Here is a 57671-nt window from a genome sequence, read left to right as displayed (position 1 = left end):
TTATTATCATTTTCTACAAAATAAATGGCATTGATGTAAATAGATACTTTTTGTAAATGAAACATACCTGATACTGTAAAATCAAAATTAATTATTTGTCCTTTATTTAAAACAGTAATTCTATCATCTTCAACGATTATAGAATCATTTAAACTGATAATATTAAAGTGATATTTTTCTATTTTCAATTTTAGTTTGTGGCTCGTTTGTTCTATTTCAAAGTTAAAAATATAATCTCCAGATGTACGCGTCAAAACCTGAGCAAACGGACTTTTTTTAGAAAACAGTAAAGGGTTTTTTCTAATGTTGCTTTCTACCACCGTTCGATTTTTATTTAATTCTTGGCAAAGTATTGGGTCGAATGATTTATTATTTACTTCAACTTCAATTTCAGATTTAGAGTTGTATTTTTTTAAAATCATTTTACCAGAAATAGCGCGATCGTATTTATCAAAACCACAATACGTACCAATTAAATACTGTCTTTCATTTGGTGAAGATTTTCCAATAAAAAATATAAATTTAGCGCCTTCACTCCTTTTATTTCCTACGTAATATTTAGTGTCAAAGTAGGCGAAATCTTCACTCTGTGTAATATTACCGTAAAACAAATAAGTGTTTTTTTCTTCATTTTCATTCACATACACATAAATCATTTCTATGGTTTTCCAATTATGGTGAATAATTACTTGACCTTTATTCATTTTATTATCTTCTCCAAAATAATAGCATACGTAATAGTGCTCGTTAATTTCGTCTCCTTTAGTTATTAATTCTAATTGTTTGAGTCTCTGTTTTGAAGAAAACAAATCGCTATTAATAAAATCAGTGATGTTTTTATATCCTAAATATTTAATATACAAATTTTTATAATCACCACTTATTTTAATGATAGGCTTACCAGAGGCAGCTTCTCGCTGTTTATTATATAAATATTTACCGTTGACATGGCTTTTTATAATTAGTTCAAAATCTCTTTTTAAGCTAGGCTGTTCAGTATTATAGTTTCCAAAACCATATAATTGAGAGTCTTTATACTTGATGGATATATTATGTTTTAACTTAAAATGACGTATAACACGATCTGTTAACACATTAAAAACAGTATTAGTTAAGTTTAAAGCCTCTGAGTTTTGATTTTCCATTAATTTCCATATTGATTAAAAGGAATTACTAATATATAAAATAATATGTGGAATAAATTATTTGGAAATATTTAAAATCTACATTTACAACCAAACCAACAAAATAAATATTAAAATGTTACGAAATTTATTAGTATTACTTGTTTTTCTTCCATTATTATCATTCTCTCAAGAATTAACAGTAAGCGGTAATGTCAAAACTGCTTCTGAAGTGTTACTCGGAGTGAATGTTATTGAAAAAGGAGCTTCAAATGGAACGACAACCGATTTTGATGGAAATTATTCAATTAAGGTTAGCCAAGGATCTACTCTTGTTTTTTCTTTTTTAGGATTTAAAACTGTAGAAGTAGTCGTTAATGGAACATCAAAAATTGATGTTCTGCTTGAAGAAGATACTTCTGAATTAGATGCAGTAGTGGTTAAAGGATTTAGCAATGTAATTGGACAAGCTAGAAGAAGAGCAGAATCTGTACAAACAATTGCAGAATCTGTTGTTTCTTTTACCGCTGAAGATATAGAGACCAAGGGCATTAATAATATTCAAACATTTACAGACCAAATCCCTAATGTTAATTTTACGTCTTCACAAAATATAGGAAATAATTTTATTACAGTAAGAGGAATTTCACAAATCAGAAATGGAGATGCACCTATAGCATTTGTAATTGATGGAGTAACGTTACCTGACGCCAATTTATTAAACCAAGAATTATTTGATGTGGCATTGATTGAAGTTGTAAAAGGGCCTCAGGGCGCTTTATATGGCAAAAATGCCATTGCTGGTGCCATAAATATCGTTACCAATGAACCAACTAATACATATAGAAGTAAGGCTCAAGTTGGGTATGCAAACGGAAATTTATTAAAAGCACAGTTATCATCTACTGGGCCTCTTATAAAGGACAAATTATTCTATCGTGTTTCTGGTTCATATAAAAAAGGAGATGGTCTATTGAACAATACAACTCTAGATCAGGCACCAGATTATATAGAAGATTTAACACTTAGGGCACAATTAAAAGCTAAACTATCTTCTAAAATATCTGCTACGCTTACTGGTCAGGTAATTGACACAGAAGCAGGTGGTCTTTATTATGCGATACCAAAAGATGGTAGTGCAAAAATAGCACCAGATGATTATGACAACATGGCAATCCTTGCAGATCAAGATGGAGTAGGAACTTTAAAAAGCACCTACGGCAATTTAAAGGTAAATTTTAATTTGAATAAAATAAAATTAACGTCGCTAACGACATTTAATACAGTAGATAGAAATGCTTTTGGAGATTTAGATTTTACTGCTGCTGATGTATTAAGACAGGATCAAGATAGTAATACAAAAACCTTCAATCAAGAGATACGTTTAGGTTCCCTGAGTGATGAGGATAGTAAGCTAAACTGGGATTTAGGTATGTTTTATCAAAACCTAGACAAAACACTTATAACGACAGCTACTGCCGATTTCGGATTCTTTGCACCACCATTTGCACCGTCAGGTATACAAAGTCCTCTTGCTGTTGGTGATTTTACAAACACTTATAAAACCCTTGCAATATTTGGCTTTATTGACTACCAGTTTACAGATAAATTAACGTTATCAGCAGGTCTTCGATTCGATAATGATAATATCAGTCAGGATAATAGAAGTGAAGGCACAAACCCAGAAAGAACCGATACACAATTACAACCTAAATTTTCATTAGCATTTAAAGCAACAGAAAATATGATGATGTATGCTAATTATGGAAAGGGTTACAGAACAGGTGGCTTTAACCAAGGTCAAACAGTTAGATATGAAACATCTTTTGAACCTGAAATCACCGATAATTACGAGATTGGAATTAAAAATTCTTATTGGGATAATCGATTTATACTTAACATCTCAGCATATTATACCGATTTCTCTAATCAGCAATTATATGCATTAGTTCTTGATGGTGGCGCAGGGCAAATTCTGATTGGTAATTTTAATATTGCAGAAAGTGAATCTGTAGGTTTTGAAGCAGATCTTCGAGTACGTGCTTCAAATTGGCTTGATATATTAGGTAGTTATGGCGTAAGCAAATCTAGAATTATAAATGGTACATCAACAGTAAGTACTGGAACGAACGAAACTATTGATGTCTCAGGTAATTCAACCCCATTAGTGCCTCAAGATAGTTATAATCTTGGTTTGGAATCTAGTTTTAATGTTTCGGATAAAATAACTTTTAATGGTAATATAAATTTAGAGGGTACGGGGGAAATGTATTGGCATGAAGATAATGCAGCAGTATCACCTAGATATAGTCTCTTAAACGCCAGAATTAGCTTCACGTTTAATGATGATTTTTCTGTTGCCTTATGGGGAACAAATATTACAGACACACAATATATTACAGAATTTTTTGACCAAACCTTCTCTAATGGAGGTTCGGATTTAGCATGGTTGGGTCAACCAACCGCTTTTGGCACAACGCTTACTTATAAGTTTTAATTTATAAAGAAGAAACGTTTCATTAATATTTGAGTTAATTTTTAAGTGAATTAATGTGAATGCTAAGCCACTAAATGACCATTAGTGGCTTTTTTAATTAATATATATAAACAAATAAAATGAGAGTAGCAACAGATATAGGAGGCACTTTTACTGATTTAGTCTGCCTTGATTTCGACGAAAAAACAGGTAAACCAACAGGAGTAAAAGTAGCAAAATCTGATACCACACCTTCTAATTTTGAAGAAGGTATTTTAAATACAATTACAAAGGCGAATTTAGATTTAAAAGAAATCAATTTTTTTGCACATGGAACAACCGTAGTTATTAATGCGTTAACTGAGCGTAAAGGAGCAAAAACAGCTTTAATAACTACAGCAGGATTTAGAGATGTGCTAGAAATCGCACGTTGTAACAGACCTGACTTATTCAATTTTAACTTTGTAAAACAACCACCTTTTGTACCAAGATATTTACGGTTTGAGGTTGAAGAAAGACTCAATTATAAAGGAGAAGTTTTAAAAGAATTAAGCACAGAAAATATAACAGATATTATCAAAACCTGTAAAGAAGAAGGTGTGGAAGCTATCGCCGTTTGTTTGCTACATGCCTATAAAAATCCAAAACACGAATTAGAATTAGTTGCTAAATTAATCCAATTATATCCTGAGGTAGACATTATAGCTTCTAACCAAGTGACTCGAGAATGGCGCGAATACGAGCGCACAAGTTCTACAGTTTTATCTGGTTATGTCTTGCCAATCGCAAAAAAATATTTGAATAATTTAGAAGAAAAACTAAAAAGTCAAGGCTTAAAACAGTCCCCATACATCATGCAATCTAATGGCGGAATTACGACGCTTAACGATGTGAGATCAAACCCCATTACTATGGTGGAATCGGGGCCTGCAAGTGGTGTTTTTGGCGCTATTGCTTTAGGAAATGTTATTCATAAAAAGAATTTAATCGTTTTAGATATTGGTGGTACAACAGCAAAATGCGCGTTAGTCGAAAATGGACAAGTAAAAATTACAACAAATTATAAAATTGAACATTCTCGTACCAAAGCTGGTTACCCAATACAAACGCCAGTTATAGACATCGTAGAAATTGGGAATGGTGGTGGCAGTATTGCTTGGATTGATAAAGGAGGAAAAATGCACGTAGGACCAAAAAGTGCCGGAGCAATTCCTGGACCTGCAGCTTACGGTCGTGGTGGTATAAGCCTTACCACTACAGATGCTAATATTATAACAGGACGTATTCATCCAGATTATTTTTTAGGTGGCGAACTACAACCTGATTTTAAAAGTATTGAAGACGCTTCAAAATCATTATGTGAACAATTAAAAGGCTCAAAAGAGGATGTTGCTAAAGGTATTTTACGAATTGCAAATGCTAATATGATTAACGCATTAAAGTTAATTTCAGTAAATAAAGGATACGATCCACGAGATTTTACTATGATTGTTATTGGCGGTGGCGGTGCTATGCATGGCGCTGATTTAGCCAGAGAGTTACAGGTTTCTGAACTCATAATTCCCGCGCACGCAGGTGTGTTTTCTGCATTTGGAATGTTAATGTCAGATATTCGTAGAGATTATATACGCACCAATGTTATTACCTTATTAGAGCGTCAAAAAGCGATTATTGAAACTGAATTTAAAAATATTGAAAACCAAGCCATCACGAGTTTTAAACTTGATGGTTATACTTTAGATGCTATAAAATTCACCTATTATGCTGATTTACGTTATGCAGGGCAAGAACACTATGTAAAGGTGTTATTAGAAGATTTCTCAGAACACACACCTTTAGATACTATTATCTCTCACTTTCATAAAGAGCATAAAAAGCAGTATTCTTTTCAATTAGAAGCGCCTGTTGAGCTAGTCAACTTTCATTTAGTTGCTGAAGTAGCTGTTGAAAAGCCAGATTTTCCAACACTACAGAAAACAGGCAAAAAAGTTGAAGATGCTATTTTTGATACCAGAAAAGTAGATTTTGATGATTTAGGAATTCAATCAACAACATTTTTTCACCGCCATTTACTAGAACCAGATATGTCTATTTCCGGGCCAGCAATTATTGCTGAAAAAGACACTTCAACAGTAGTTACGCCAGTTCATAAATTGAATATCGATATATATGGTAACTTAATTTTAACACTTCAAAACGTATAATAATGGAGAAATTTACATTGGAAATTATTCAAGATGCCTTAGTAGCCGCTGGAGATGAAATGTTTAAAACATTGGAGCGTACCAGTATGAGTCCAATTATATATGAGTCTTTAGATTATGCCGTTGGTATTACAGATACAAGAGGAGAATTATTAGCACAAGGAAATGGTGTGACTGCATTTTTAGCAGCTTTAGATGCTGTTGTTAAGTCAACATTAGAGAAATTTAAAGGAGTAAACGCTCTTAAAGAAGGTGATATTGTAATCGCTAATACCCCTTATTCAGGGGGAGGAACACATCTGTCTGATGTTTCTATCATCTATCCTGTTTTTTATAAAAAAGAACTCATCGCATTCACAGTAAACAAAGCGCATTGGACAGAATTGGGAGGCACATTTCCTGGTTCAGTATCAACAGTGGCCACAGAAATTTATCAAGAAGGGTTACATTTTCCATTTATAAAGGTAAAATCGGAAGGTGCTTTTAATCACTCTATTCTCGATTTAATTAAAGCGAATGTAAGATTACCAGAAAGTACTTTAGGTGATTTGCACGCTGGTATTGCTGCAGCAGAAGTTGGTGCCAAACGTGTGGTTTCAATTATCAAAAAATATGGATTAGAGACTTATAAAAAAGCGACAGAAGATTTTTTAAATTATGGTGAACGCATGGCTATTGAAGCCTTAAAAACAATTCCAAATGGCGTTTATGAAGGTGAATCTGCGATTGAAGATAATGGTTTTGGAGAAGGCCCTTTTCCTATTAAGGCAAAAATTACAGTTACAGATACGGAATTTATAGCCGATTTTAACGGTTCCCATCCACAAGTAAAAGGAGCAACTAACTTATCATTTAGCGGATTGGTAACAGGCTGTAGAAGCTTATTTAAAGCGATTACAACACCACAAATGGATGCAAATGGCGGATCATTTAGACCTATGAAAGTCCTTTGTGAACCCGGTACAATTGTCAGTGCAGAAGCGCCTTCGGCAGTTTCTGTGTACTACGAGGTTTTAATCACTTCTATCGATTTAATCTGGAAAATTTTAGCACCATTAATTCCAGATAAATTACCAGCAGGACATTTGCGTTCTGTGTGTGCTACATTTATTTCAGGTATTCATCCAGACACGAAGCAATTTTATATTCAAGCTGAGCCCTTGGCCGGTGGTTGGGGGGCTTCTGCTACGCACGACGGAAATCGTGGGCAACTATCCTGCGGAAGTGGGGAATCGTATAACATTCCTATTGAGATTAGAGAAATGCGCTATGGTATTCAGGTAGAGCAATATGCTTTCCATAATGAAGGTGGTGGCTATGGAGAGTTTCAAGGCGGTAACGGACAATATCTAGATTATAAAATTGTTTCTGATGGCGCACATGTTACAGCCGCATTTTTAGGGGAAAAAACGAAAACTTGGGGGATGAATGGTGGGCATGATGGGTCGTATAATTATTTTAAAATTATTCGAAAAAATGGTGAACAAACGCGACATAATTTAGGAACAAATATAGCTTTAGAAAAAGGAGATATCGTTAGATGCGTTACAGCTACTGGTGGTGGCTATGGAAAACCATCAGACAGACCAAAAGAGAATGTAGCATTAGATTTAAAAAACGGCTATATAAGTAAAAATGAAGCTAAAGAATTTTATAACGAACACGGACATTAAAATGAAAACAACAGCTATAAAAATAATGTATCTCAATCCCGTAGGTTTTGATGCTTATGATTCTTTTTTCGCTACAATGATCAAAGAAAATAAGTTTCCAGATACAGAAGTACATGTGAGGTCATTGAACGCTTCTGTTGGTCAAATGGACAATTTAGAATATAGAACCTTTAACGCTTTAATTGCTTCCGATTTAATAAAAGCAACGCGACAAGCAGCAAAAGAAGGGTTCGACGCTTTAATTATTGGTTGTTTTTACGATCCCTATATTTTAGATGCTCGTGAGATTTCAGGAGATATGGTGGTCATTGGACCTTGTCAATCTTCTATAGAAATCGCTTTAAAATTATCTAATAAGTTTTCAGTAATTATTGGTCAAAAAAAATGGGAACACGAAATGCAGGCTACGATTAAAGACTATGGTTATAAGGATCATCTCGCGTCTTTTAGAGCGGTCGGCATGACAGTACCAGAGTTTCAGAAAGATCATAAAGTAACCGAAGAAAAATTAATGGAAGCTGCTCGATTAGCGATTGAAAAAGACCATGCGGAATCCATTATTCTAGGCTGTACTTTAGAGTTTGGTTTTTTTAAAAAAATTCAATCCAAATTTGGTGTACCAGTAATAGATCCTTCTTTAGCAGCATTAAAACAAGCAGAGCAAGCTGCTATTTTAAAACTTAATTATAATTGGAAACCTTCAAGACGATGGAGTAAAGAAGCACCTTCTGAAGACGATATAAAACGTTTTGGTTTATTTAAAGAAGACTATCAATTTGGAAATAATATCACAGTTAACTAATGGAAATAAAGAACATAATATATCCGTCGTCTAAAGAGCATTATAACATGTCTTTATTTCATATTAAAAATGAGCAAGTTGATGTTCAGTTTGGCACCGTATTTTTAAAGAAAGGCACTCGAATTCCTGAAAAAGGATTTACCAAACATGCCTGCCATGAAATTTCAATTATTCAAAAAGGAAAAATAGAAATGCTAAACGAGGATGGTTCTTCAAAAGCCTATTTAAAAGAAGGGGATGTCGTCTATATTAAAGCTTTTGAAGCGCAAGCAGGCAATGTCTTGGAGGATACATCGCTTATTTATACCTTAATTAAATAGAAAAATGGAAAACAATCAAAATACAACGAAATGGTTTAGTCTTGCTGGAATATGGTTCGGAGGGATTGTAAGTGTTCCTGCATTATTAGTAGGGAGTACATTAATTGCTTCGCTCAGTTTTGGTCATTCTATACTTGCAGGATTAGTCGGCTTTAGCTTTGTTGTATTATTTATGTCGTTACTTAGTATCTCGGCTGTAGAGAAGAGAAAAGCCACTGTTTCGTTAGCCTCAAGTAGTTTTGGAGACTATGGAGCAAAATTAATAGTTGGCTTAGTTATAGGATTATCTACTTTGGGTTGGTTTGGAATACAAAGTAATATTGCAGGGGCCTCTTTTTCAAAAATATTAATTGAAATGAACGGCCCAGAAATTCCAGTATGGCTCTCTTCTGTATTTTGGGGAATTATCATGGTGCTAACCGCAGTGTTTGGTTTTAAATACTTAAAATGGCTCAATTATATAGCCGTACCAGCTATCGTTTTGCTTCTTATCTATGGATTAGTTGTAACATTTAAAACGCATAGTTTTCAGGAGATATTGAGTTTTAAGCCTCAAGAAAAAATGCCATTACTGCAAGCTATTGGTTTTACAATCGGCTTTATATCGGTTGGTGGTGTTATATCACCAGATTATAATCGTTTTGCAGCCACAAAAAAAGATGCCATATTGGGTTCTATATTTGGTATTATACCTTCGGCACTTTGTCTTTTAGCTATAGGCGCCATATTAGCGATTACTCGGGGGACTTATGATATTGTTGACATATTCTCAACTTTAGGATTTCCGTTTTTTGCAATGTCTATTCTAATTTTGGCGACCTGGACGTCCAATGTGATGAATATCTATTCTTCTGGTTTAGCATTCAATGATTTATTCAAATTAAATAACGCACAACGTTCTAAAACAACCTTCGTTGTGGGCTGCGTTGGAATACTATTAGCGGCTCTAGGAGTCTTAACACACTTCATGAGTTTTATAACCCTATTAACAATAACTATTACGCCTATTGCGGGTGTTATGATTTCAGATTATTACATCTCTAGGACGTATCAAGACATCCCTCAAAAGGTCAATTGGAAAGGCGTCATTTCTTGGGGTAGTGGCGTTATTTTAATGTTAGTAATGACCTCTCAAATTAAAAATATATTAGGGATTATTGTGGCTGCATTAGTCTATTATTTACTTCAAAAAAGCATGAAATAACAATGAGAAAAATAAACTCAAAAGACATAGACTATATAGCCATGGGCTCGACTGTTTTAGGAACAGGTGGAGGGGGAGACCCCTATATAGGTAAATTATTAGCAAAGGAAGCTATTAATACCTATGGTGAGGTGTCATTAATACAAGCTGATGAATTGACAGATGATGCATTGGTAGTACCAATAGCAGCATTTGGAGCGCCAATGATTCTTGTGGAGAAATTGTTTTCCGGTCAAGAATTTATTAAAGCTTTTGAGATGATGGAATACTATCTAGGAAGAAAAATAGATGCTATAATGCCTATTGAGGCCGGAGGACTTAATGGTGTTATTCCATTTTCAATTGCGGCTCAAAAACAAATTCCTTTGGTTGATGCAGACGGAATGGGGCGTGCTTTTCCTCGTTTAGAAATGACCACTTTTACCTTACATAACATTCCAGTTTCACCAATAACACAGGCCGATGAAAAAGGAAATAAAAATGTGTATCATACCATAGATAATACTTGGGGAGAAACTTTGGTTGGAGCTACTACAATTCAGATGGGAGGAAGTTGTGCTTTGGGTTGTTATCCTATGAGTGGTGCGCAAGTGAAAAAAGCTGCAGTTCACGGGATTGTTAGCTATGCGCAAACGCTTGGCGAGGCCATTTTGAATGCCAAAGAACTTAACCGTAATCCGTTAGACACGTTAATAGAAAAAGCTACAGCTATAAAATTATTTACGGGTAAGATTAGTAATGTCGCTATTAAAATTGATGGTCGTTGGAATAAAGGAGTTTGTGAAATTGTAGGGCTAGATAAATTTCAAGGTTCAAAAATGGAGTTAGATTTTCAAAATGAATTTTTAATGGCAAAAAAAGATGGTAAACCTGTTGCAATTACACCAGATTTAATTGTTTTAATTGATGCAGAAAATGCAAAACCTATAACTGCTGAAACTATTCAATATGGCACGCGCGTGGTCGTTTTAGGTATGCAAGCTAATAAACAATGGCGTACACCTGAAGGTCTTGAACTTGGTGGCCCTAAAAAGTTTGGTTATCAGGAACAATTCATTCCGATTGAAGAATTAAATAAAAAAGAATAACGATGTACTATAAAATCGGAGTAGATGTTGGCGGTACAAATACAGATGCTGTATTGGTATCTCATGATAATAATATTCTCGCAAAAACGAAACAAACCACCACTTTAGATGTCAGCAGTGGCATTGAAAACGCCATTAAGCAAGTGCTGTTAGATTCAAATGTTCCTAAAGAAGACATTAAATACTTAATGCTTGGGACGACACATTGTACTAATGCTTTAGTCGAACGCAAGCAACTAAATAACATAGGAGCTATAAGAATAGGTTTGCCAGCAAGTAGTGCGATCCCAACAATGACCGATTTCCCTGAAGATTTAAAACTAATTTTAGGACGTCATTTATATTTGGTTCATGGAGGCTACGAATTTGACGGAAGACTGATTAGTCCTTTAGATGAAGGCGAAGTTAAAGCCTGCCTTTTTAAAATGAAAGGCAATATAGAATCGTTAGCAATTACAGGTATTTTTTCCAAAACAATGCCAGACCAAGAGTTGCAAGTTGCTGTTTGGGCTAAAGAAGTCCTAGGAGATGCTGTAAGAATAAGCTGTTCTCATCAAGTTGGGGGTTTAGGATTGTTAGAACGTGAAAACGCTGCAATATTAAATGCTGCTTTGCAAGGTGTGGCTTTAAAAATGGTAAGGGCTTTCAAAGAAACAGTACAACGTTTAGGTTTCTCATCTCAATTGTTTATAGGTCAAAATGACGGAACACTAATGTCTTTAGATCAAGCGCAAGATTTTCCTGTACTCACCATTTCGTCTGGACCAACTAATAGTATTCGAGGAGCTGGAGCTTTATCTAAGGTTGCAAATGGTATAGTGATTGATGTCGGAGGCACAACCTCAGATGGAGGTGTGCTAGTCAATTTTTTTCCTAGAGAAAGTACACAAGCGGCGCAAATAGGAGGTGTGCTTACCAACTTTAGAATGCCAGATATTGTAGCCGTTGGTATTGGTGGAGGTACTATTATTAGGTTTAAAGATAACATCTGTGAATTAGGCCCGGATTCTGTAGGGTATCGGCTTAAAGAAATGGCAGTTGCTTTTAAAGGTGATACACTCACAATTTCTGATTTCTTTTTGGCTAATACTCAATTAGAAATTCATGGTTCTATAGAAAAAACAGCCATAACAGAGAAAATTGAGCTAATTTCTGGGCTACATTTTTCTGAAGCCTTAGCCTTAGTAAAAAATCAAATACAATTATCCATTGAAAAGTTAGTCGATAAATTGAAAACAGAAGCTAAAGGAATTCCTGTGATTGCATGTGGTGGTGGTGCATTTTTATTACCCAAAACTATTGAAGGAGCTTCAAACGTTATATTCCCAGAACATTTAGAGGTCGCTAATGCTTTCGGTGCCTGTATCGCTCAAATAAGTAGTGAAGACGAACTGATTGTGAATACTTTGCAATGTAATGAAGCTCAGGAGCTAGAGCGACTTTTAACCAAAGTAAAAAGTAAATTATTAAAGTATGGTGCTTCAGAAGACAGTATTAATATATTGGCAAAAGAATCCATACCCTTGGCGTATTTACCAGGTGCAGTAAAGCTAAAAGTTAAGCTTTGTGGTGATTTGGTAGATTAGTATTAAAAACGTCAAGGACATTTATAATTTAATTTTTTAGAAAAAATAATACAATACATGTATTTGTTATAAGGAAGTAAACAATGTGAAATATCGTACTTTAAGAGTTTGCAAGTTAGTGCGGCTAGGAGTATTTTAAGTTTAACAAAGCAATTGAGTTACTGCCAGTGTACATTTAGCTTATTATTCAAATGAAAGTATCTAATGGATGGTTGTAACTAGTTATGCCAATATTTAAAATGTTCATCGATTATAGGGCATTGTTCGCTTCATCAGAAGTAGTTCTAATCATTTTAATATGTTATTGTACTCGGATTATCAAATATTAAAAAGTATCCCATAGGGTAAAGGTATTATGTGCAAATACAAATTAGAGAATAAAAGTTAGGCGCTTGTATAAGTCATAAGACGCAAAACACTAAATATAATAAGGCTTCACAACTTTTTACGAAATCGAGGAAGGAAGATTCACGATTTCGTAAAACAATAGAAATGCCATGAATAATGTTTGTAGAATGGAATGATTTTTCTCCACTATTTAACTCGTACTTTTACATACCATGCTATTAATCTTATTTTTTTAAAACTATAGTAGAAATAATAGAACCATTTATTAGCTTCACATCACTGTTTTTTTAAATTAAACACGACTAAATGAAATCTGTATTTTAGCCATCATCAATCAAAGTTTAACGCACCTAAAAAAACTAAATATATTATTGATGTTTGACACTACAAAAGTTGGGCACGTAAGTGCACATAAAATAGGATTTAAAATTTTAATATGAATGACAGACGCTTTATATTAAAATGATACTTTAGATGTATAGCTAATTAAATTTGATGAAAGCAATAGTAGGGCAGACGTCTGACGGTCCAAAATGCACACCATCTGCTTTGATTTCTTTTGCTATTTTATAATGATCGTTCATAATTAATCGGGTTTGAAAATGAGATGTGACTTCTTGAGCTTCTTTAGCGAACCTTAATATTTTTTTTCTGAACTAATTTTTAACCGTAATTGCACTAACTCTTCACCAGATGAACATGCTTTCTGGATATTTTATAGGTACTCTTTTGGAGAATTTCCTTGGGATATATAATGTAGCTTAGGTATAATCATGTCTTTTTATTCTAATGTAAAAGGGGGGCTTTGTCTTTCGAAACTATAAATAAATATGTGAACGGCAAGATATAAACACTTTAATTAAAAAGCGCTAAGCACTAATCAATAAGCATTTGCATACTCATTAATTATAATAATAACATGCTGTGTTCTATAAAACACGTAGGTATACTTTTAACACTTTAGCATAAAACCTTAACACTGGATTATATTTTTAGTAGGTTTAGTCATCGTTCTATTAATTAGTATGACAATTTGGTCCAATAATTTATAAGGGTTTATATCTTATTGGAAGTGCTATTATGCCTATTGGCCTGCTCTCAACTGTATTGGAATTGTTATCTTTAGAGATAAAACCTTTACTTCATAATTGTATTAGTTTAAACTTTTGTTTACATCGCAGACCGAATTTTAAAAAGAGGCTTCAATTTTGAGGCCTCTTTTTTTAAAAAAACGTATATTGATACTTATAGAATTAGCCAAATATCATTTAATTAATAATTATTTTCTTGTTTACTTTTCCAGTGGATGTTTCAACGATAACGATATAACTACCTGAAGATAATTGTATTGGAAGCGATATGGATTGTTCATCCGTATTGATACTCCACGTTTTTACTTCTTGTCCTAAATAGTTGAACAAACTAATATTCAGTATTTCCATATCTATAATTCTATGCAATTGTAATTCAGAAATTGAATTATTCATATAAATTTGAATGCCATCTAATAAAGTTTCCTCTTCTATAATATTTAGATTTGGTTGAAACACTAGAAAAAATCTATTTTGATAGACACCTGCCTCTAGATTAATTGAAAAATTTTGGTTTGTAATATCATGTGTTTCACCTGTTACATTGTCTTTAATATAGAGACTAGTGTAGTCTTCTGCATTTTCCAACCCGTCAACCTTAATACTTACAAGTCCACCTTCTAATGTTTGAATTCCTAATGAAATTTCTTTATCAGTACCAAAGTTATTAGTTGCTTGAATCACATATTTTTTATCGTCAAGAACCCAATACATATCATCATCAAAAACTTCGTACATTTCTGCATCATATCCCCAGTCTACGGCATCGGTTGTGTTATCATCAAGAGTAAGCAAAACTTCACGATGACTTATTTTAGGCGCATCAAAGCCAATTCTGAATTTTGGTCTAAGATCATTGTTTAGGTTATTGTCAGTTGTTGCCTCTGAATTGTCGGTTCTCATGAAAACAGAATTTCCAGAAAATTCCTTTACAAAAACACGCTGACTATTGTTGAATTGAATTTGCCCACCATCTGTATCACCTACGACAAAAAAGGCCTGACCTACAGGGATATATTGTTTTGGGGCTCCTTTTACTGATGATCCTGAGTTGCTTACACCTGCAATAGGTGGACTAGAGGAAGCTGAAACGCCTCCACCTCTAGAATAGGTTCCATAACCTGCTTGATATTCTGCTAAATTATGGCTGTCACCACCATAATGTTCCCAAAAATAAAGAGTACCAGTTATTGAAGATGTGCCTGGAAATGTGCCATTATCTTCAATGAATTTATTAGCATCTATAGCAGACGGATATGGATTTCCAATCAAATAATCATTATTGGAGTCTACCGTTAATTCAATAATACCATTATTTGGTTTGCCAATAAAGGTATAGTTTTGTTCTACAGAACTGGTGTTAGAACCTTTCATGGTATATCCTTGGCCTGCTTTTACTTCTGAGGTATTACCTACATTTGCCCAGGCGCTATACCCCAAACCGGAATCTTCTAATTTATACATCCAATAGGTGCTTAGTTTAATTGGTAAACTTGTTGTTCCGTCAGCATAAGTATAATTAGAGCCAAAATCGACTTCTATCATATTATTTGGATCTGTACCGCCTCTTAAAACTTCTCCAATGGTAAATGCAGTGCCTCTTGAGTTAACCGGCGAGCTCCAGTAATTGTACCTAAAGCTGTTTCCCGATCCCTGCTGATCAATTTCTATAGACCCATTACTCGCCTCATTAAAAACACTTCCACTATCTTGTAATAATTGGGAATTTCCTTCTAAGTCAATTTTACCGTTTAGTTTTAAATTAGTTGTAACACGTAAACTATTATCGTTTATGGTTAACGAGGCACCACTTGGAATTTCAAGATTTGTAACTATACCGCTATTGTCAGGCTGAGCTCCAATTATAGGGTATGTCGTTGTTACTAAAGGAATAATATTAATGTAATCATTAGAATTACTAGGAATGCCGCAGGTCCAGTTTCCTGCATTATTCCAATCAGAACTACTTTCTCCTGTCCAATAATTTATGATTCTTGATGTAATTACCACTGAAGTAACACAACTACTTGAATTTGAAGATGTAAAGGTATATGTATTTGGATATGCGGTTACCAACCCGGTTCCTGAAATACTTACGACACTTGGTGTGAAACTATAGGTGTTATTGGCATCATAGTTTATAATTTGGAAACTTCCCGTCGTAGTTGTGCATGTCGGTTGGGTAATGGTGCCTATTATTGGAATAGGATTTATGGTTTCGTTTTGATCAATAGAAATAGCACCAGTGGTAGAAAGCATTCTACCTACTAATGTGCCACCCGCAGCCATACTAACTGCTCCAGGATTACTTATGAGGTTTCCACTCATAGTCGTTGAAGTAGCCATGGAAATTGCACCACCAGACAGCCAAAAGATACTTGACGGTGAGGCGCAATTAATCAAAACTACTGTAGCATCTGCTGCGGTTGAAAACGCGCCTCCTATTTTAAAGATAAATTGGGCATTAGAGACACCTTGTGCGTCTAAAATGAGAGTCCCTACAATAGAGGCTGCACCTCCTTGAGAATAAACTCCTGGAGTGAGTGTCTCTCCATTACCAAAAACTGGAATATGACTCTCTGTAGTTGTGGTATTATTTATTTGAACACAAGTCTCAACTAAGTCTAAGTTTGCTTGAACAGTAATACTGTTAGCAATTTGAATACTTCCATTTATTATCGAAGGTGATCCAAAACCAGTTACGGCACCAGCATCTGTACCAATATCACGTGTAATGTTTGAGGTGTTTTCATTAGATATAGCTCCATTGGATGTGTAAAGACTAAAATTTTCAATGGATCTAAGATTAATTTGAGAAATAGCAGTATTAGTTCCGAAGAAAAAGTAAAATAGAGCGATTAAAAAAATAGTACACAAGAATTTTGTTTTGATTATCATGGTTTTTAGGTGTTAAGATTCGTATTTATTTAAATTATTATTTAAGTAGACAACTCATCAATCTCTCATCTAATGTTGATATTAAAGGATTAAGAGCGAGTGTGTTTTTATGATGCGCTGGCGAATTAGGAAAGCAGACTGTATGTGCCATTAGAATAATTTAATAAAACCTTTAATGAATAGAAGGATTATTTAAAAGCTCTCGGTACATATAATGTCGAATTAAAAAAAGAGGCTTCAATTTTGAAGCCTCTTTTTTATAAAAATGTGTTTTAGTTATATCTAATGCATTATTATTTAGTTATATCTAATGCATTATTATTTAGTTAATGATTATTTTCTTATTTTCTTTTCCTGTTGTAGTCTCAACGATCACAATATAAACTCCTGAAGCTAATTCGATTGGTAAGGAAATAGAGTGCTTATCTGGATTTATACTCCAAGTTTTTACTTGTTGTCCTAAATAGTTGAACAAACTAACATTCAGTATTTCTGTATCTACAATTCCACTTAATTGTAATTTAGAAATTGAATTATTCATATAAATTTGAATTCCGTCTAATGACGTTTCTTCTTCTATAATATTTAGACTTGGTTGAAACACAAGTAAAAAACGATCTTGATACTCACCAGCCTCAAGATTAATTGAAAATTCTTGGTTTGTAATATCATGTGTTTCACCTGTTAAATTGTCTTTAATATAGAGGTTAGTGTAGTCTTCAGCATTTTCCAACTCATCAACTTTAATACTTATGAGTCCGCCTTCTAATGTTCTAATTCCTAATGGGATTTCTTTATCAATACCAAAGTTATTCGTTGCTTGAATGACATATTTTTTATCGTTAAGAATCCAATACATATCATCATCAAAAACTTCGTACATTTCTGCGTCATAACCCCAATCTACAGCATCAGATGTGTTGCTATCGAGAGTGAGTAAAACTTGACGGTGACTTATTTTAGGTGCATCAAAACCAATTCTGAATTTTGGTCTAAGGTCATTGTTTGTGGTTGCTTCTGAAGTATTGGTTCTCATGAAAACAGAATTTCCAGAAGATTCCCTTGCGAAAACGCGCTGACTATTGTTAAATTGAATTTGTCCACCATCTGCATCACCTACAACAAAAAAGGCCTGACCTACGGGGATATACTGTTTTGGTGCTCCCTTTACAGATAGCCCTAAAGAGCTAACGCCTGCAACTGGTGGGTTAGAAGATGCTGAAACACCTCCACCTCTAGAATAGGTTCCATATCCTGCCTGATAATCTGCTAAAGTATGGGCATCTCCACCATAATGTTCCCAAAAATAAAGAGTTCCAGTCATTGAAGCGGTACCAGAAGATGATCCGTTGTCTTCAATAAATTTATCAGCATCTAAAGCCGACGGGTATGGATTTCCAAGCAAATAATCATTATTCGCACCTACCGGTAATTCTATAATTCCATTATTTGGTTTGCCAACAAAAGTATAATTTTGTTCTATAGCATTGGTATTAGAACCTTTCATAGTGTATCCTTGACCTATTTTTATTTCTGAGGTATTGCCTACACTCGCCCATGCGCTATAACCTAAGCCAGAATCTGCTAATTTATACATCCAATAGGTGCTTAGTTTAATTGGTGAACTTGTTGTCCCGTCAGCATAAGTATAATTAGTTCCAAAATTAATATTCATACTATTATTTGGGTCTGTACCATCTCTTAAAACTTCTCCAATGGTAAATGCCGTTTCTCTTGAGTTGACCGGCGAACTCCAATAATTGTACCTAAAGCTATTTTCTGTTCCTTGTTGGTCAATTTCTATAGTGCCAGTACTCGCCGCATCTAAAACACTTCCGATATCTTGTAATAATTGGGATTCTCCTTTTAACTGAATTTTACCGTTTAGGGTTAAAATAGTTGTAATTCGTAAGTTGTTGTTATTTATTGTTAATGAAGCACCACTTGGAATTTCAAGATTTGCAACAATACCACTATTGTCGGGCTGAGTGCTAATTACAGGATATATTGTTGTTACTAAGGGAATAATATTTATATAATTATTTAAATTAGTAGGGATGTCACAGGTCCAGTTTCCTGCATTATTCCAATCTGAACTAATTTCCCCTGTCCAATAATTTGTGAGTGGTCCGGTGTTAATGACCACGTTTATTGAAGTAGTAGTAAAACTACAACCACCTGTATTTGTGGTAACTGTAAACGTATAGGTGTTTGGATCTGCAGTTACCATTCCTGTTCCTGAAATACTTAACACGCTTGGCGTGAAGACATATGTATTGTTAGCGTCGTAGTCTGTAATCTGAAAACTTCCCGCTCCTGCTGCGCATGTTGGCTGTCTAATTGTGTCTACTCTTGGAATGCCATTGTTCATTATGGAGCCATAAACAGAAATGGCGCCAGTGGTAGAGAGCATTCTTCCGTCTATATTACCTCCTGAACCTATACCAACGGCTCCAGGGTTACTAATTAAATTACCACTAATGGTTGTTGAAGCTGCCATAGAGATTGCGCCGCCAGACAGCCAAAATATATTTGACGGTGAAGCGCAATTAATTAAAACGACTGTTGCTCCTGCTGCAGTTGAAAATGCGCCTCCTATTTTAAAGATAAATTGTGCGTTAGGATTTCCTTGTGCATCTAAGGTTAGAGTCCCATCTAAAGATGCTGCAGCTGCTTGAGAATAAACCCCTGGATATAGCGTTTCTCCATTACCAAAAACGGGAATATGAACAGCTGTGGTTGTTGTATTATTTATTTGAACAACAGCAGCATTTAAATCCAAGTCTGCTTGGGCAGTAATACTATTCGTATTATGAATATTTCCGTTTACAATTGAAAGACCTCCAAAACCAGTTATGGCACCATCATCTGAACCAATATCTCCTGTAATATTTGTAGTCGCCGTGTTTGATACGGCTCCTATAGAGGTGTAAATGCTGAAACTCTCAATAGATCCAAGATCAATTTGTGAAAAAGCACTATTAATTCCGAAGAATAATAGAATATTTAAAGAAATACGTGATAAGAATTTTGTTTTGGACATCATGTGATTGTGTTTATTTTGATTCATATTCGTGTTTTCCTATGCATCGAAAGTTGTTTCAATTTTAGGTAGGTTGTGGGCAAGGTGGTGACACTTGAAGTTAAAAAGTGTTAATAAAATGTTAAATCCGTTGAAATACATGCATTTAATCGATTTAATCAGTAATTCAACGATAATATTTGTATTTCTAAAAAAAAAAACAGGTTAATTGTTCTTTTGTAGAAGTATATTAATTAAGGTAGCCGAGATTTTATTTAGATTCCATAGCCAATCAATTTTATAATTAAAGACACTATTTAAAATATATCTTATTCTATTTTGAAATTGATTTAGGTAAATACCTAAAGCTTATGATTTCGTTCTTTATTTTTTTGACAAAAGTCCTTATAAGATGTTAATAAATTAAAAAGTTAGTTAGGATAACTACTACACTAGATTCTAAACTTACGAGCATCTCTTCAGCGACGGCGAGGCCATGAGATTCGTAAATATCTTTTTATAAGAAATGAATAATTGACCAATAAAATAAAGTGTAACGGCATTAAACTTTTATGATTAAACAAAGATGACTGTCTAGAAAATAGAAATAGACTTAGCTATACGTTAAATATATATTAATTGATATCGATCAACGATAATTGGTTCTGCAGTTCTGTAAATTTGTTTATTAATATTTTATAAAATAAAACATGAGTAAGCAATATTTATTAACAACATATAACAAAAATATTAACCTAAATAACAGAGTCGTTATGGCGCCTATGACACGCAGCAGGGCAGATAATGAAGGTCGTGTGCCAACTGATGATTTACAAGGCTTGTATTACGAGCAACGTGCATCAGCGGGTTTAATTATTACTGAAGGTTCGCAAGTATCTGCTGATGCTGTGGGTTACATTAATACTCCTGGTATTTATTCAGATGAGCAATTAGAAGGTTGGAAAAACGTAACTAAGCGCGTTCATGATAAAGGAGGAAAAATCTTTATTCAATTATGGCATGTAGGACGTATGTCTCATCCTGATTTTCATAATGGAGCATTACCGCTTTCAGCTTCGGCTATCAATCCAAACGATAAATCATATACTCCAGAAGGGTTTAAAGACACTGTTACGCCCAAAGAAATGACCATTGAAGATATCAAAACTGCGGTTAGAGATTTTAGAAATGCAGCCGCAAATTCAGTAAAAGCAGGTTTTGATGGCGTAGAAATACATTCCTCTAATGGCTATTTATTTCATCAGTTCTTTAATGGAACGTCTAATAAAAGGACGGATAATTATGGCGGGAGTATTGAAAACAAAGCCCGTTTCTTTTTTGAAGTTCTAGATGCCATTAAAGAAGTTATTCCGCAGGAAAAAATTGGCGCACGTTTTAATCCTTCATTACATGGTTTATTTGGTATGACTATGGATGAAGATACCATCCCAACGTTTGAATACATCATTAAAAAACTAAATGATTATAATTTAGCATACGTACATCTTTCTGAACCCTTTACAGATGTTTCAGAAATACCTTATGCTGTGTCAGAAATTGCCAAGCATTTCCGACCTTTATATAATGGAACATTAATGATCAACACAGATTTTGATCAAGACAAAGGAAATAAAATAATTGAAGAAGGTCATGCAGATTTAGTAGCTTACGGTAAGCTGTATATCTCTAATCCAGATTTAGTAGAGCGTTTGGAAAATAACTTAGACTTAGCAGAATGGGATGGAGATACGTTTTATACAACAGGAGCAAAAGGGTATACAGATTATCCAAAAGCTTCTAAATAAATAATTTAATTTTAAAATACATAGTTTATGAAATTTACAAGAAAAGCAAACGCCGAATGGAAAGGCAGTGGAAAAGAGGGACAAGGAAACCTAACTACTGGAAGTAAAGTTCTTAACAAGACACAATATTCGTTTCACACAAGGTTTGAAGATGGAGAGAAAGGAACCAACCCTGAGGAATTAATTGGTGCAGCTCATGCCGGTTGTTTTGCCATGCAATTAAGCTTCTTATTAAACGAAGCTGATTTCACAGCAACAACTTTAGATGCAGATGCTACGGTTACTTTTGAAGATGGAGCTATTGTCAAAATTAGCTTAAATTTAGAAGGAGATGTGCCTAATATTGATGCAGAACAATTTCAGCAAATAGCACAGAAAGCTAAAGAAGTATGTCCTATATCTAAATTATTACAAACGGAAATTGAATTAATAGTCACTTTAAAAAACGTATAATAATGGCAATTACGACAATAAAAGCATATGGTGCAACAGCATCAACAGAGGTTTTAAAACCTTTAGATATACAAAGAAGAGCCGTAGGTGCAGACGACGTAAAAATTGATATTACCTATTGTGGTGTGTGTCACAGTGATATACATACCGTAAGAAATGACTGGAAAGGATCAACGTATCCAGTAGTACCTGGACACGAAATTATTGGTCGTGTTGTTGAAGTTGGTAATGGTGTTAATACTTATAAAGTAGGCGATTTAGTAGGTGTAGGTTGTATGGTAGACTCTTGCCAAACCTGCTCTTCTTGTGAACAAGACTTGGAGCAATTTTGTGAAAAAGGAGCCACATTTACGTATAACAGTCCAAATAAACATATGGAAGGTACACAAACGTATGGAGGTTATTCAACATCAGTAGTTGTAGATGAAAAATTTGTACTACGCATCCCAGAAAACTTAGACGAAGCAGCAACAGCACCTTTATTATGTGCAGGAGTTACGACTTGGTCACCACTAAATCACTGGAAAGTGAAAAAAGGAGATAAAGTAGGCGTGATAGGTTTAGGAGGTTTAGGCCATATGGGAGTTAAATTTGCGAATGCTTTAGGGGCGCATGTGGTCATGATAACAACATCACCAGAAAAAGGAAAAGATGCAAAACGGTTAGGTGCTCATGAAGTTTTAGTATCAAAGGATCAGGACGATATGAAAAAACACCAAGGTAGTTTTGATTTTATTTTAAACACGATTCCTGTAGGTCATGAAATGGATCCCTATTTAGGATTGCTTAAAATTGATGCAACAATGGTTTTAGTTGGTGCAGTAGAGCCTTTGAAACCATTTCACGGAGGAAGTGTCATTATGGGGCGTAAGCGTATTGCTGGTTCTCTAATTGGTGGTATTAAAGAAACACAGGAGATGTTAGATTTTTGTGGAGAACATAATATTACTAGTGATATTGAGCTTATAGATATGCAAGATATAAATATAGCTTATGAGCGTGTTACAAATAATGATGTTAAATACAGATTTGTAATTGATATGAAATCGCTTAAATAAAATAGTCTTTCGTAAATTATTTAAAAACAGCATCTAAAGTAATTTTAGATGCTGTTTTTTGTTTGAGTAAACCAAAGTGTTATTCGAGATATCAAAACTTTAAAAAGCTATCCAACGCTACAATACAAAACGTTTAATAGTTTAATGGTTCTAAGTTCTCAATAGTCTTTAATAGACTAATGTATATGGGATATTGAACACACTGTTCACAAGTGAAAGTATCGTGTGGATGGTTTGGCTATTTTTCACAATACTGCATGGTAGTTGTTGTACCACCAGTCATTTGTCAAGTATCTAAATAGTATCTAACTACAATAGGGCAGACGTCAGTTTTGTTCAAACATACACCATCTTATTTAACTTCTTATGCTGATTTATAGTGCCCATTAGTGATTAATTGGGTTTGAAAATGAGATGTGATTTCTCGACCTTGTGCAGTTATTTTTAATGTCTTTTTTCTTCTGAAATATTCTTCATCCGTAATTGTACCAATTCAGGACCAGATGAACATGTTTTTTGAATATTTTACAAGTGCTCTTTTGGAGAATTTCCTTAAGTTACGTCATGCAGCTTAGATGTAATCATGTTTTATTACTGCTCTACATAGTGGTTGTTATATTTAGGATGCGAATTGTAAGATCAAGTCAACCTCTGGAACGTATTCAAGGGTATTATTAATATAATGTCGCAACATGTACAGCGCGACTGTTTGTTGTTTATCTCTGATCTCTTTATTTAAAATGAGCAATCATTAATTTAAAAACCTCTACAGGTGTATCACTATGCCAAACACCTCCTAAAACACCAACGCCTTTATAGCCTAAGGTATCAAAGGCTTTTAAATTATTAGCAGTAACACCACCCATGCCTACAATAGTTTTATCAATATGAGATACATCAAAACCACGACCTTCTTCGCCTTTTTTTGAAATGGATGAAAATACAGGACTTAGCAAATGATAATCAAACTCAAAATAACAATCCTCCAAATCTTTAGGTTCATGAAATGAAGAGCTTATTGTTTTGCCGAACATATCAAGACCTTTAAAATATTGACCAGGATTATCTATATGATCTATTCTATTTTGTTCTTGAAAATGAATCCCTCTTAATTTGAATTCGTTTATTAATTCATGATGATAATGAACGACTATTTTATTGTGATACTGTTCCTCTATTTGATTTAAATACTCACAATGTGCTTTATAGTTTTTATAAGGTTTTCTCAAATGGAAATGCTCTAAACCTGCTTCAAATAGTTGTGTGAGTAGATCAATTTCTTTAGGGAGGTCATCTTCGGGCGCTATTACAATAATCACGGAGTCTTTGTTTTAATTACCAAACATTAAATGTTAGCAGCCAGTCTACAGGCTTGATTAATAGCTAGTTTTGCATCTAATTCAGTAGCAACATCTGCACCACCAATAACATGAACTTTTACGCCCTCAGCTTCTAATGGCTCTAGTAATTCTTTAAGTGGCAACTGACCGGCACAAATAATAATGTTATCTACCTCTAACACTCTTTTCTCTTCATTTTGAATATAATGTAAGCCAATATCATCAATTTTTGTATACTGAACGCTATTGATAAATTGGACTTTTTTCTTTTTCAATGTAGAACGATGAATCCAACCCGTAGTTTTACCTAAGTTACCACCAAATTTACCTTTGCTGCGCTTAAACATAAAAATCTCTCTTGGTGATGGATGAACTTCTGCGGTTACACCTTCAATTCCACTTCTAGCGCTCATTGTTTTATCAATTCCCCATTCTTTTAACCAAGCATCAATATTTAATGAGGTACTGTCACCTTCATGTGTTAAATATTCTGAAACATCGAAACCTATTCCGCCTGCTCCGATCACTGCAACGCGTTTCCCAACGGGTTTTCTAAATTTTAAAACATCAATATAGTCTAATACTTTAGGGTGATCAATACCTTCAATTTTTAAGGTTCTTGGTTTGATTCCGGTCGCTAATATAACTTCATCAAAATTACCAATTTTTAAATCTTCACTAGTGACTCGCATATTTAATTTTACAGTGACTTGATGTAATTCTAGTTGTTTATTAAAATAACGTATCGTTTCATAAAATTCTTCTTTCCCCGGAATTTGCTTCGCCATATTGAATTGTCCTCCTGTTTCCTGGTCGGAATCAAAAAGGGTAACGTCATGTCCTCGTTGTGCCGCGATGGTTGACGCAGCTAATCCTGCAGGTCCCGCGCCTACAACAGCAATTCTTTTCTTTATTTTTGTTGGAAGATAATTTAGTTCAGTTTCATGACATGCTCTTGGGTTTACTAAGCAACTTGCTACTTTCTGTTCAAAGACGTGATCTAAACACGCTTGATTACAGCCAATACATGTGTTTATTTCGTCTGATCTATTTGCTTCTGCTTTATTCACCCATTCAGAATCTGCTAAAAATGGTCGTGCCATTGAGATCAGGTCTGCATGACCTTCTGCCAATATTTTTTCAGCTGTTTCTGGCATATTTATTCTATTTGAAGTCACTAACGGAATCGAAAGTTCTTCTTTCATTTTTTTTGTTACCCAAGTAAATGCAGCTCTTGGTACTGACGTTGCGATGGTTGGTATTCGTGCTTCGTGCCAACCAATTCCTGTGTTTATAATAGTGGCACCAGCTTTTTCAATTTTTTTACCTAAGGCAACTACTTCTTGCCAAGTACTTCCTTTTTCTACTAAATCTAACATGGATAAACGATAGATGATGATAAACTCGGTTCCAACCGCTTCACGAGTTTGCTTTACTAATGCAATAGGTAAACGCATTCGATTCTCATAGCTTCCGCCATAATTATCAGTGCGCGTATTTGTTCTTTCTGCAATAAATTGATTAATCAAATACCCTTCAGAACCCATAATTTCTACACCATCATAGCCCGCTAATTTTGCTAGTTTAGCAGAATTTACAAAATCACGAATGGTACGTTTGATACCTGATTGTTTTAGTTCAAATGGTTTAAAGGGGCTAATTGGTGATTTTATGGCCGAAGGTGCCACCGCAAGCGGATGATAGCCGTATCGTCCTGCGTGTAAAATTTGCATGCATATTTTACCACCTTCTTTATGCACTGCATCTGTAATTAGCTTATGGTGCCTTGCGTGTTTTTTTGTACTCATTCTTGCGGAAAAAGGACCTGTCCAACCTTGTGCATTAGGTGCAATACCACCAGAAATAATTAAACCAACGCCACCTTTTGCGCGTTCTGCATAATAGGTTGCTATTTTTTCTAAGCCATTTTTTTCTTCTTCTAGTCCTGTATGCATGGAACCCATTAAGATTCTGTTTTTAAGCGTTGTAAACCCTAAATCTAATGGTTCGAAAATATGTTTATACTTGGTCATTTTTTTTTACGTTTTCTTCACTTTTATTAATCGAGCATACCATTGGGTAAGTTACATTTTTTTCGGAATGAAAAAAGCCGAAAAGTGGTAGTTTTTTTGAGTTTTGCTTGCAGCATTGCGATGTAGCAGCTGTTAAAAGGCCAACAATCTTAAGGTGATGCCAAATTGATTTTTTTAAAAACCGAATGAGAACCTTAATTAATTACGTACAATTCACTGAGTGTTATTGGCTAACGGCTTATTTTTTAAAGCCAAACACCAATACAGACGTTCTTAAATAGGCACTTGATTTACCAGCAGACTTTGAGCCAAACAAAGATTATGGCTATACAAATGCAAATTATTTATTGCTTTCTAGAATCATTGAGAATGTGGTGGTTTATAGCCGTTAGCAATATTTCAAGGAGGAAATTTTAATACGACTTGGAATGCACAATACTTTCGGTTCACTTAGTGAGGTAAATCTAGACGATGTTATGAGTGGTTACTATGTTGGTATTGAAGATGATTTCAAGACGGAGAATCAAGGCATGTTAGCTACAGCAGAAGATGTTGGTACATTCTTAAGAGCTTTAAACGAGGGGTCATTGCTTAACGAAAAAGAAATGGAAATCTACAGGTCTATTTATGAGTTTAATCATGGGGGATTGGTTCCTGGTTATCAATGCATGGCTGAGTACCATAAAGATATTGATGCGGTCGTCATTCTATTCATGAATACAACCGATTTTGAAGGCTACCAATGGAATTTGTTACAAATAACACATACACGTATTGTTAACATGGTACGCAAAGCAAAGGGTCTGTAAAACAGAAATAAAAATGTTAACTTTTAACTACATTAAAAAGTGAAACAATTGTAGTAATATATCGTCTTTAAGGTATATCAATCAATCAACCAAAAATCAGTATGACCATTTTAGTAGTAGGCGCAAGTGGAGCAACAGGTAGTCAATTAGTAGAGCAACTTCTAATTCAAAAACATAAAGTAAAAGTTATTGTAAGATCACCAGTAAAGTTACCAGAAGCTTGGAATACCAATGATAATCTTCAAATAATCTCTGCGAGCCTATTAGAATTAAGTGATCACGAGATGAGTGTTATTGTAAGCGATTGTAAAGCTGTTGCTTCTTGTCTTGGCCATAATATGACTTTTAAAGGTATTTACAGACAACCAAGACAATTGGTCACAGATGCGACGCGACGTTTATGCAATGCCATAAAATCAAAGAATCTTCAAAATCCAATAAAGTTTGTTTTAATGAACACCACAGGAAATCGTAATCGCGACTTAAACGAATCCATTTCTTTTGCTCAAAAATGTGTCATTGGTTTGCTTCGTTTACTATTGCCACCTCATGTAGATAATGAAAAAGCTGCAGATTATTTACGTACACAAATTGGTCAAAATAATAATTCAATTGAATGGGTTGCAGTTAGACCAGATGGCTTAATTAATGAGGATGAAGTTACCAATTATGAAATACATAAGTCACCAACAAGAAGTGCCATTTTTAATGCTGGCAAAGTGAGTCGTATAAATGTAGGCCACTTTATGGCTAGTTTAATCAATGATGACAACTTATGGACGACATGGAAAGGACAAATGCCAGTAATCTACAGCAAATTGTGGGTAGATAAAGCGTGAATTTTTCATCTAAATCCATCGCAAATACCTTAGCTAATGTTTTCTGCGGAAATATTATAAGGTTTGAGATTGAGCAATTGATAACGATTAAGAGGTATTGAAGCTATAACTGATATGCATGATAATTTAATCTAAATTTTATATTTGGTTTTCAATGAGTCAAAACTATCTAATAAAAAAATTGATACTTCTACAAGCTTCGCACAGCGCATAATAACTGATTATAGCTTTTAAAATAGTATATAATCACTCAATATTTTATATAAAATCGCTAAAAAAAAATAAAAGAGTTACATTAATTTTGTGTTTCATAACTTTGCATAAAATTTAAAATTTGTTAGAGAAAAGACAACAATTACCCCAAGAACAACTTATCGATGCAGATTATTTTATTTACTGTTTGGAAGCGGTTCATGATATAGAAACAGACGAGGTTACCGAAGCACAAAAAAGTCTAGAACAATTGACCATGCAATATGGAGTAGCCAGTATTTATAAAACATGCGACACCATTGAAGGTCTAGAAACTAGCTTAAATGCATTGGTCTTAGAGGATCATAATTTTATAGACTATGAAATAATCTACTTGGTTATAGAAGGTGAAGCAAATAGTATTTGTTTAAATGACTACTACTATAGTCTACAAGAAATAGCAGAACTATTTGAAGGACGATTACAAGGCAAGATTTTACATTTTTCAAATGCAAAAGTTCTAGATTTAGACGAAGAAGAAGCACAATATTTTTTAGATATTACTGGTGCAAAAGGGCTGTCTGGGTATGGTAATAAATGTAACGGAATAACAAGCTCAAATCTTGATAAAGCATTCTTTAATTTATTTAAAGATGACGAGAATATGTTAGATGTTGTAGAAGCGTTGCATCAAAGACATTACAACCTCTGTACATTATTAGATTTTAGATTGTATTATTAATTTAAAAATGTACTATAATGTTCTGCGTTATGTAACTTGAGCTTTACTCATGCATTTCTATTTTATTTTTTTGTATTTGTGAACATTCGATGTGGTTAAAAACTAAAGCTGTTACTACAGTTTCTTGAAAAAATTTAATCCCAAAAGTTTCTTTACCATATTAATGATATCATACTTTACGAGAGATGCATGAACTCCTTTAAAAAACAATACAAACCTTGTGAATACACACTTTTTATGAAATGACGTAGGAGGGAAGTGTAATATGTGTGAAATAGTATTTAATAATTACTATTGAAAGTATCTAGTTCAAAATCTTAATAAGATTGGCTTTATATAATTTACCAATTGGAATTGTATAGTCTTCAATGTATATTCTATTTCCATCAATTCTATTAATATGTTTTGTAGCAATTGCAAAAGATTTGTGAACTTGAAGAAACTTCTCTTTTGGGAGTATTTCTAAAGTAGTAGATATTTTTTCTCTTATAGTAATTGTATCAAGTGTAGTGACAACTTTTGTGTAATTTCCAGAAGCTTCAATATATAATATGGTATTTACATCAACTTGTATATGACTGTTATTCTGTTTTAAAAACAGCTGATTTGTTAATGCTTGTTCATTTTCGACACGCACTTGTTTTAATTTTGGAGTAGAAGCAGATACTTTATTTACAGCACTTAGAAAGCGTTCAAAACTAAAGGGTTTTAATAAATAGTCTACAACATTAAGCTCATAACCTTCAATTGCAAACTCATTATAAGCCGTTGTTACAATAACTTTTGGAGGAGACGCTAAGGTTTTTAAAAACTCAAAACCTTTTAACTTAGGCATGTTTAGATCTAAAAAAATAAGATCTACAGGTTGTTTATTCAAGTAGTCTAAAGCTTCAATAGCATCATAGCAATCTGCCATAAACTTCATGTTTGGTAGCATTTCACTATACCCTTTTATGATATCGTGAGCAATATGTTCATCATCTATAATAAGGTACTTGATCATAATTTTCTAATATTCAATTGAGCTTTATAAACAGTATCCGTTTTTGTTATGGTTAAAGTATGACTTTTTGGATAAACCAATTCTAATCTCCGTTTTAAGTTATTCATACCAATACCTCCTTGTTCATTAGTAATGGTAGTATCAAAATTGTTTTCTATATCAAAATTCACTTGATTGTTTCTCACTTTCATATTGATATGAACATATGCATTGTTCCTCAAATTTTCTACACCATGCTTAAAAGCATTTTCTAAAAGGATGATAAAAAGAAGTGGCATTATTTGAAAATCGTTACCTTCTATATCTACCTTAAATTTTACATCTATAATTTTATGGTAGCGCATTTTATGTAACTCAATATAGTTTTGTAAATACGTGATTTCCTCAGAAATTAACACCGTTTCTTTTTGCCCTTCATAGATACTGTAACGCATCATATCTGATAGTTTCAAAATAAGCTCTTGTGCTTTTTTAGAATCTTTATCTACCAAACCATAAAGGTTATTAAGCATATTAAAAAAGAAGTGAGGATTTACCTGACTTTTTAAGTGCATGAGTTCTGTTTGAGCCTTTTCATTTTTTAATCGAATAATCGATTTGATTTGTTTAAATAACCAATATGAAATTGTGATAAATATAACTATGAAATAAAATGCAATAAACTCTACAAATCCTTCTAGTTTTCCAAAAGTATCATTAAAAATAACGATGATAATACCAATAAAGACTATCGCTATTTTATAAATGCGCTTTATGATTTTCTTTTTTTTATCAGATATTTTATAATTCATATGTCAATATTAATTAAATAAATCACTTGAGACAAATAAGTTGATAAACAATCTTTGGAGAGGGATAAACGTCCATTGAGTCGTTATATAATGCTCTTATAACATTTAACCGTATGTGTGTCACTCGCTAACTGCTATATATCCCAAATCTTTTTTAGACAGGCAAGTACTTGATACTTTTGTCTCTATCAATCAAAAAAATGAACAGTTTAAAACTCATTAACCATTTAAAACCTATCAAAATGCCACAACTAATTAATTTTATGTGTTCATTTATAACACTATTTGTTATTAATTCAAACATCTCTGCACAAGAACTAAGTCCAAACAAAAAAAACAATATATCTATTAAAGGGAAATGGGAAGGAAATCTAGTTGTTAATGAGAATAAGTCCATAGGAATCCTATGGAACTTCAATACATCTAATAAAGGTCAACTTATTGGGCATATGGGTCCAGCTTCTAAAGGAGCTGCAACAATTCCTATGCAAGATCTTAAGGTTACCGAAACGACTCTTAGTTTCTCTATTCATTCTCAGGGCAGTTTTTTAGGTTTAATTTCAGAAACGGGAATAAAAGGCACTTGGAGTTCGCAAAGCGGCAAGCAATTGCTGCTTTATATGGCCAGAGAATTAACACAGGAACAGCTAAGCAAACGTTTTACCAAATCATCGAATGGCGATAAAATTAACATTCAACAAGAGATCGCCCTTGGAAATGTGCAAGCTGTTAAAACGTTTTTGTCTAATGGTAATGCAATAGATTCCCTTTATGGAGAAGGACAAACTTTGCTTATTTACGCCATTAAAAAAGACAGAACATATAAAGTGGCGAAGTATTTACTTGAAAATGGTGCTAATCCTAATTTAGTAACTGATGGTTTAACGCCATTGATGTATGCCGTAGCCTATCAAAATCATACGATGATCAAGGAGCTTATCACTCATAAGGCTGATGTGAATTTTATGAGCGTTGAAAAGCAATCAGCGATTGTATTTGCCATTAAAGGAAGGGACGCAGAAGCACTTCAATTATTAATGGATAATGGTGCCGATTCTAGCATAAAAATTCGAGATGATTATTCCGTTATCGATTTGGCGAAGGAAGAGAACATTAAAGAGCTACTGAAAGTTCTTAATGTTCCGTACCAAGGCGTTAGCGATGGCCCTCATGTAATGCAATCTGTAACAGGACGTACTGCAATTTGGGTATATAAAGGAGAAACGCACGCCCAAGAGATTAATTCTAAAGATTCTCAAAGTATTGAATACAATGGTGTAAAAGCAACACTTTGGAATAACACTCCCAAGGAAGTTAAACAACTAGTGTACAATGGAAATTTCAAAATTGGAGCTGTAAGCGATATTCACGGTCAATATGACACATTTATTAAACTCCTAAAAAATAATGGTGTTATCGATAATCAGGAGAAATGGAGCTTTGGAAACGGGCATTTTGTGGTTGCAGGAGATATATTTGATAGAGGTCCACAGGTTACCGAAGTCTTATGGTTTTTATATGATTTAGAAAAGCAAGCAGAAGAAAAAGGCGGAAAGTTGCATGTGCTACTTGGAAATCATGATGTGATGGTACTTAATGGGAATCTGCGTTCAGTACATCCAAAATACACAGAAATTGGTAAGATTTTAGAAAAACCTTTCAATACACTTTTTAATAAAGGCACTGTTCTAGGAGATTGGTTACGCACCCGTCCAGTCTTAGTTAAAGTGAATAACATTCTATTTACACACGGCGGATTACATCCTGATCTAGTAACGAAAGGTTTATCTATAGAAGACATAAATAATGAATTCAAATTACAATTGGTAGCAAGTGAAATGGCTGATAAACGAAATGAACTTGGAGACTTTCTTCACAGAGATAACGGACCAATATACTATAGAGGTTACTTTCAGGGTGAACTGGCCACCGATGAGCAAATCGATGCATTGTTAACGCATTTCAAGATTTCAACTATTGTCGTTGGTCATACCACGCACAGGCAAATTGAGATGCACTATGACGGTCGCGTAATAGTTATAGATGCCAATATGAAAAGTGGAAATGCTGGTGAAATTCTTTTCTGGGAGTCTGGAGAGTTTGTTCGTGGAACCCTTACTGGAGAAAAATTGGAACTCGATATAAAATAATCAATCAACAAACAGTTAAAACCATTAAAAACGAACCTTATGAAACTCATTATAGATAATCTATCAAAGACATACTCAAATGGTATTAAAGCTTTACAAAGTATTTCATTAGAAATACCAACAGGTATGTTTGGTTTACTAGGGCCAAATGGCGCTGGGAAATCGACACTTATGAGAACCCTATCGACATTACAAGAAGCTGACAGTGGATCTGTTTTTCTTGGAGACATAGATGTGTTAAAACAAAAAAATGAGTTGCGACAGGTCTTAGGATATTTACCACAGCAATTTGGTTTATATCCTAAAATATCTGCGGAAGTATTGCTAAATCATTTCGCAGTATTAAAGGGAATCTCTAATAAAAGCGAGCGTCAAGAATTAGTGAAAGCACTGTTACAAAAAACCAACTTATATGAAGTGCGACAACAAAACCTTAAAGGCTATTCTGGTGGAATGAAGCAACGTTTCGGCATTGCCCAGGCTTTATTGAATAATCCTAAACTACTTATTGTAGATGAACCAACTGCAGGATTAGATCCTGTAGAGCGGAATCGATTTTATAATGTGTTAAGCGAATTAGGAGAACACACAGTAGTGATACTATCTACGCATATTGTAGATGATGTTAAAGAACTTTGTACTAATATGGCTATTATCAATCAAGGTCAAGTTTGTTTAAAAGGAAATCCATTACAAATAATTGAAGACTTAAAAGGTAAGGTCTATAAAAAAACAATTGAAAAGCCCGAATTAAACTTTTACAAACAAAACTACCAGGTCATCAGTGAAAAATTATTTCTTGGAAAGCCATCCATTCACATTTTAAGCGATACGAATCCAGGAGATGGTTTCACTAGTGTTAATGCTAGTTTAGAAGATGTGTATTTCTCACAAATATTTAGCAATACAAACCATAAATCAAATTAGTCATGTGGTATAATATTTTTAAGTTCGAAATACAATATCGAATTAAGCGACCAGACACGTATGTTTTCTTTTTGTTTCTTTTTCTCTTTTCTATTGTTGGTGTAGATTTTATTTTTCAAGGTGCCGATTTTGGAGTTATGAATAAAAATTCGCCATTTGTTATTGCAAAAACAATGGGAGCAATCACTGGCATATTTATGATTTTAGCCTCCATGATTATGGGGGTTTCTGTATTAAGAGATTTTGAGTATGAAATTGAATCGCTTATTTTTTCTACAACAATCAAGAAAAAAGATTATTTATTGGGTCGGTTTTTAGGCTCGTTTACAGTGTTGCTATTAGTGTTTTCTGGTGTGTTATTCGGAATGATGTTAGGTGAATGTATGCCCTGGCATAACCCAAACGATTTATTAGATTTTAATGCACTAGTTTATGTAGAGACTTTTTTAATAGTAACCTTACCAACCTTATTTTTTGGAGCATCTTTATTTTTTGTTACTGGCGCATTAAGTAGAAATCTAGTTGTGGTATATACACAAGGCGTTATTTTGTTTGTGGTATTTATGTTAACCAAAGCTATTACCAACGAGTTTTGGCAAGCCATTTTGGACCCGTTTTCATTAACAACAACAACTTTTGTTACAAAGTCTTGGTCAGCTCTAGAAAAGGGGACACAAAGCATTCCGTTTTTTGGAGGAGCATTGATGTATAACAAATTGTTTTGGGCCTCTCTTGGTGTACTTGCCTTGTTATATGGCTATAAAAAGTTTAATTTTAATGTGGTTAAAAACAGGCCGTCTAAAAGAAAAAAAGTACAAGTTTCAAATATTCAATCTCTTAGTGACGCTAGTGCGATAAGGATACCAGATGCTAAAAAACAATATGGTATGCTTTCAAAATGGACACAATTAAAGGAGTTTTCTTGGTTTTACTTTTTAAGTATTTGCAAGCAACCCTCATTTTGGGCCATCGTAATTTGTGGAATGATTATCATTCTTATTAATTCTGTAAACCTTGGAACTGTTTATGGAGTCGATAGTTATCCTGCAACCTATTTTATTGTTGAAGAGCTACAAGAAACATCACTCTACTTTTTCATCATCATCTTGGTGTTTTATTCTGGCGAATTGGTTTGGAAAGAACGAGGCGCAAAATTGAACTTGATTTATGACGCCACACCAATGTCGAGTTTTATAAATCTCGCAGGTAAATATATTGGGCTCAATCTTATTTATGTCGCGTTAATGCTCGCTTTGATTAGTTCTGGTATTATTTTCCAGACCCTAAATGGCTATTATAAATACGAATTTTCGGTATATTTCTCCGGGTTCTTTTTTGAAATATTACCGTCTTTGGCATTACTCACTTTTGTAGCATTCTTTGTTCAAGCGTTGGTAAACCACAAGTTTGTGGGTATTATGGTGGTCATTATTTTATTTATTTCGACCATTACCTTGGGTGTATTTGGGTTCGATCACGATTTGTATTTTTTTGGTGGACGTTCTCTAGGAACCTATTCTGATATGAATGGCTATGGCCACTTTTTGAAGCCCTATTTATTCGTTAAATCCTATTGGTTTCTCTTTGGTTCACTATTGCTTATAGTAGGATCATTTTTTATGGTAAGAGGCACAGAAACCAATTTTATAAAGCGTCTAAAAACCGCTAAACAAAGAATCAGTAAACCACTCTTTATATTTGGGAGTGTGATTACTATGCTATTTATTTTACTTGGGAGTTTCATTTTTTACAACACGAATGTTTTAAACAAGTACTGGACTAATTCTGAAACAACAGCATTTAGAGTTGGCTATGAAAAAGCATTAAAGAAATTTGAATATATAGCACAACCAAAAATTGTTAGTGTTCATTTAAATGTTGAGTTGTATCCATCATCAAGAGATTATTCTGCGGAAGGCTATTACATTTTAAAAAACACAAATGAAGCTACTATTAATGAGGTGCATATTCAAAAAATAATAGAAGACAATGTTGTTATAAACGATGTTTCTTTTGATGGTGGAGCTACAATAAATAACGAATACAGTACATATTATTATACCATTTACAAACTAAAAACCCCTTTAAAACAGGGTGATTCTATTAAAATGAGTTTCAAACAAACGTATACAACTAAAGGATTCCTGGCATCAGGGTCTAACACGGCTATTGTAGAAAACGGAACTTTTTTCAATAACGAAAACTTTCCAACTTTAGGATATACTAAAAAGTATGAGCTTCAAGATAAAGAGAAACGTATAGAATTTCAATTAGCTAAAAGAAAAAATAGAGCTAATAGAGAAGAGGTGAATGAACTGCAAAATGCAAGATCTGGTGGTGATGCTGATGGTATTAATTTTGAGATGGTCATTGGGACGGAAATAGACCAAACAGCGATAGCTCCAGGGGACTTAATAAAACAATGGACGGAGAATAACCGCAGTTATTATCATTATAAAATGAAGCAGCCTATCCTTAACTTTTATGCGATGGTTTCAGCGCGATATGAAGTGAAAAAAGACACATGGATTTCAAAATCCGATGCTATCTCAAAGCAAGTAGCTCTAGAAATTTACTATCATAAAGGTCATGAGTATAACATAGATAGAATGATGAGCTCTATGAAAGTGTCTTTAGATTATTACAGTACGCATTTTAGTCCCTACCAATATGAACAGTTGCGTATCATGGAGTTTCCACGGTATGCACAATTTGCACAATCATTTCCGGGAACTGTTCCATTCTCGGAGTCTATAGGCTTTGTTTTACATATTGATGATGAAACAGATGTAGATATGGCATTTTATGTGACTGCACACGAAATTGCACACCAATGGTTTGGTATGCAAGTAGCCGCAGCAAATGTAAAAGGGCGACATCTTATTTTAGAGACACTCTCTCAATATGCAGCAATGATGGTTTTAAAAGCGCACTATCCAAAAGAAAAGGTGCAGCAATTTTTAGAGTTGCAATTAGAGAAATACGAAGAAGGCAAACGCAGAGAATCTGGAGTAGAACCCACGCTAGCATTAGTAGATAATCAAGACTATATTTATTATGCAAAAGGTGCGATAAATATGTTTGCCTTACAAGAGGCGATAGGCGAAGACCAAGTGAATCTTGCTTTAAAGCACTTTCTTGAAGATTGGAACACGTTAGACGGGAAGCTTAAAACCAAAACCAACAACTATGCAACCAGTAAAGAGTTGCTTGGTTATTTTAGAGATGTGACGCCAAAACATCTTCAATATATCATCACCGAACTTTTTGAATCTGTTGTTGATTCAAAAACTAATCAAGACACTATTTTAAAGAATTGATTGAGAATCAATTTTTGAAATACAGATAATGAAACATTAAAAAGAAGATTAATTGAAATACTAAATAGAACAAGTGCATAGATTATTTAAAATCGATTATCCAGTGGATAATTGGTTTTAAATATAATTCCTTTAAAAATTTATGCTCTTGTGGCAATCCACGAGAAATGCGAAGCATTCATAAACACCTCTAAAACAATATTAAAAACGTGAGTAATCGTCTAAATTTTTTTATGACGTACATTTTATCGCATACGCGAATTTTGAACAAACCTAAAAGGGTAGCTTTTTTAGGTACTTCGACAAGGTTAGCATAAACGATGGCAGGCCATGGTTCTCCCGATTTTACGACAGTACAGGCGCCACGGCAAATTATAGGACATACAGCACAATCTTCGAGTAAGACCAAATACAATAGTTTAAGGACTCACAGACGGCTTATAAATGCGCCAGACGATATATTCTGGGGATATTTTACACGAGTTTAAATAATTTATCCTGAGGATGAATTGTTGAAAGCTGCGAGACGATGCGGCTGAGGGAATTATAGCTTATTATTTATACTAAACATAGGTCGTAAAATGGGTGTTACATAATCCCGAAAAGATGCTATTCGCTATTTTACTCATTATTCATAAATGTTTTATAATGTGCTGCGTGGCGCCTGTCCTGAGCTTGCTTGTGCTGAGCTTGTCGAAATATCGAAGGGTAACTTGAGCTTAGGTGAAAAGCGTTGCTTAGATACTAATCTTCTTTGGTTTTTTTCTCAAAAGTTTCTTTAAAAATGTGAATGAAACCAATTGCGGTTTACGAGCCTTTATTAATTAAATAGGAGCGGGAGAGTAAACACGATTTATAGTGTTGGCTGCCTAGCCCGCCCTAGTTTTTTCTCCGGAGGTGGGGAGTAAGGGTGGAAGTAACGCGTGTGGAGTGGAATAAACTTAGCAGAATTTTAAATTATTAATTACCACTCTTCTAAGTGATTATGCGTTTAATACTCCTTTAGGAAAGTATGAAGCTAAGTTTGTGAAAGTGAAGCCCAACGTTAGTTTAGTAAAAAAATGATCTCCCTTTTTAAAAAATAAATTTAATAACCTTAATTTTACTAAAAATCCATGTTTACGTCTTTTTCTACTTGAAGATGAAAAGATTATAAGCCTACAATGATGATTTATTAGTTCAACTTAATATTAAAATTCATCTCAAGTACAAACATTTTTAAGCCATTTTAATATACATTAGTTTTAACTAAACCAATAAAATTGAAAAATCAATTCCTAGAAGAAGCCAAACGAGAACTTGTTAATGGGCATTCAAAAAAACGACATCCGTTTCGTTATTTCGTCTTGGCTACCAATGAAAATGGGAAACCAATGCAGCGTACAGTAGTATTGCGAAAAACCCTGTTGGACTTAAGTTTAGTATTTTATACCGACAACAGAACCCAGAAAATAAAGGATATTCAAAATAATCCTGAATGTAGCGCCTTATTTTATAATCCTAAAAAACTACTGCAGATACGGGTGGAAGGAAAGGCAGAATTAATAACAGATGAAGGACAAATTGCAACCTACTGGCATACTATTCAAGAGTCGTCTAAAAAAGATTACACCACTAATATCGCTCCTGGTACACCAATAAAAAATCCAGATAATGTTGATTACAACCCAAAGGAAAATCATTTTTGTCCTGTAAAACTGATACCTAATACCATTGAATATTTACAATTAAAGCGCCCTAATCATTTAAGAATTTTATTTTCTAGAATTGATACCGATTGGTCTGGTGAATTTTTGGTTCCTTGATTTACTCAATTATAAGACAGATAAAACTAATTTTATATCTTTTTACAACTACAATATTGTTTCTTTAATAAAAAAACCTTCTACTCATTTAGTAATTCTAAAGCGCCTTCTATTTCACTATCTTTTGCGTCTTCAAGATCTAAAGTTGATAAAAATGGTACGCGATTTTCTTCATTTTCAAGACCAATTCCAATAATAAGCTTTGGCAGCGGATATTTTACACTATTATAAACTAATGATCCTGTGGATGATTAGTTTTTGATACAAAATACCAATCACTGAGAAATACGAAAGTATTTATGAACATGTCTAAAACAATTTTTAATGACGTGAATAATCGCTGATATGAAAACTAATGGGAGGCTGTAAAGACTATTTAAAATTTCAGAAGTAATATAATTTAGTCGTTGTCACAATTTGCTTGTACATAATTACTAACGATATAAACCTAAAGGCATTATATCTGCAATTATGTCAAATAGCGTTAAAAAGCGCTATTACGCAAATTGTTGTAAAATGTACTATAATTTATATTATGTAAAATAGAAATATATGGTAAATCATTTGATCTTCGATGTGGTATTACCTATTCCATATTATACGCTTGCAACATAGGATTCCTTTTGTCTTATAAATAACGCCCTCTTTAGATGCCCTTGAGATTACAACCCAAACTAATTCTATTCGTATACTATCTATTGGGCTTTTCATAATTCCGAACGATTAAAATTTTAGATACAGAAAAACAAATAATCTATTTGAATTAAAACATGAACCAAAAGCCAAAATCATCTAATAGCACTACCGCTAACCGTCCATATTCTATTATCTCTTAAACCGGCGTTATAGCCCTATATAGTTGTAGTTGAGATCGCTGCGGATGTAAATATAAATAAAAAAAGCACTATAAACCCACTTAAGATGTTCCCTGTAAAAAATTATAAAGTCATAGACATATCAAATAAAGACACTATAATTTCTTTTATTCTTTACTATTATGTCTATATTGGACTCAGTTTATTTGAACTATGAGAGTACAACTGCAAGCAATAATTTCTCTAACGAATAATTGGTTGCTAAACAAGCAACGCTTAAAGTGGATGTGTTGTTTTATTGTAATAGCGCTTTCTATACACCATTCGTTTGGTCAAGAGCAACTCAAAGAGGACGATATTATAAATCTTCAGAACGCTATTATTACAGAAACAACAGAAATACCGCTGGATTCTGGTTGGTCATTCTATTGGAAGCAACTCATCGCCCCAGGTCATTTTAAAGAAGAGATACCTCATAAAGTCGTTACACTGGATAATTGGACAAAGTTCAACATTCCTGAGACCGAAAACCCACCCTCATTTGGCTATGCTACGTACCGGTTAAATATTTCTATTCCCAAAGAAAGAGCACACATTTCATTATACATTCCAAGAATATATGCAACATCTAAAATATGGGTGAATGGCACGTTTATATCCGAAACTGGTCATGTTGGTATTACTAAAGCAGAGACGTTACATAGACGCTTTTCTCAGATTATTCCCCTAAATACTGATGAAATTGAATTTGAAATTGTTATTCAGGTTGCAAATTTTTACCATAGTAAAGGTGGCATTATTGGACCAATACTTTTAGGATCCAGCCAAAAGCTTCACAATACAAAATCTAAGCAAATCATTGCGGATATGATTTTTATTGGATGTTTAGGTTTTATTGGGTTTTTCTTTTTAGTCTTCTTTTTACTGTATTGGAATAAAGATAAAGCAGTGCTATACTTTGCTGTGCTCTGTATATCTTTATCTTATATGGCATTGAGTGATAGATATGCGCCTTTGGCAGTCATTTTTGAATCCACAAGTTGGATTCTATTAACAAAAATTGAGTATTTGTCCTTATTTTTATCTGGGATTGCTGCCACCTTATTTTTCCAGAATATTTTCTTTGATTTTATTCACAAGGCCTATTCAAAAATTGCGAATTATGGTTTTTATGTACTCGCCTTGCTCGTTATTTTTATGCCTGCTCCCTATTTCACCAAATTACTTCTACCCTTCTTAATCTTAATGCTACTTAATTTACTTTATATGACGTTCATACTTGTAAAAGCTATTTTTGGTAAACGGCACGATTCTATTTTACTATTAGTAAGTATGGTGCTCGGTTTAATTATTTTTTATATTCATATTTTCTTTTTTTTAGGTGGAAATAGTAACGCTATAGTCTACGTGAATTTTGGTTATATCGTCGTATTTTTAATCCTTTCTACACTGTTAATGACGCGGTTTTCTAATTCATTTAAAGAACTTGAACAGTCAAGAAAGTTGGCACTTCAACAACAAAATGAGCTGTTTTTAAAGACCAATCAACTGTCTAACGCCAATCTTGTACTTAACGAAAACCTAAGAGTTTTAAAAAATAACAATACTGAATTAGATAATTTTAACCACATTGTTTCTCACGACTTAAAATCACCATTAGTTGGGGTGCATAGCTTAGTTTCTTTTATAGAAGAGGATCTTAAAACCACTTTAAATGAAAACACAAAATCCCATTTAAAACTATTGAAAAATAGGGTTTCAAAAATGAACTCCCTAATAGATGGTCTCTTAATATACTCTAAAATAGCCAAAGGAAAAAAGGACAAAAAGCTCTTTAGTCTCAATAAATTACTGAGTGACGTCATAAGCGGAATTAATGTATTAGATCAAAACACCATAAATCTGCCCAACCAGAATTTAGAGATTTATGCTAACAAAATTGAACTGTATCACGTGTTTCAAAACCTCATTAGTAACGCTATTACACATAATGATAAGGACCATATAATTATTAATATATCAGTGTCTAAGCTTCCCACTGAATATGTGTTTTCTGTGAGCGATAACGGTCCTGGTATTGACGAGAAATATCACACTAAAATTTTTGAAATGTTTAGTCAATTAAAGGTAAATGACGCTAATCAAAGTAGTGGTATTGGACTCGCCATTGTAAATAAAATAGTATCTGAAAATAAAGGTGCCATTTCAGTAGAATCAGAAAAAAATTTAGGATTAAAAATAAGTTTCTCTTGGCCATTTTAGGCACTACGAAAAGCAGCATTACCAAGTCTTGTAAATAGGCCTTAAAATAGATGTTCTAAGTTTTAAAATACTAGATTAATTAATCTTCTTTAAATAGAAATATGTTAGAGAATGTATGGCATTCCCGTTATCTTTGCAACCACTACTAAAAGTAACAGTTATGAGCACTACAAAACCAACCTTAAACGTATTAGGAACCCCTTTAGAAAACTGCTCTTGCGACCCTATGACAGGGTATTTGCGTGATGGTTTTTGTAACACCACACCAGATGATTTTGGAACCCATGTTGTTTGTGCTATTGTCACTAAAGAATTCTTAGACTATTCCGCATCTAAAGGAAATGATCTCATGACCGCAATTCCACAATGGAATTTCCCCGGACTCAAACCTGGTGATAAATGGTGTCTCTGTGTATCGCGCTGGAAACAAGCCGAAAAAGCCAATTGTGCACCAAAAGTAGCTCTAAATGCAACCCATGAGCTGGCTTTGAAATTTGTGTCTTTAGAGCTTTTAAAAGAACATGTAGTGCTATTGTAAACTCTCAAATATTTCCTTGTATGACTAATGGTTCTTAATTAAAACAAGTGTGCTCCGCTCCTATTACGAGTACTACAAATAGACCAGATTTATATATAACTGAATATTATTGTTATTAAAAAGCATCTTGAATTTTCAAATGTATTCTAGTCAATTCTAGTGGTCAGTACAGATTATAAAACCATGTTAAAATAATTATTTTGTTTAATAATAGTAGTTTGCAATTAAACAAAAAGAGGTATCTTTCAATAAAAAATAGTATGATGTTAAGTACAATGATTAAAGAAAAAATTAAGGCGAAAATTAAAGCAGAGATTAAGACCAAGATTAAGGCGCATATGAAAATGAAAGTGGCAGATGTTATGAGCTCATGTATAATGGCTAAGGCGCCACAACTTGCTTATGTGAAAGTCGCGAAACATTCGAGGTTTTGTAAGTAGTACCATTTATATACCGTTTGGTTATTCAATGACGTGTACCAGCTCCCCCTTGGAAATTTGAAAACTACGCCAACAGTATGTTAGTATTATATTAAAGGCAACTCATAAACTTCCTTAGCTTTCGTGTCTTCGGAAGTTTTGTTATAAAATGACGGTGTTGTTATTAAAGTTTTTGGCCTTTTTTTTTACTCTTTTTTGGCTATTATTTAACTCACATCTATCTTTACAAGTAACGCGGTCATTACTTACGCTCTTACTGAGCAAATCCCAAAGTATCATGCGGTATCGATTTTTTAGACATAGATTCCTGACTTAACAGGACTGACAATTAGTTTGTGAAATAATTCTCCAAACAAAATACGAGTAATCAATATGTTCATGACCTACTGTATGATCATAGAATACCAAACCTATTAACACTAATAACTTTACATAGGAATCTATTTATGGCTGCGTAGCAGGTATGAGTGATGTGTATGAGGTCGTTCGTATTGTATAAAAAAATAACAGTACATGCTTTATTTTATACAAAACAATACGTTTCGGTCAATTGTTTAATAAATAAGACAGTTTGTAGTTTGAATATAAATTAGAATCTAGTTTATGTTTAATAATTGTTATATGATGTCATAAAATAAAAGACACAAAAAAAAGCCAACACAATGCTGACTTCTTTTTCCAAATGTTATGTTGTACTAATTATTTAGGCATTACAACAGAATCAATAGCATGTATTACGCCGTTAGAGGCAGCTACATCAGCTATAACTACAGTAGATGTTCCACCATTAGCATCTGTTAAGATTACTTTTCCGTCATTTAAACTCAAAGTAATTTGTCCCCCGTTTAAAGTGTCTACAGTGAACTTTCCTTCGTTACTGTTGATAGCATCAATTACTGCTGCAGCTTCAAATTTTCCTGCAACAACGTGGTATGTTAATATTCCTGCTAACGTACTTTTATTTTCTGGCATTAATAGAGACGCTACTGTTCCCTCTGGTAGCTCTGCAAAAGCAGCATTTGTTGGTGCAAAAACTGTTAATGGTCCTTCGCCATTTAATGCATCTACTAAATCTGCAGCTTTTACAGCAGCTACTAACGTAGAGAAATTTTCATTCCCTGCGGCCACCCCTACAATTGTTGGTGTCTCTTGAACTTCAGACATAGCCATTTCATTAGAGACTTCAGCAACTTCTGTTTCTACTACTACTTCTTCAGTATTTTTTTTAGATTCTCCGCATGATGCAAATAATAAACCTGCAAATGCCAAGACTGTAAATGTTTTCAAAATTTTCATTGGTTTTTTGTTTTTAGTTAAAAATTATATACAAATATATGAGAATGTTTTCTTTTGTTCACTATTATTAACAAAACATTAAACAAAATAAATCATTATTATGCTTCACCTCGATCAGGATAGTCTTTATAAATTCTATAAAATTCATAAGGTCTTTAATTCCAGGTCTAGCAAAAGGCATCGGTTGTGTAAATGCAACTACACAATAGTTTCAAAAGCTTTATCAATTAAAGTGTCGCCTTTAATAATCTCAAATGTTACTTTGTTTGCGGCATCATCATGTAAAGCTCTAACTAATGTTTGAGCAACATCATCACGCGTAATGTCACCTTGTTCATTTAATGATTTGGCGAATTTAATTTTTCCTGAACCTACCTTATTAGTTAAACTTCCAGGCCTTACAATTGTATAATTTAAATTTGATGATTTGAGATGTTCATCGGCATTATGTTTTGCTTTGAGGTAGTCTCGAAGAACTTCGCTTTTTTCTGGTTGGTCTGCTCCCATTGAACTTAGCATTACAAATTTCTTAATCTTTCCAGTTATAGATGCATCAATCATTTTGATGGCTCCATCTTGATCTACAGCTTTTACTTTTTTTCCTCCAGAGCCAGCAGCAAAGACTACTTTATCTATGTTTTTGACCGTACGTAATACCTCTTTTTCCAAATCTCCAAATATCGTTTTTACGTCATGAGCTAGAAACTCAACGTGTTGATGTTCATTTCTAACCATGGCGATAGGCTCAAAATATTGTGATGTTTTTAATAATTGAACTATTTTTTTTCCTGTGGTACCTGTGGCACCTACTACTAATACGTTTTCCATTTGTTTTTTTTTACAATATCCTAATTATGAATGTCTCGGCTTAGTGGATACGATTAAATTCTTAACTCAAATAGAGTATTGTAATTATTAATTATTCTGCAGGAAATATAAACGATGTAAGAATGTATTATAAGAAGTAGTGGATTCTAATAACAAAAAATTTCCAGTATTTGAATAATGTGATGTAATTACAAACATAAAAAGTTAACTAAATTGTACTTTATGTTAAATTACAAATAGTGAATGTGAATATTATGAATAACAGTATATAGTCGTAATAAACATGAAGGAAGTTATTGAAAAACATAGATTGTTGTGCTATTGATATTTTTCTATTTATTGGTAGTATATTAAGCGCCCTCTCTGTTTAGAATAGATATTAAAATTGCTCCAGGACTCGAGTTTATAATTCTTTGTTAAAAAAAGAATGAACATTCATTTTTATTGTATATTTGTTCTATATTTAAAATTAAATGGGGAAACTTCAAAAAAGTATTGACAAACGAAACGCTTTAATTAGAGCAACCATAGAGCTTGTAAACAACAATGGTTTTCACGCTACTCCTATGAGTAAAATTGCTAAAATGGCCAATGTATCTCCTGCTACAATCTATCTGTATTTTGAAAACAAACAGGATTTAGTCAATCAAACGTATATAGATGTAAAAGCACAATACACAACATATGCTTTTGAAACCTTTGATTCGAATATGCCCGTTGAAGCCGGTTTTGAATTGATATGGAAACGTATTGCAGATTTTAAATTAAAGGAGTGTGAAAATGCCATGTTTTTGGCTCAGTGTGACAACACACCAATAATTGATGAACCTAGCAGACAAGAAGGTATTAAGCATTTACAACCACTACTCGATCTATGGAAGCGAGGTCAAACAGAAGGTATTATAAAACCTATATCAGATTTTTTACTCTATGCATATGCTATAAATCCATTATCCTTTTTGATGATTGTTCAAAAAAGAGGTGATTTTCAATTGAATCAAACACATTTAGAAGAAGCTTACCAATCTGCTTGGAGCAGCATAAAAGTTTGTAGTTAATATGAAAAAAACAGCAATTATATTAGGTGCCTCGGGATTAACAGGGACTATTTTACTGCATGCATTAATTGAAGACCATCGGTATGAAAGTATTAAGTTGTTTTCGCGTTCTAAAATTGAAGGCTTGTCTAATAAAGTGACACAGTATATAGGTGATCTTTTAAATTTAGAACAGTTTAAGGCAGACTTTACTGCAGATGAAGTGTATTGTTGTATTGGCACAACGAACAATAAAACACCTGACAAAAAGCTATACAAACAAATAGATTATGGTATTCCAGTACATGCTGCAAGACTTTCAAAAGCAAATGGTATTAGTACGTTTTTGGTGATGTCATCACTGGGAGCAAACGCAAAAAGCCAAGTGTTTTACAATAAAACTAAAGGCGAAATGGAACGTGATGTTTTACAAGAGAACATTAAGAATACATTTTTATTAAGACCATCGTTAATTGGTGGAGAACGCAAAGAACGCCGCACACTAGAAAAAATAGCAGTGTTTATGTTTCAAATTATACAACCATTATTTATAGGAAGTTTTAAGCAATACAAAATAATTGAGCCAAAAATAATTGCACAAGCCATGATCAACTTGGCAAACAATACAAGTCATGCCGAAGTCATTATCACGTCAAACGATATAAAAAGAATAGCAAAAAACAACTAAAAAAAAATGGATCACATGAAATTAATAGACCACTTAAATTGGAGATATGCTGCAAAAGCAATGAATGGAGAAATCGTAACAGAAGATAAAATAGAACGTATTTTAGAAGCTGCACGTTTGGCACCAACATCAAGTGGATTACAACCTTTTGAGATTTTTATAATTAAAAATAAAGACCTTAAAGAAAAAATAAGACCAGTGGCTTGGAACCAATCTGTAATTACAGAATGCTCTCACCTACTCGTCTTTGCAGCATGGGACACCTATACAGCAGATAGAATCAATTATATGTTTGATTTAACCAACGAGATTCGCGGATTTAAAAATGAAGGTTGGGAAAATTACCGTAACATGTTATTAAGCTCATATCCGCAGCAGGATGCAGAAGAGAACTTTAATCATGCTGCTAAACAAGCCTATATCGCTTTCGGCACGGCAATGGTTGCTGCTGCAGAAGAAAAAGTAGATAGTACGCCAATGGAAGGTTTTGATGCCAATGCTGTTGACGATATTTTAGGATTAAGAGAGAAAGGATTACGCAGCTCTGTTTTATTAGCAATAGGTTATAGAAAAGAAGACGCAGATTGGTTAGTAAATCTTAAAAAAGTTAGAAAACCTATGAAAGATTTACTGACTGTAATAGATTAAAAATTAAAAAAATGATGAAGACTATAGTATTAAATAGTAGACCAGAGGGAAAACCCACAAGTTCCGATTTTAAATGTATCACTGAGGATATTAAATTAACACTGCAAGAAGGAGAAATCCTTTTAGAAGCTACCTATGTCTCTGTAGATCCTTATTTAAGAGGGCGAATGAGTGATGCAAAATCATACATTCCTCCATTTGAATTACATAGGCCAATACAGTCTGGCGTTGTTGCTAAAGTCATTGCCTCTAAAAATGTAGTTTTTGAAGTTGGTGATTTTGTTTCTGGAATGTTAGATTGGAAAACGAAACAAGTATCTATAGGCGCTGGACTTTTAAAAGTGGATGCTTCTAAAGCACCTTTAAGTACCTATTTAGGAATTTTAGGAATGACCGGTTTAACTGCTTATTTAGGTTTAAATAAAATAGGAAAACCTAAAGCTGGTGAAACGCTAGTGGTATCTGGAGCTGCTGGAGCGGTAGGGAGTGTTGTTGGACAAATAGCAAAAATTCTTGGACTTCATGTGATTGGGATTGCTGGAACTGACGAAAAGATTGACATGCTCAAAGACAAGTTCGGATTTGATGCAGGTATCAATTACAAGACCAGTAAAAATATTAAAGAAGATATCGCTAAGGCGGCGCCAAATGGAGTGGATATTTATTTTGATAATGTTGGTGGACCTATATCTGATGCTGTACTATTTAATATTAATAGATTGGCTAGAATCGTTGTATGCGGAGCAATTTCTGTATACAACAATACAGAACTACCAAAAAGTATCAGTGTGCAACCTTTCTTAGTAAGAAATAGCGCACTGATGCAAGGTTTTATCGTATCTAATTATGTAGATGAATTTCCAGAAGCTATGCAACAATTATCAGAATGGCTCGCTGAAGGAAAATTAACATATACTGAAACTATCGTTGATGGTTTTGAAAATATTCCGAATGCTTTTATCGATTTATTTGATGGTAAAAACAAAGGAAAAATGGTAGTAAAAATTTAATTATAAAAAGAGAAAAAGAAGATGAACAATTTTGAATTTAAAAATCCGACCAAAATTATTTTTGGTAAAGACACTATAAAAAAACTAGAATCTGAAATACCTAGTGATTCCAGAGTATTACTCCTTTATGGAGGCGGAAGTATCAAGAAAAACGGAATTTACGACCAAGTAAAAACCGCTTTAGTTAAAGTAGATGTTATTGAGTTTGGAGGTATTCCTGCAAATCCAGAATATTCAGTATTAATGGAAGCACTAAAAGTTATTAAAGATGAGAAAATCACGTATTTATTAGCCGTTGGTGGTGGATCTGTAATTGACGGTACTAAGTTTTTATCAGCTGCTGCAAACTACACGGGCGAAACACCTTGGGATATTTTGGCTAACAATATTAAAACTGAAAAAGGAATGCCTTTTGGGACCGTTTTAACATTGCCAGCTACAGGATCTGAAATGAATTCTGGAGCAGTAATAACCAGAAAAGAAACGCAAGAGAAATTAGCAATGGGCGGACCAGGCTTATTTCCTGAGTTCTCGATATTAGATCCTCAAGTGATTATATCAATTCCGGAACGTCAATTAGCGAACGGATTAACAGATGCTTTTACCCACGTTCTTGAGCAATATATGACATATCCAATTGGTGCCTTATTACAAGATCGTTTCGCTGAAAGTATTTTGCAAACACTCGTTGACGTAGCACCAAAAGTAATAAAAGATCCAACAGATTATAAAGCGGCATCAAACTTTATGTGGAGTTGTACCATGGCTTTAAACGGATTGATACAAAAAGGAGTCCCTACAGATTGGGCTGTTCATGCTATTGGGCATGAGTTAACTGCTTTATTTGGTATTGATCATGCGCGAACTTTAGCAGTCATTGCTCCTAGTCATTACAAGTTCAACTTTGAAGCTAAAAAAGAAAAATTAGCACAATATGCAGAGCGTGTTTGGAATATAACTGACGGTAGTACGGATGATAAAGCTTATGCTGCTATTGAAAAAACGGAAGCTTTTTTCCATGAATTAGGAATTGATACTAAACTATCAGATTATACACAAGATTACCAAGGTACTGCTGAAAAAATAGCAGAACGTTTCACAAATCGTGGGTGGATGGGATTAGGTGAGCATCAATCATTATCACCAGATAAAGTGGAGAAAATCGTAAAAATGGCTTATTAAATTGCATTTCGATGTTACATTGGGCGCAGTCGAAATGCATTGGAAATATATATATCGAGGTGTTCCAATGCGCGAAAACTGACATCATCAATTAAATTTTAACTATGAAATTAATAAAAACTATGGCTTTAGTGCTAACAATCGTTTCGCTCTCAAGTTGTAAAAACACCAAAAAAGAAGTGTCTTCAGAAAACGTTTCAGAAGAAAAAAAAGAAATTAAAAAAGATAAAAACATGAACATATTATTTGTATTAACATCTCACGATAAATTAGGAGATACAGGAAAAAAAACAGGATTTTGGGTTGAAGAATTTGCAAACCCATATTATACATTATTAGATAAAGGTGCCACCATAACTATTGCAACACCTAAGGGAGGTGCTGCACCAATTGATCCAAGTAGTGATTCACCTGACGCTGCAACAGCAGCGACAGAGCGTTTTGAAAACGATGCAGATGCAAAAGCAAGAATAGCAAATACAAAAGTACTAGCAGATATGAATCCAGACGATTTTGATGCTGTATTTTATCCAGGAGGACATGGTCCATTATGGGATTTAGCAAACGATGCAACATCTATTGCTTTAATTGAAAAATTCAATAGCCAAGCTAAGCCTATTGCTTTTGTATGTCATGCTCCTGCGGCTTTAAAAGACGTGAAAAATACAGATGGTTCTCCATTAGTAAATGGTAAGAAAGTGACTGGATTTACTAATACTGAGGAAGCTGCTGTTGGTTTAACAGCTGTCGTTCCGTTTTTAGTTGAGGATATGTTGAGTAATAATGGCGGAATCTACTCTAAAAAAGAGGATTGGGCAGCTTATGCAATTCAAGATGGGAATTTAATTACAGGTCAAAATCCAGCTTCATCAGAGCTCGTTGCCGAAAAATTATTAGAGAGTTTAAAATAATTAAAGTAGTATAATTCTTAAGCATAAAAAAGGTTGTCTGTAATGGACAACCTTTTTTATGTTTTATAATTACGCTCTGTAAACACTCGTGCTTAAGCATTCTCAAGCGTACGCTTAGATTTTCTATAAATATATTTAGGATAAATAGCACGTTTAGCAAAACGATTGATCTTACCACTATTAACCATTTTTATATAGACTTGTTTCGTAACACCAAAGTACTCATACGTTGTTCCGTCAAGAAAAGTGATTTCGAGTAACATGCCTTTGTGCTGGTAATCATCAATACCTGCATTCGTGATAGTTTCGGTATAAGCCTCTAAATTTGCTGCTTTTGTTTCTGGAGCCATACTTACTAAAAAGTGATAGCCATCAATAATATTTCGACTTTGGATCTCTGCTTCTTCTTGTAATTCGTGTCCGTCTTGAAATTTATCAGGATGCCATTCCTTAACTAAGTCACGATAAGCCTTTTTAAGAGATTTTAATTCGATCTCGTTTTCTATTCCAAAAAGTTTCTTGTATTGTTTTATGCGTTTCATTCCAACTATTGTTTGAGCGCGCAAAAGTACGTCCTATTTTCAAATGAATTGCTATACTTTGTGAGGGTTTTTTGTTTTAATAGTTTTTAAGAGACTGCTAACCAATAAAAAAGCACTCCTCTAAGAATCACTTTTTCTTCGATGTAATAAAATAAACGCCTGTAAGTAGCACTGATGCTGCAATTATAGATTGAGCACTTAGTGTTTCATCTAGCACATACCATCCTAAAAGCATGGCAATAATTGGATTTATGTAAGCCGAAGTCGCTACTTTCTCTGTAGACACTTGTTTTAAAAGATAATTGAAGGCCGTAAAAGCACCAATACTTCCAAATGTCGTGAGAGCTAACATCGATAACTGAACATTCGTACTCCAATGTAATGGCGATATCCACACTTCTCCAAACGAGATACTTGTACATAAAAGAATACTACCGGCAATTAGCATTTGATATCCTGTACTTACAAAATAATTTTTTGGCAAATCTGCTTTAGCAACGAACACACTACCATAGCTCCAGCCAAATACACAAGTAAAAATCATAAAAACGCCTAATAAGGTCTCTTCGTTTGTTACCAGTTCCTGTTGACTAACTAAGAGATACATACCAACAATACCAAGTCCAACACCTATGAGAGATTTTGGTTTCATTTTTTTATTATCAATTAAACGCATTAATAATAAAACAAATAGCGGTTGTGTAGATGCTAATAAGGCTCCAAACCCACTATCTATATACTTTAAAGCCCAAACGAAAACACCGTTGCCATAGACTAAAAATAAAAAGCCCACAAAACAGGAATTTATAAGCTGTTTTTTAGAGATTTTAAGACTAAAGTTGGATGCTTTTGCAATCCCAAAAATTAAGATACTTGCGCTTAAAAATCGAATTCCCGCTAAGAAAAATGGAGGCAATTCAGTGACTGAAATTTTATTTAGTAAGTACGTAGAACCCCAAATAACGTATATGGCAAAAAACGCTATAATTATTGAGGCTTTCGAACTTAATTTTGGCATTATCTGGAGTAAGTTAGATTAAATTTTCTCATTATAAATATATTGAAAATAAAAAACTACCAATCAATAGGAAAGTAATCTTTTAAGAATTTTCCACACCAGTGTTTTCCAGTAGTAATACCATCAATCAAAGGATCCATAACACGAGCTGCACCATCTACAATATCTAAAGGCGGTTGAAAATCGTGAACTTCTATTTTCTTTTTAGATAATGCTGCTGGATCTTCATCGGTTACCCAACCTGTATCCACAGCATTCATATAAATTCCAGATTTCGCAAAGGTTGCAGACGAAGTGTGTGTTAACATATTCAAAGCAGCTTTCGCCATATTAGTATGTGGATGACGATCCTCTTTTTTGAATCTATGGAACTTCCCTTCCATCGCAGATACATTAATAATATGTTTTTTGCCTGTATTTTCTTTCATCATTAGATGCGACAAACGATTACATAACACAAAAGGAGCCACAGCATTTACCAATTGAACTTCTACCATTTCGGTCGTTTCAATTTGTCCTAGTGTTAAACGCCAACTGTTCGTTTTTCGTAAATCGACTTGTTGTAAATCAGCATCTAATTCACCTTCAGGAAAGACTTCTTTAGCTTGCAATGCATTATCAAAACTATACGGTATTTGAGATAACTCGGCAGAAGATCTTAAACCTATACCAGGTTCTGGACCATGCCATGTAACCGGTAACATATCATTTTTGGCTGTTTTAGACGTTGGAATACTCAAATCTGATAATTCTTGTAAGCAACTTAAATGGCTTTTTAATAACTCTTGCGCGCGTTCTGGTAATTCTGTGATTGGCTTCTTTTCATTGGCCATTAAATGAAAATAAAACCCGGAAGGTCGTCTAACAGTTTGCGCTGCATTGTTGATTAAAATATCTAATCTTGAATAGTGTTGTTCTATATAATTACAAAAAATCTCTACACTTGGTATATGACGTAAATCTAGTCCGTGAATGTGCAAACGATCACGCCACATACTGTAATCCTCTTCTTTAGAAAACCGAATAGCAGAATCTGCAGGAAAACGTGTGGTAGCAATAACTGTAGCTCCAGATCGTAATAACATCAAGGAGATATGATAGCCAATTTTTAATCGTGAACCTGTGATTACAGCGACTTGATCTGTTAAATCTGCTGTTTGAAAACGTTTGGCATAATTTAAATCACCACAATCTGTACACATCGTATCATAGAAATGATGCAATTTGGTGTAGACCGTTTTACAGACGTAACAATTTCTTGGTGATTCTAGTTCTGATGTGTCTTTTTGAGCTTCGGTTGGTGCTAATAATTTAGGTGCAGTAAAAATACTGGCTTCTCTTGCAGATCTAATTCCTGTTTCTTTTCTAGCATGCTTATCTCGAGCAATCATCTTGCGTTTTATTGCTTTTTTAGCATCTTTTTTACGACGTTTATGTTCGTCACGGTTTGGACGAGATAATTGACCAGCAACAGTTATAAGAGCCACTCTTTGAGCTTCTGGGAGTTCATAAAGTTGATTGGAGTCATCTAACATCTTCTGTAATGTTGTAATACAGAATGCTATGTCTTCGTTTGATTTAGTGTCACTCATGTCATTAAAGCACTGTAAGTCTTGTTTTTAAATACCTTATATTGTAAAAAAGCAAGTTTATGATGTCTGTTCTAGACGATTTGTATTTTAGCTCGCAAGATATACATAAGGTTTTTTACTTGTATGCTTTCTTAAAAAATATTGAACATATTTATAGTATTAGAGCATAGATAAAAGATTTCAATAGCCAAGCATACTATTTATATTTTTTTTTCTTAGAACTTCGGAAATTAGAAAACAACACTATGAGTCTGAGACCATACAGTTAATTATAACCGATTTTGATTCTGGCTATTTTCAGCTTAATAAAATAGAACCTCAAAAAAATACCTTATCACTTCCTTCTTAGCCTTCTCGCCTTAAAACGTCTAAAGGAGAACTGCGCAACACGGTTTGTATGTTACTCAATCCAATAGCTACAACTAACAAGCTAATTCCTGGTAAAAACACCAAAAAAGGAACTATCGATGGTACGAAAGGCTCATTAAAAACCAACAACGCTAAACACAGGCTTCCTATTAAAGCCAATAAAATACCTACCAAGCTACCAAGTACGCCTAAAAAGACATATTCAAAAGCAGATATTTTTAAAATTTGCTTGTTTTGAGCGCCTAGAGTTCGTAACAAAACACTTTCTCTTATACGTTGGTATTTGCTAGTTCTTACTGACCCTATTAGCACAATGATTCCAGTAAGGATGCTAAAAAAGGCCATGAAGTTTATAATCCATGATACTTTATTCAAAATATCTTCAACGACTGTATAAACTTGTCTCAAATCTATAATAGACACATTAGGAAATTTAGAAACGAGATCACGCTGCAAATCTGCAGAACTTTTTTCATCTGGTACTGCTGTGGTAATCACATTAAATTGAGGTGCTTGTTCTAAAACACCTTTCGGGAATAGGACGGTAAAGTTAGGTTGTAATTGTGCCCAATCAACTTTTCTAATACTACCAACAGTGGTTTCCATGAGTACACCTTGAACATTAAAAACAATCTCATCGCCAATACCAACTTTAGCATCTGACGCTAAATTTTCTGATAAGGAAATGAGTATAGCTGCATTAGGTGCTATTTGAGGTGTCCAATCACCTGCTATGATGTCTTCGGAAGTCGTCAAATTGTCTCTGTAGGTGGCCCTAAATTCGTGATTTAATATCCAACCGCGAACTTGACGTACGGAGTCTTGACGTAATTTGTTTACCAATTGATTTTTGATGCGATGCATACGCATAGTGACAATAGGAATATTGTCAAGAATAGGCAAGTTTAAATCTTGTATGCTCTGCTCAACAGCATCTCTTTGATTTGTTTGCACATCCAAAATAATGATATTAGCAGATTCTGCAGTCTGCGCAATTTCTGTTTTGGATAATAAAATATCTTTGGTGAAATATAAGGTGCTAATTAAAAAGGTTCCTAGACCAATGGCCACAACCAAAACAACAGTTTGATTGTTGGGTCTAAATAAATTCAATAGACTTTGGCGTGCAGCAAAACCAAAACGTTTTGGAAAAAATTTTCTAATCCCTTTCATGCTTAACAACGCGATTCCTGCTAAAATGGCAAACGTTAGAAGCGTTGCAAAAACGAATCCCATAGCAAACATGAGATTATCCAATAAAACATACGAGAATAAAAGTAAGAATATTACAATCGCAATAGACACCAAGACTTGTGCTTTTTTTGAGCTTTTAGAAGTGCTTTGACTAACTCGTAAGACTTCTAATGGCGACACATACCAGGTGTTTATAAGTGGTAATAACGCGAATAATACGGACATAAATAACCCAAGAAAAACGCCAATGAAAATGGGTTGTAATGAAATACTAATCTCAACCGTAAAAGGCAAAAATGATTTTAAGATATACGGAAATAGTTCCTGTAGTGCAATGCCAATTATAGAGCCAATTAGTCCTCCAATAACGCCTATTCCTGCTATTTGTATTAAAAAAATCAAGAAGCTTTGTAATCTCGATGCTCCCATACATTTTAAAACAGCAATCGATTTTAATTTTTCCTTGATATAAATGTGTACAGAACTGGCAATTCCAATACAACCTAACAATAAGGCAATAAAGGCAGCTAAGTTCAAAAATTTCCCCACATTATCATAGCGATTACCCAAACGTTCACTTGTACTTGTATGGGTGTCTAAATCGGCATTTTCGATATCCAAAAGGGGATCGATCTTTTCTTCAAAAGCAATGAGATCAAAATCATTGGTCGTCTTATAAAAAAACTGATATTCTTTTCGACTTCCAAATTGTAGTAATTCCGTATTTGCAATAAGACGATATGGTATGACAATGGGTGGAGCTACAGAACTAGAGATTGCATTACTTCCAGGTATGGATTTTAAGGCACCAACAATGGGTAATGTAAGCTGTCCAACTTTAATAGAATCACCTATGTTAATGTTAAATTGAAGTAGTAATGTCGCATCAACTAAAGCGCCACCTAAATCTTGATAGCGTGTTGCGGCTAATATAGGTTGCGTATCCATAGTACCATAAAATGGAAAGTCACCTTCCATACCACGTACTTTAACCAATTTAGCACCTCCATTTTTAGGAAACGCAATCATGGAGACAAAATTTACTTCATAAGCGTTAGGTTGCAGAGAATCGATAATGGCTTGCGCTCTTTGAGTAGGCTCCTGTCTCGAGTCTATCACATAATCTGCTCCCATCAATACTTTAGATTGGCGCTGAATATTATCTTTAAGATTGGTACTGAATAATTGAATGGAAACGACTGCAGCGATCCCTAAAACAATAGAGCTCATAAATAATATCAAACGGACTTTACTCGCCTTAGCGTCTCGCCATGCCATTTTAAAAAGCCATTTTGTGCTTTGATTCATAAGAAAAGGAGCTATGATTGAAGTACTGAAGTACGTTGGTTGGTTAAAATTTGTCCGCCTTTCAATCTTAAAATCTGTTGGGTTCGGTTGGCAAGATCTAAATCGTGGGAAATTATTACCAATGTAGTGCCTGCTTCTTTATTAAGATCAAATAAGAGTTGTATCACTTTTTCACCAGTATCTTCATCTAAATTTCCCGTAGGCTCATCTGCAAATAATATAGACGGTTGGTTTGCAAAAGCTCTTGCTAAAGCAACCCGTTGTTGCTCTCCTCCAGAAAGTTGTGACGGATAGTGATGAGAGCGGTCTGCTAGTCCTACTTTTTCCAATAAAACCATACTTCGCTTTTCGGCATCTTTTGCGCCTTGTAACTCTAGAGGAACACTAACATTTTCTAACGCAGTGAGTGTTGGTAACAACTGAAAATTTTGAAATATAAAACCAACCTCTTTATTACGTAATTGAGCACGTTGGTCTTCATTTAAAGTACTTAAATCTTGACCACATAATTCTATTTGACCGGCACTTGGCTCATCTAGTCCTGCGCATAAACCAAGTAAGGTTGTTTTACCACTTCCTGATGGCCCAATGATTGAAAAAGTTTGACCTCGATCTACATCAAAAGAGATGTTTTGCAAAACCGTTAATTGTTTGTTACCGCTAGAATAAGTCTTTTCTAACCCAGTAATCTTTAATATCTTTGGTGTATTCATTTTAATAAAGTTGACACGTTATGTCTATGGCTCAAAATAAACAATTGATTTCAAAATCACCTAATTCATTTATAAAGAAACTCTTAAAGTTTTGTTATTTTATCCCTAGCTTTATAATGTGTGCATGTGGCAATGGAAAGTCAGAAACTGCCACTCAAAATGTACAAGCTAAAGAAG

41 protein-coding genes and 1 pseudogene (2 of these 42 cut by a window edge) are annotated in these 57671 nt (G+C 33.9%); 27 read left to right on the top strand and 15 right to left on the bottom strand.

What is annotated here, in order from left to right:
- Window positions 1-1145, bottom strand: partial view of a hypothetical protein gene (locus ACJAZK_RS02820; RefSeq protein ID WP_415222508.1) — the 5' portion only. Its footprint begins 79 nt before the window's first position; only the first 1145 of its 1224 coding nucleotides appear in the window; it begins with the start codon at window positions 1143-1145; its stop codon lies beyond the left edge, outside the window.
- Between the two features lie 115 nt (window positions 1146-1260).
- Between ACJAZK_RS02820 and ACJAZK_RS02815 the strand changes: the two genes are divergently transcribed.
- From ACJAZK_RS02815 to ACJAZK_RS02780, 8 genes are all read left to right on the top strand, one after another.
- Window positions 1261-3621: a TonB-dependent receptor gene (locus ACJAZK_RS02815; RefSeq protein WP_415222507.1), complete on the top strand. Its 2361-nt coding sequence runs from the start codon at window positions 1261-1263 to the stop codon at window positions 3619-3621.
- A 119-nt stretch (window positions 3622-3740) separates the two neighbouring features.
- Entirely contained in the window at window positions 3741-5804 is a 2064-nt protein-coding gene (locus tag ACJAZK_RS02810; RefSeq protein WP_415222506.1) for a hydantoinase/oxoprolinase family protein, read from the top strand.
- Window positions 5805-5806: 2 nt separating this feature from the next.
- The gene (locus ACJAZK_RS02805; RefSeq protein WP_415222505.1) at window positions 5807-7477 is read left to right on the top strand and encodes a hydantoinase B/oxoprolinase family protein; all 1671 of its coding nucleotides are present in this window, start codon (window positions 5807-5809) and stop codon (window positions 7475-7477) included.
- A 1-nt stretch (window position 7478) separates the two neighbouring features.
- Window positions 7479-8279: an aspartate/glutamate racemase family protein gene (locus ACJAZK_RS02800; RefSeq protein WP_415222504.1), complete on the top strand. Its 801-nt coding sequence runs from the start codon at window positions 7479-7481 to the stop codon at window positions 8277-8279.
- Window positions 8279-8599: a hypothetical protein gene (locus tag ACJAZK_RS02795; protein WP_415222503.1), complete on the top strand. Its 321-nt coding sequence runs from the start codon at window positions 8279-8281 to the stop codon at window positions 8597-8599. The genes ACJAZK_RS02800 and ACJAZK_RS02795 overlap by 1 nt, the downstream gene beginning before the upstream one ends.
- A 4-nt stretch (window positions 8600-8603) precedes the next feature.
- Window positions 8604-9803 (top strand): cytosine permease, encoded by a 1200-nt coding sequence (locus tag ACJAZK_RS02790; RefSeq protein ID WP_415222502.1) that lies wholly within the window; start codon window positions 8604-8606, stop codon window positions 9801-9803.
- Window positions 9804-9805: 2 nt separating this feature from the next.
- Complete coding sequence (locus tag ACJAZK_RS02785; protein ID WP_415222501.1) at window positions 9806-10891, top strand: DUF917 domain-containing protein; 1086 nt, start codon at window positions 9806-9808, stop codon at window positions 10889-10891.
- A 2-nt stretch (window positions 10892-10893) separates the two neighbouring features.
- Window positions 10894-12477 carry a hydantoinase/oxoprolinase N-terminal domain-containing protein gene (locus tag ACJAZK_RS02780; RefSeq protein WP_415222500.1) on the top strand — a complete coding sequence of 528 codons (1584 nt, stop codon included), beginning with the start codon at window positions 10894-10896 and terminating at the stop codon, window positions 12475-12477.
- An 848-nt stretch (window positions 12478-13325) separates the two neighbouring features.
- On the opposite strand, the pseudogene ACJAZK_RS02775 reads toward ACJAZK_RS02780, so the two are convergent.
- The 3 genes and pseudogenes from ACJAZK_RS02775 to ACJAZK_RS02765 all read right to left on the bottom strand — a co-directional run.
- Window positions 13326-13537 (bottom strand): annotated as a pseudogene (locus tag ACJAZK_RS02775) (thiamine phosphate synthase); the annotation flags it as partial.
- Window positions 13538-14093: 556 nt separating this feature from the next.
- Window positions 14094-16814: an ice-binding family protein gene (locus tag ACJAZK_RS02770; protein ID WP_415222499.1), complete on the bottom strand. Its 2721-nt coding sequence runs from the start codon at window positions 16812-16814 to the stop codon at window positions 14094-14096.
- A gap of 322 nt (window positions 16815-17136) precedes the next feature.
- Window positions 17137-19860: an ice-binding family protein gene (locus ACJAZK_RS02765; protein WP_415222498.1), complete on the bottom strand. Its 2724-nt coding sequence runs from the start codon at window positions 19858-19860 to the stop codon at window positions 17137-17139.
- A 686-nt stretch (window positions 19861-20546) separates the two neighbouring features.
- Here ACJAZK_RS02765 and ACJAZK_RS02760 point away from each other — a divergent pair.
- Genes ACJAZK_RS02760 through ACJAZK_RS02750 form a run of 3 tightly spaced genes read left to right on the top strand, consistent with a single transcriptional unit; the run spans window position 20547 to window position 23152 of the window.
- Complete coding sequence (locus ACJAZK_RS02760; RefSeq protein WP_415222497.1) at window positions 20547-21641, top strand: alkene reductase; 1095 nt, start codon at window positions 20547-20549, stop codon at window positions 21639-21641.
- Window positions 21642-21668: 27 nt separating this feature from the next.
- Window positions 21669-22094, top strand: a complete 426-nt coding sequence (locus ACJAZK_RS02755; protein WP_415222496.1) for an OsmC family protein — start codon at window positions 21669-21671, stop codon at window positions 22092-22094.
- 2 nt (window positions 22095-22096) lie between these two features.
- Entirely contained in the window at window positions 22097-23152 is a 1056-nt protein-coding gene (locus tag ACJAZK_RS02750) for an NAD(P)-dependent alcohol dehydrogenase (RefSeq protein ID WP_415222495.1), read from the top strand.
- Window positions 23153-23883: 731 nt separating this feature from the next.
- Here the strand turns inward: ACJAZK_RS02750 and ACJAZK_RS02745 are convergent.
- Together ACJAZK_RS02745 and ACJAZK_RS02740 are read right to left on the bottom strand one after the other, a co-directional pair.
- Window positions 23884-24471: a thiamine phosphate synthase gene (locus ACJAZK_RS02745; protein WP_415222494.1), complete on the bottom strand. Its 588-nt coding sequence runs from the start codon at window positions 24469-24471 to the stop codon at window positions 23884-23886.
- Between the two features lie 26 nt (window positions 24472-24497).
- The gene (locus ACJAZK_RS02740; RefSeq protein WP_415222493.1) at window positions 24498-26525 is read right to left on the bottom strand and encodes an FAD-dependent oxidoreductase; all 2028 of its coding nucleotides are present in this window, start codon (window positions 26523-26525) and stop codon (window positions 24498-24500) included.
- A 428-nt stretch (window positions 26526-26953) separates the two neighbouring features.
- On the opposite strand from ACJAZK_RS02740, the gene ACJAZK_RS02735 reads away from it, so the two are divergent.
- From ACJAZK_RS02735 to ACJAZK_RS02725, 3 genes are all read left to right on the top strand, one after another.
- On the top strand, window positions 26954-27334 hold the full coding sequence (locus tag ACJAZK_RS02735; protein WP_415222492.1) for a hypothetical protein: 381 nt from the start codon (window positions 26954-26956) through the stop codon (window positions 27332-27334).
- Window positions 27335-27435: 101 nt separating this feature from the next.
- Entirely contained in the window at window positions 27436-28173 is a 738-nt protein-coding gene (locus tag ACJAZK_RS02730; protein ID WP_415222491.1) for an NAD(P)-dependent oxidoreductase, read from the top strand.
- Between the two features lie 334 nt (window positions 28174-28507).
- Window positions 28508-29107, top strand: a complete 600-nt coding sequence (locus tag ACJAZK_RS02725; protein WP_415222490.1) for a DUF6642 family protein — start codon at window positions 28508-28510, stop codon at window positions 29105-29107.
- A 304-nt stretch (window positions 29108-29411) separates the two neighbouring features.
- Here the strand turns inward: ACJAZK_RS02725 and ACJAZK_RS02720 are convergent, their stop codons facing one another.
- Together ACJAZK_RS02720 and ACJAZK_RS02715 are read right to left on the bottom strand one after the other, a co-directional pair.
- The gene (locus ACJAZK_RS02720) at window positions 29412-30110 is read right to left on the bottom strand and encodes a LytR/AlgR family response regulator transcription factor (RefSeq protein WP_415222489.1); all 699 of its coding nucleotides are present in this window, start codon (window positions 30108-30110) and stop codon (window positions 29412-29414) included.
- Window positions 30107-30901 (bottom strand): sensor histidine kinase, encoded by a 795-nt coding sequence (locus ACJAZK_RS02715; protein WP_415222488.1) that lies wholly within the window; start codon window positions 30899-30901, stop codon window positions 30107-30109. The genes ACJAZK_RS02720 and ACJAZK_RS02715 overlap by 4 nt, the downstream gene beginning before the upstream one ends.
- 242 nt (window positions 30902-31143) lie before the next feature.
- On the opposite strand from ACJAZK_RS02715, the gene ACJAZK_RS02710 reads away from it, so the two are divergent.
- From ACJAZK_RS02710 to ACJAZK_RS02685, 6 genes are all read left to right on the top strand, one after another.
- Window positions 31144-33051, top strand: coding sequence for an ankyrin repeat domain-containing protein (locus ACJAZK_RS02710; RefSeq protein ID WP_415222487.1), 1908 nt, complete (start codon window positions 31144-31146; stop codon window positions 33049-33051).
- Between the two features lie 39 nt (window positions 33052-33090).
- On the top strand, window positions 33091-33978 hold the full coding sequence (locus ACJAZK_RS02705) for an ABC transporter ATP-binding protein (protein WP_415222486.1): 888 nt from the start codon (window positions 33091-33093) through the stop codon (window positions 33976-33978).
- Window positions 33979-33980: 2 nt separating this feature from the next.
- On the top strand, window positions 33981-37298 hold the full coding sequence (locus ACJAZK_RS02700) for a M1 family aminopeptidase (RefSeq protein ID WP_415222485.1): 3318 nt from the start codon (window positions 33981-33983) through the stop codon (window positions 37296-37298).
- A 1262-nt stretch (window positions 37299-38560) separates the two neighbouring features.
- Window positions 38561-39103, top strand: a complete 543-nt coding sequence (locus tag ACJAZK_RS02695; protein WP_415222484.1) for a pyridoxamine 5'-phosphate oxidase family protein — start codon at window positions 38561-38563, stop codon at window positions 39101-39103.
- A 1028-nt stretch (window positions 39104-40131) separates the two neighbouring features.
- Window positions 40132-42180 carry an ATP-binding protein gene (locus tag ACJAZK_RS02690; RefSeq protein ID WP_415222483.1) on the top strand — a complete coding sequence of 683 codons (2049 nt, stop codon included), beginning with the start codon at window positions 40132-40134 and terminating at the stop codon, window positions 42178-42180.
- Window positions 42181-42340: 160 nt separating this feature from the next.
- Window positions 42341-42718, top strand: coding sequence for a DUF2237 family protein (locus ACJAZK_RS02685; protein WP_415222482.1), 378 nt, complete (start codon window positions 42341-42343; stop codon window positions 42716-42718).
- A 1139-nt stretch (window positions 42719-43857) separates the two neighbouring features.
- Here ACJAZK_RS02685 and ACJAZK_RS02680 read toward each other — a convergent pair.
- Window positions 43858-44454 (bottom strand): fasciclin domain-containing protein, encoded by a 597-nt coding sequence (locus tag ACJAZK_RS02680; RefSeq protein WP_415222481.1) that lies wholly within the window; start codon window positions 44452-44454, stop codon window positions 43858-43860.
- A gap of 198 nt (window positions 44455-44652) precedes the next feature.
- Entirely contained in the window at window positions 44653-45282 is a 630-nt protein-coding gene (locus tag ACJAZK_RS02675) for an SDR family oxidoreductase (RefSeq protein WP_415222480.1), read from the bottom strand.
- 473 nt (window positions 45283-45755) lie between these two features.
- Between ACJAZK_RS02675 and ACJAZK_RS02670 the strand changes: the two genes are divergently transcribed.
- The 6 genes from ACJAZK_RS02670 (at window position 45756) to ACJAZK_RS02645 (ending at window position 50758) form a co-directional block, all read left to right on the top strand.
- Window positions 45756-46340 (top strand): TetR/AcrR family transcriptional regulator, encoded by a 585-nt coding sequence (locus tag ACJAZK_RS02670; protein ID WP_415222479.1) that lies wholly within the window; start codon window positions 45756-45758, stop codon window positions 46338-46340.
- 1 nt (window position 46341) lies between these two features.
- Window positions 46342-47007, top strand: a complete 666-nt coding sequence (locus ACJAZK_RS02665) for an NAD(P)H-binding protein (RefSeq protein ID WP_415222478.1) — start codon at window positions 46342-46344, stop codon at window positions 47005-47007.
- Window positions 47008-47022: 15 nt separating this feature from the next.
- Window positions 47023-47655, top strand: a complete 633-nt coding sequence (locus ACJAZK_RS02660; protein WP_415222477.1) for an NAD(P)H-dependent oxidoreductase — start codon at window positions 47023-47025, stop codon at window positions 47653-47655.
- Between the two features lie 11 nt (window positions 47656-47666).
- Window positions 47667-48665, top strand: coding sequence for an NADP-dependent oxidoreductase (locus ACJAZK_RS02655; RefSeq protein WP_415222476.1), 999 nt, complete (start codon window positions 47667-47669; stop codon window positions 48663-48665).
- Window positions 48666-48686: 21 nt separating this feature from the next.
- Complete coding sequence (locus ACJAZK_RS02650; RefSeq protein ID WP_415222475.1) at window positions 48687-49847, top strand: iron-containing alcohol dehydrogenase; 1161 nt, start codon at window positions 48687-48689, stop codon at window positions 49845-49847.
- A 104-nt stretch (window positions 49848-49951) separates the two neighbouring features.
- Window positions 49952-50758, top strand: coding sequence for a type 1 glutamine amidotransferase domain-containing protein (locus ACJAZK_RS02645; protein WP_415222474.1), 807 nt, complete (start codon window positions 49952-49954; stop codon window positions 50756-50758).
- A 92-nt stretch (window positions 50759-50850) separates the two neighbouring features.
- On the opposite strand, the gene ACJAZK_RS02640 is transcribed toward ACJAZK_RS02645, so the two are convergent.
- The 5 genes from ACJAZK_RS02640 to ACJAZK_RS02620 form a co-directional block, all read right to left on the bottom strand.
- Window positions 50851-51300, bottom strand: coding sequence for a KTSC domain-containing protein (locus ACJAZK_RS02640; RefSeq protein WP_028870864.1), 450 nt, complete (start codon window positions 51298-51300; stop codon window positions 50851-50853).
- 127 nt (window positions 51301-51427) lie between these two features.
- Window positions 51428-52318, bottom strand: coding sequence for an EamA family transporter (locus ACJAZK_RS02635; protein WP_028870863.1), 891 nt, complete (start codon window positions 52316-52318; stop codon window positions 51428-51430).
- A gap of 56 nt (window positions 52319-52374) precedes the next feature.
- Entirely contained in the window at window positions 52375-53910 is a 1536-nt protein-coding gene (locus tag ACJAZK_RS02630) for an SDR family NAD(P)-dependent oxidoreductase (protein ID WP_415222473.1), read from the bottom strand.
- A 345-nt stretch (window positions 53911-54255) separates the two neighbouring features.
- Window positions 54256-56751, bottom strand: a complete 2496-nt coding sequence (locus tag ACJAZK_RS02625; RefSeq protein ID WP_415222528.1) for an ABC transporter permease — start codon at window positions 56749-56751, stop codon at window positions 54256-54258.
- Window positions 56752-56792: 41 nt separating this feature from the next.
- On the bottom strand, window positions 56793-57494 hold the full coding sequence (locus tag ACJAZK_RS02620; protein WP_415222472.1) for an ABC transporter ATP-binding protein: 702 nt from the start codon (window positions 57492-57494) through the stop codon (window positions 56793-56795).
- Between the two features lie 20 nt (window positions 57495-57514).
- On the opposite strand from ACJAZK_RS02620, the gene ACJAZK_RS02615 reads away from it, so the two are divergent.
- Window positions 57515-57671 carry the 5' portion of an arylesterase gene (locus ACJAZK_RS02615; RefSeq protein WP_415222471.1) on the top strand. 599 nt of this gene lie beyond the right edge of the window, so 157 of the gene's 756 nt are visible here — the first part of the coding sequence; the start codon lies at window positions 57515-57517; its stop codon lies beyond the right edge, outside the window.

The sequence above is a fragment of the Psychroserpens sp. genome (genome assembly GCF_047633235.1).
In the GTDB taxonomy this organism is placed as follows: Bacteria; Bacteroidota; Bacteroidia; order Flavobacteriales; family Flavobacteriaceae; genus Psychroserpens.
Note: the sequence above shows the minus strand (reverse complement) of the source record. Positions and strands in the feature narration are given on the sequence as shown.

What these genes read in the sequence shown, in the direction of transcription:
- ACJAZK_RS02680 (WP_415222481.1), bottom strand. Translation starts at nt 44,454, where the DNA reads ATGAAAATTTTGAAAACATTTACAGTCTTGGCATTTGCAGGTTTATTA.
- ACJAZK_RS02710 (WP_415222487.1), top strand. Translation starts at nt 31,144, where the DNA reads ATGCCACAACTAATTAATTTTATGTGTTCATTTATAACACTATTTGTT.
- ACJAZK_RS02805 (WP_415222505.1), top strand. Translation starts at nt 5,807, where the DNA reads ATGGAGAAATTTACATTGGAAATTATTCAAGATGCCTTAGTAGCCGCT.
- ACJAZK_RS02785 (WP_415222501.1), top strand. Translation starts at nt 9,806, where the DNA reads ATGAGAAAAATAAACTCAAAAGACATAGACTATATAGCCATGGGCTCG.
- ACJAZK_RS02750 (WP_415222495.1), top strand. Translation starts at nt 22,097, where the DNA reads ATGGCAATTACGACAATAAAAGCATATGGTGCAACAGCATCAACAGAG.
- ACJAZK_RS02665 (WP_415222478.1), top strand. Translation starts at nt 46,342, where the DNA reads ATGAAAAAAACAGCAATTATATTAGGTGCCTCGGGATTAACAGGGACT.
- ACJAZK_RS02760 (WP_415222497.1), top strand. Translation starts at nt 20,547, where the DNA reads ATGAGTAAGCAATATTTATTAACAACATATAACAAAAATATTAACCTA.
- ACJAZK_RS02625 (WP_415222528.1), bottom strand. Translation starts at nt 56,751, where the DNA reads ATGGCATGGCGAGACGCTAAGGCGAGTAAAGTCCGTTTGATATTATTT.
- ACJAZK_RS02700 (WP_415222485.1), top strand. Translation starts at nt 33,981, where the DNA reads ATGTGGTATAATATTTTTAAGTTCGAAATACAATATCGAATTAAGCGA.
- ACJAZK_RS02630 (WP_415222473.1), bottom strand. Translation starts at nt 53,910, where the DNA reads ATGAGTGACACTAAATCAAACGAAGACATAGCATTCTGTATTACAACA.
- ACJAZK_RS02640 (WP_028870864.1), bottom strand. Translation starts at nt 51,300, where the DNA reads ATGAAACGCATAAAACAATACAAGAAACTTTTTGGAATAGAAAACGAG.
- ACJAZK_RS02690 (WP_415222483.1), top strand. Translation starts at nt 40,132, where the DNA reads ATGAGAGTACAACTGCAAGCAATAATTTCTCTAACGAATAATTGGTTG.
- ACJAZK_RS02770 (WP_415222499.1), bottom strand. Translation starts at nt 16,814, where the DNA reads ATGATAATCAAAACAAAATTCTTGTGTACTATTTTTTTAATCGCTCTA.
- ACJAZK_RS02800 (WP_415222504.1), top strand. Translation starts at nt 7,479, where the DNA reads ATGAAAACAACAGCTATAAAAATAATGTATCTCAATCCCGTAGGTTTT.
- ACJAZK_RS02795 (WP_415222503.1), top strand. Translation starts at nt 8,279, where the DNA reads ATGGAAATAAAGAACATAATATATCCGTCGTCTAAAGAGCATTATAAC.
- ACJAZK_RS02815 (WP_415222507.1), top strand. Translation starts at nt 1,261, where the DNA reads ATGTTACGAAATTTATTAGTATTACTTGTTTTTCTTCCATTATTATCA.
- ACJAZK_RS02675 (WP_415222480.1), bottom strand. Translation starts at nt 45,282, where the DNA reads ATGGAAAACGTATTAGTAGTAGGTGCCACAGGTACCACAGGAAAAAAA.
- ACJAZK_RS02735 (WP_415222492.1), top strand. Translation starts at nt 26,954, where the DNA reads ATGCACAATACTTTCGGTTCACTTAGTGAGGTAAATCTAGACGATGTT.
- ACJAZK_RS02780 (WP_415222500.1), top strand. Translation starts at nt 10,894, where the DNA reads ATGTACTATAAAATCGGAGTAGATGTTGGCGGTACAAATACAGATGCT.
- ACJAZK_RS02720 (WP_415222489.1), bottom strand. Translation starts at nt 30,110, where the DNA reads ATGATCAAGTACCTTATTATAGATGATGAACATATTGCTCACGATATC.
- ACJAZK_RS02635 (WP_028870863.1), bottom strand. Translation starts at nt 52,318, where the DNA reads ATGCCAAAATTAAGTTCGAAAGCCTCAATAATTATAGCGTTTTTTGCC.
- ACJAZK_RS02705 (WP_415222486.1), top strand. Translation starts at nt 33,091, where the DNA reads ATGAAACTCATTATAGATAATCTATCAAAGACATACTCAAATGGTATT.
- ACJAZK_RS02650 (WP_415222475.1), top strand. Translation starts at nt 48,687, where the DNA reads ATGAACAATTTTGAATTTAAAAATCCGACCAAAATTATTTTTGGTAAA.
- ACJAZK_RS02620 (WP_415222472.1), bottom strand. Translation starts at nt 57,494, where the DNA reads ATGAATACACCAAAGATATTAAAGATTACTGGGTTAGAAAAGACTTAT.
- ACJAZK_RS02670 (WP_415222479.1), top strand. Translation starts at nt 45,756, where the DNA reads ATGGGGAAACTTCAAAAAAGTATTGACAAACGAAACGCTTTAATTAGA.
- ACJAZK_RS02685 (WP_415222482.1), top strand. Translation starts at nt 42,341, where the DNA reads ATGAGCACTACAAAACCAACCTTAAACGTATTAGGAACCCCTTTAGAA.
- ACJAZK_RS02755 (WP_415222496.1), top strand. Translation starts at nt 21,669, where the DNA reads ATGAAATTTACAAGAAAAGCAAACGCCGAATGGAAAGGCAGTGGAAAA.
- ACJAZK_RS02655 (WP_415222476.1), top strand. Translation starts at nt 47,667, where the DNA reads ATGATGAAGACTATAGTATTAAATAGTAGACCAGAGGGAAAACCCACA.
- ACJAZK_RS02715 (WP_415222488.1), bottom strand. Translation starts at nt 30,901, where the DNA reads ATGAATTATAAAATATCTGATAAAAAAAAGAAAATCATAAAGCGCATT.
- ACJAZK_RS02810 (WP_415222506.1), top strand. Translation starts at nt 3,741, where the DNA reads ATGAGAGTAGCAACAGATATAGGAGGCACTTTTACTGATTTAGTCTGC.
- ACJAZK_RS02765 (WP_415222498.1), bottom strand. Translation starts at nt 19,860, where the DNA reads ATGATGTCCAAAACAAAATTCTTATCACGTATTTCTTTAAATATTCTA.
- ACJAZK_RS02790 (WP_415222502.1), top strand. Translation starts at nt 8,604, where the DNA reads ATGGAAAACAATCAAAATACAACGAAATGGTTTAGTCTTGCTGGAATA.
- ACJAZK_RS02645 (WP_415222474.1), top strand. Translation starts at nt 49,952, where the DNA reads ATGAAATTAATAAAAACTATGGCTTTAGTGCTAACAATCGTTTCGCTC.
- ACJAZK_RS02740 (WP_415222493.1), bottom strand. Translation starts at nt 26,525, where the DNA reads ATGACCAAGTATAAACATATTTTCGAACCATTAGATTTAGGGTTTACA.
- ACJAZK_RS02730 (WP_415222491.1), top strand. Translation starts at nt 27,436, where the DNA reads ATGACCATTTTAGTAGTAGGCGCAAGTGGAGCAACAGGTAGTCAATTA.
- ACJAZK_RS02660 (WP_415222477.1), top strand. Translation starts at nt 47,023, where the DNA reads ATGAAATTAATAGACCACTTAAATTGGAGATATGCTGCAAAAGCAATG.